Here is a 41,335-nt window from a genome sequence, read left to right as displayed (position 1 = left end):
CCCCGCGGGTCTCTACACCCCCCGCGCCGTATTCTTTTGGCCCCCCGGCCCCCGGGGGGGGGGGGGGGGGCCCCCCCCCCCCCCCCCCACGCCGGACGTCACGCCGACGCGTCGACCGGGGCCGGCAGGAACGGGCTGGGTGCTCCGGACCAGGAGACGTGGAGACCGTCCCGCGCCCGCGTACAGGCGACGAAGAGCAGACACCGCTCCGCCATCAGATCGGCCTCGTGCTGGAGCCGGTCCACGTCGAGGGGCGTGATCGCCTTCGCGTACGGCAGCGCCCCCTCGTTCACCCCGACGACCGCCACGCACTTGAACTCGAGGCCCTTGAACGAGTGCATCGTGCCGACCTGGACCGCCTCCGCGTCGACGGGCACGTCACCGCGGAGGCGCACGGCGGAGATCCCGGCCGCCCTGAGTCGCTCCACGGCCTTGTCGCAGGTCTTGTTGAACCGGCCGGTCACCCCGATCTCACCGGGCGGGACGCCGCCGGCCGTCCAGGCGAGGACGCGCTCGACGAGGATGTCCAGCTCCGCCGCGTCCGACGCCGCCCCGCGCACCTCGGGGCCGCTGCCGTGCAGCGACGAGCGGTATCCCAGCAGGGTCTCGTGCCGCCCCTCGTCCTCCAGCTGGGCGATCGGGCGGCCGACGAGGAGCGAGGTGGACCAGGACAGGATCTCGTGGGTGGAGCGGTAGTTCTTCCGCATCTTCGTGGAGCGCCCCGCGACCTTGATGCCGAGGGCCTTGAGGGAGACCTTCGAGTCGTAGATCCGCTGGTGCGGGTCGCCCGCGATGAACAGGTCGTCGGGGCGGTCCGGCGCGGCGGCCCGCAGCAGACGCCACTGCGACGGGTGCAGGTCCTGGGCCTCGTCCACGACGACGTGGCGGTAGGGCGGCCCGTCCGCGGCGAGCACGTCGGCGGCCTCGGCGCAGGTGCCCAGGTACGTCCGCAGCCCCTCGGCCGCCAGCAGGCCGTCGAACGCCTCGATCGCGCGCCACACCGGCTGCCGTGCGGCCGCCGGCAGCCGACTGCCGCGCCCGGCGCGCTCGGCGGCCTCGTACTCCCGCAGGGTCCGCAGGTCCTGGGCGAGGACGACGTGCTTGTACTCCTGGGCCAGGAACTGCGCGGAACCGGTGAATCCCGTCGCGCGAGCGGCGCGCTCCCACAGGGCGACCTCCTCGTTGCCCCTGAGCGGGCGGCGCGAGGTCGAGACGATCCGGCCGGCGAAGGCGTCGACGGTGGTGATGTCCACGCGCGCACGGAGCTCCGGATCCTCCACGAGGGCGTCGAGGCCGGCACGGAGGGCGGCGACGAGGGTGTTGGTGTAGGTGGTGAGGAGGATCCGGTCGCCGTCCCGGAGGTGCCGGAGCAGATGCCGTACGCGATGCAGGGCGACGACCGTCTTCCCCGTGCCGGGACCGCCCGTCACCTGGGCCGGGCCCGCGAAGGAGGCGCGGTACGCGACCTTGTGCTGGGAGGGGTGCAGGAAGATGCGCCAGGCGGCGAAGGGCTGTTCCAGGATGTCGCGCAGCTCGTCGGTGGCGGTGACCAGGGCGATGCGGGTCCGGGTGTGGCGGATGGCGGTCGCGTAGTCGGTGGTGTCCAGGGTCTCCGACGCGGCCGACAGGTGGACCGCGACGATGTCGCGCCAGACCTCCTCCACGGTGAAGCCCTCGGCGAGGTACTCCAGGACCTCGCGCTGGTCCTGGGGGAAGTGCGGCGCGAAGACGCTCAACTGCTCCCGGTCGGACAGGACGCGCGCCTGGGCGAGGGTCGTCCCGTCGATGCCGAGCGCCGACAGGTCCTGGTCGGAGAAGCGGGCGAAGAGCCGCTGGGCGGGCGCGGGCGCGATCTGCTCGTAGGCGGGCGTCAGTTCGTCGAGCACCGCGATGTCACGGATCTCGACCGCGCGCGTGACGTGGTTGATGCTCGCCTTCTGCTTGATCGCCCACGCGATGGCCTTGTCGTGCGGCATCACCCGCAGCAGCACGAACGTGTCGCCCTTGTCGGGAGCCAGCACGACACCGCGGACGCCCTGGTCGATGCGGATCGTGCGGATGTGCGGGTCGCGGGCGCGCTTCAGGGACTCCAGCTTGAGGCCCGGGTCCTTGAACAACTGATCCAGCGTGAGGCGCTCGAACTTCTCCCAGGCGTCGAACACCCCCTGCCGGACCGTTCCCTGGAGCTTCGGGAGCTGGGCGCAGAAGGCGATGTCGAAGGCGAGGTGGGGCATGGTGCCGGGTCTCCGTGGGCGAAGGGCTGGACGACGGGAACGTGCCGAGCGTCTCGGGTCAGGCGGGGGGTCCGTCGAGGTCGAGGCGGATCAGGGCCAGGGCCCCGGCGATCTCGACGGCCATCTCGTCGTCGGGACCGAGGACCATGCACAGGTCTTCGTGGAGCGGCTCCAGGACCTTGAGCGCCTCCGCCGAGCGCCCCTGGGCGAGCAGGAGCATGCCGATGTCGTGCCGGAGTTCGACGGCCTCCTCGCTGACGTCGCTGTCGACGGCCCGCACGACGGCGAGCACGCTCTGCAGCTCCGAGAGCGCGTCCGTCACCTGCCCGAGCTCGGCCCGGCAGCGTGCCGCCTGCGCCCGGCATTCACGGGCGTTCGCTCCGGTGGGGCCGGACACCCGCGCGTAGGCGTCGGCGAGCGCCTCGAACTCGGGCAGGGCCGCGCGGTAGTCGCCGCCGAGCAACTGGATCGCTGCCCTGTTCCTGCGCAGTTCCAGGACCTTCCTGTTCTCGGCGCCGAGTGCGCGGGCGGCCGGTTCGATGGCCTCGGCGAGGACTTCGGCCGCCTGGGAGAAGCGCTCCTCCTCCAGCAGCGCTCCGAAGTGCTCGTAGGCTTCGTCGATGTCGGCCTGGGCCTGCGCAGGTACCGGCGGGGGAAGGGCGGGCGACGCCGTGGAGGGTGAGCCGGCGGCGTCCTGTCCCTGCTGTCGTCCTCCCCGCTCGCGGGGCGCGTAGGGGCGGCGGAACAGAGCGGTGGGATCGGGCCTTCCGGTCGGGCCGACCGCCTCGGGTTCGGCCTCCCCGGGCTGCGGCAGGAACGGCAGCAGCCGTGCGTACACCTCCTGGGTGTCGGCGGGCCGGGCCTCGGGCGCCTTGCGCAGGAGGTGCAGGACGAGTTCCTCGAGCGGGGGAGGTACGTCCGCGCGCACCTGGCGCAGAGGGGTGGGAGCGGCGTTGATGTGCTGGTGCATCAGCTGGTACTCGCCCGGTGCGGTGAAGAGCGGCCGGCCGCCGAGCAGTTCGTGGAGGACGCAGCCGAGCGCGTAAAGGTCGGTCTGCGGCGTGATCCGGCCGCCGCGGACCTGCTCCGGCGCCATGTACTGGTAGGTGCCGAGGGGACTGCCCGTCGCCGTGAGCTTGGTGACGTCGGTCCGCAGGATCGCGGCGATGCCGAAGTCGAGGACTTTCACGGTGCCGTCGCGGGCCACCAGGACGTTGCCCGGCTTCAGGTCGCGGTGGATGACGGGGACCTCGTGCGCGTACGAGAGGACGGTGGACACCTGCGCGGCCACCGCGACCGCCCAGCTCACGGGCAGCGGACGGGCCGGGTCGACGTAGGCGGAGAGCGGCACCCCGTCGACCAGCTCCATGACGAGGAACAGCCGGTCGTGCGACCCGTCGAGCACGGCGTCGTACACCTGGGGGACGCCGGGGTGCTGGATGCGCGCGGTGATCCGCGCCTCCCGCTGGAAGCGCTTGACGAACTCCTCGGCGAGGGCCGGCGAGGTGAGGGACTGCTGCCGGATGCGCTTCACGGCGACCGGGCGGTCGAGCACGGTGTCGTACGCACGCCAGACGTCGCCCATGCCGCCGTGGCTGAGCTCCTCCAGCAGTTCGTACCGTCCCTCGGCGATGACCTGCCGCGACGTCTGCTCCTCCGGCACCGTGCCCCCCGTGCTCCTCGCCAGCACCGTGAATATGTCAAGGGAACAAGTCTCGGCGATGGGGCGATCCGTCGTCCAGCGAGGGGGCCGGACCGGCCACGCGTGGCCGGAAACGACGAGGAGGGAGCCCCCGGCGTACGTGTGCCGGGGGCCGGGGCGTGGAGGAGACTCCTACTCCTCCACCCCCTCCTCACGACGGATCATCCGCCAGGCCGCCTTGCGGGCACTGCGGTCGAGACTCGACTTGAAGCCCTTGTCGGGGCCGAAGTACTGCCGCCCGAGATCGGCGATGGTGTCGATGTGGTCGGCCATCTTGTCGGCGAAGACGTCGTCGAAGACGAGACCGAAGTTGTCCTCGTCGTTGACGACGGCGGCCGCCCGCACCTTCGGGTCGGCCTTGGCCTCCTCGAAGGGCTGGATGACGTCCTCTTCGGTGAACTCCGTGCCGAACCGCTCGTTGAACCGCTCGATCAGCTCGGAGAGCAGCGACTTCTCGGCCTCCTGGGCGCCGCCGGATCCATCGACGAAGCCCGTCACCACCGTCGGGCCGTCGGGGGTGAGGGAGACGTCGTACTCCCCGGTCTTGTCCACCCGGAGATGACTGAGGTCGATCTCGCCTATGTCCACGCCTCCGTCCGCGCGGCGCGGGAGCCGGTTGAGGAGGTGGCGACCGTAGAGGTGCAGCCGCTCCAGCTCGGCGTCCCGGTAGGGGACGATCTGCGCGAGGAAGCCGTACTTGCGGACGTAGTCGTTGAGGTCGGCGCGGAAGTCCTCCGCCGTCTCCACGTCGTCCTCGTCGTCACTGTCGAGGAGAGCGGTGAAGCGGGCCACGGCGGGGGACAGGAGCCGGTACAGCTCCGCGTGCAGCTTCTCCCACCTGGCCTGCGACCCGCCGGCCTTCTCCTTCGCGGCGAAGTACGCCTCCGCGAACGCGTCCATCTCCCGGTCGGCCAGGATCGGGGCCCGCATGACCCGGCTCTGCGCGGTGTAGAGCAGGTTCGGGTCGGTGGGGAGGGTCATCGCCTCCTCGAAGTAGGGACGGAACGAGTCCTGGATGTCCTCCGCGTCGTTCACGAAGTCCAGGACGGCGAGGTCGGCCTGGGTCTTGCGTTCGGCGGTCCGGTTCAGCCGGGACAGGGTCTGCACGGCGGAGATGCCGGTCAGCGTCTTGTTGACGTACATCGTCGTCAGGAGCGGCTGGTCGAACCCGGTCTGGTACTTCTCGGCGACGACGAGGATCCGGTACTCCTCCTGGCCCCTGCCGCCGCCGCGCGCGGCCCTGTCGTCGGCACGGGTGTACGCGAACGCCTTCGGCAGCGCGCTCTCGGGCAGACCGCCGTTCTCCTTCGACTCGGTGGTCTCCTCGCCGTCGACGGTGAGGGAACCGGAGAAGGCGACGAGGACGCCGAGGTCGGGGTGTCTGGTGTCGTACCCGCGGTCCTTGATGTAGCTCTTGAGGGCGCGGGCCATCTCCACGGCGGACTGCCGCGACGCGGTCACCACCATGGACTTGGCGCGCCCCCCGAGCCGGCCGCGGGTGTGCGAGACGAAGTGCTCGACGATGACCTGCGCGTGCTGGGCCACCGTCGACTCGTGCGTCAGCGCGTACCGGGCGAGCAGGCCGTTCGCCTTCGAGGGATCCACCTCGCGCTCGTCCGGATTCTGGTTCACCAGCTTCCAGTAGGTGTTGTACGTGACGTAGTTGCGGAGCGGGTCGAGGATGAACCCCTCCTCGATCGCCTGCCGCATGGAGTACGTGTGGAAGGGCCGGTAGGTCGCCTCCCCGCCCACGTCCTCCAACGTGCCGAAGAGCTCCAGGGTCTTGGCCTTGGGCGTGGCGGTGAAGGAGAAGTAGGAGAGGTTCGAGGCGCGGGACCGGTCCTCCGCCTTCCTCCGGAGCTGGTCGTCGAGCGTCACGGAGGTGGCGCCGGCGTCCTCGGAGTCGGAGTCCAGACCCAGGTCGCGCAGGGCGGCGCGCACGGCGGTGGCCGCGTCGCCGGACTGCGAGGAGTGTGCCTCGTCCACGACGATCGCGAAGGTGGTGCCCTGGATCTCCGTGGGGTTGCGCTCGATGTGGTTGAGCAGCGCGGGGAACGAGTGCAGAGTGACGGTGACGATCTTCCCGGTGTCCCGGGAGAGGGCCCGCGCGAGCTGCTCGCCCTTGGCGCCGTGCTTCTCGTCGATCTTCACGACCAGCCCGGCGGTCTGCTCGAAACTGCCGATCGTCTCGCGGAGCTGGGCGTCCAGGTTCCGCCGGTCGGTGATGACGATGACCTTGTCGAAGACCGGAACGCCCGTCCTGAGCCCCTTCGCGATGGCCTCGGGCGTGAGTTCGCGGGGGTCGGTGGGGGTGTGCAGGTCGGACAGGCGGTGGGCGAGCCAGCCGATCGTGTTCGACTTGCCGGAGCCGGCGGAGGCCATGACCAGGTAGTTGTGCCCGGCGCCGTGGGTGGCGGCGTGCGCGGTGAGCTTCTTGACCGCGTCCCACTGGTGGAACCGCGGGAAGATCATCGTCTTCGTGCTGCCCCCGCCGGGCGTCCTGCTCTTGTGCAGGTGCACGAACCTCTGGAGCAGGTCCAGCCAGTTGTCCGGCTGCCAGACCTGCTCCCAGAGGTACGAGGTCGCGTACGTCCCGAAGGCGGTGGGCGCGGGGTTGCCGGCGCCACCGGGCCGACCGGGTCCGGCGGAGCCGGTGTTGAAGGGCAGGAAGCGGGTGTTCTTGCCCTTCAGCTGCGTCGCGACGAAGACCAGGTCCGGGTCGACGGCGAAGTTCGCGACGACCCGGCGGGTGAAGATCGGCTCGGTGGGGTCGCGGTCGGTCCGATACTGCTCCTTGGCGCGTTCGACGCCCTGCCCGGTGAGCGGGTTCTTCAACTCGGCGGTGGCGACGGGGATTCCGTTGAGGAAGAGGGTGAGGTCGAGCTCGTTGCCCCAGTCGGCCTGCTTGGTCGCGTACCGCAGCTCGCGCACGACGGTCAGCCGGTTGGCCCGGTAGCCGTCGAGCACGGAGTCGTCCGCGACGAGATTCGGCTTGAAGTAGGCGACCCGCAGCCGGACCCCCTGGTCCTTGACCCCGTTCCGGAGCACGTCGAGCAGCCCGTTGTCGACGATGGCCTGATCGAGCCGGCGCGCGAACCCGCGCTGGGCCGCGGCCTGGTCGTTCCCGTAGTAGGAGACCAGCTCGTACCACTCGTCGGCCTGGGTCGCCCCGATGAACGTGAACAGCTCGTTGGTGTCCAGACCGAGATCGGCCGTGTAGTCCCCGGGCCGCGCCTCGCGCCAACCGCGCGCGGTCATGGAGGAGACGATCGCCTCACCGAAGGCGGCCTCGTTGTGGATGGGCGGCATGGTTATGCGGTGACTCCGTCCGTGACATTGCGTCCGCTTGCGGTGGTGACGTCGAACTGGCCGGTCACGGCGGCGGTGATGAGGGCCTGACGGCGTTCATTCAGGAGCGTGCACTGGGCCTTCATGCCTGCGCTCAGACTGTCTCGATGGGCGAGGGAGCGGGAAATCTCGGAAGCAATGGACCTCTGGTCGGAGAGATCAGGCGTGGGGATGGTGAGGTCGGCGATGTCGCTGAGGCCGAGTCCTGCCTTTGTTCCGCCGTAGCTGGCTGTGCCGAGTTCTTGACTCGACCGTGCAGACTTGAGCGCGTACGACAGCCAGCGACCGTCGCAGATTTCCTTTCTCGGGCGGATCAAGGCCACATGCTGGCTGATATTGCCGTCGATGCCCCTCTCGTCGACCAGTGCCACAGATCCGATATCCGCCGTGATGCTGACCAGGACGTCATCGAGCTGTGTTCTGGACCGCTCTCGCTCCGCTCCGTCTGGCGCGGCGACATACAGCGAGTCACGAAGGTCGAGTGAGATCCCGTGGCGCGGGATATTGGTGATCCTCAGGAAGAGACTTCCGGTGTCCGAGGTGAGTTCGCCCCATCCTCGTGGACCGCTGGTGATGCGAGTGGAAAGGTGCTTGATGCGAACATGCTGACCGGCTGCCCGATGCAGCCTTTCAGTGATCAGGCTATGAGTGGACTCCTGTAGTAGTTCGATCTGTCGGCTTCTCTTGCTTGTCAACTCGTCGATGCGGCTGGTCTCGCCGTCCAGGAAGTCCACGATCCGGCGCTGTTCCTGACGTGAGGGGATCGAGAAGCGAAGTCCCGCGACCGCCGAAGCCGTGAGCAGTGGTTGAGCAGTTTTGGAGGCGAGCTCAGGCAGCCGTGCGCTCAGCAAGAGGTAATACGTATAGCGATTCTCGAGGGTTGGGCCTGGAGTGGCGATGATGACGTTGTCGGACGCCCAGCAACTCCCGTGGGCCAGATTGACCGCGCCAACCGTGCCGACTCGGCCGATCAGGATGCTTCCTGAGCGAGTGTTCGCCTTGGATGTGCGCCCGATGGGGCCGGCAGCCCCCATGATGGGGATGGCTCCGTTCTCAAGACGATCTGAGCACGATGTTCCGCTCCGTAGGCTCAACACCCATCTCAGGGCGACCTCGGTGGCGTCGGGTGCTGTCATGCTGTCACCTCGCCCAGCAGCGCCTGGATCTCCGCCTCCAGAGCCTTCAGCTCCGCGTCGATCTCCGCCAGCGGCCTCGGCGGCTGGTACACGTAGAAGTGCCGCGTGAACGGGATCTCGTAGCCGATCTTCGTCTTCGTGTGGTCGATCCACGCGTCGGGGACGTGCGGGTGGACCTCCCGCTTCAGGTACTCCTCGACGTCCTCGTCCAGCGGCACGTTCTCCGCGTCGCGCAGCTCCGAGTCCGGTTCCGCCGCGCCCTTGATCCTCTGGATCTCGCCCTCGGGGTCGCGGACGCCGATCGCCTCGCGCACCGCCTTGACGAAGGGCGCGCCCGTCGGCCACAGCAGGCCGGCCGCGACCACCGCGTCCTTCAGGGCGACGAACGCCTCCGACCTCGTCGGCCAGGACGAGCCCAGCAGCGGGCGCAGCGCCGCGACGAACTTCTCGCCGTCCGCCAGCTTCGCCACCGGCTTCGACTCCGCCAGCGCCGCCAGCGTCTCGTCCGTCAGGTCGAAGCGCAGCTTCAGCGGGCGCTCCACGGTGATGCGGCGGTAGCCGAAGTCCTCGTTCGCGAAGACCTTCACCTTGCCGTGCCCCGGGTGCTCGGGGTCCTTCGCGACCTCCAGCGCCTCCGCGTAGAGGCGGGTGATCTCGCCGATGTGGTTCGGGCGGCCGTTCTCGCCGTCGCCGAGTTCCTTGCGCTTGTCGCCGAGCGACTTGCGCATCTTGACCCAGTGGTCGCGCGCGTCGAGGAGGACGACCTTGCCCTTGTGGTCGCGGGACTTGCGGTTCGTCAGGATCCAGAAGTACGTGGAGATGCCCGTGTTGTAGAAGAGCTGGTCGGGGAGGGCGACGATGCCCTCCAGCCAGTCGTTCTCCAGGATCCAGCGGCGGATGTTGGACTCGCCGGACTCGGCGGCGCCGGTGAACAGCGGGGAGCCGTTGAAGACGATGGCGACGCGGGAGCCGCCTCCGCCGTTGACGTCCACCGGCTTCATCTTCGACAGCATGTGCTGGAGGAAGAGGAGCGAGCCGTCGTTGATCCGCGGCAGGCCGGCGCCGAAGCGGCCCGACTCGCCCAGCGTCTTGTGCTCCAGTTCGACGTCGTCCTTGACCTTCTTCCAGTCCACGCCGAAGGGCGGGTTGGCGAGGACGTAGTCGAAGGTGCGCCGCGCGTGGCCGTCGTCGGAGAAGGAGTTGCCGAAGGCGATGTTGTCCGGGTCCTGGCCCTTGATCATCAGGTCGGAACGGCAGATCGCCCAGGACTCGGGGTTGAGTTCCTGGCCGTACACCTCGACCGTGGCGTGCTCGTTCCGGGACTCGATGTGGTCGTCCATCGCGCTGAGCATGCCGCCCGTGCCGCAGGCCGGGTCCAGGACGGTGCGGACCGCGCCCGGCAGGGTGAGGACGTCCGCGTCGGGGGCGACGAGGAGCTCGACCATCAGCTTGATGACCTCGCGCGGCGTGAAGTGCTCACCGGCCGTCTCGTTCGACTGCTCGGAGAAGCGGCGGATCAGCTCCTCGAAGATGTAGCCCATGTTGTGGTTGGGCACGTTCTCGGGGTGCAGGTCCAGGTCGGTGAACCTGCCGATCACCTGGTAGAGCAGGTTCGCGTCGTCCAGCTTCTTGATCTGCTGGCCGAAGTCGTACTTCTCCAGCACCTCGCGCGCGTTGGTGGAGAAGGCAGCGACGTAGACCTGGAGGTTCCGCGCCGCGTTCTGCGGGTCCGCCGCGATCTTCCGCAGCGTGAGTCCGCTCCGGTTGTAGAAGGCGTGGCCCGACGCGCGCCGCAGGAAGCGGTCCGTGTCGATGTCCTGCCCCTCGAACTTCGCGACCGTCTCGACGACCTTGTCCCGTGTCGGCTCCAGGACGCATTCCAGGCGGCGCAGCACGGTGAACGGCAGGATCACCTTGCCGTAGTCGGACTGCTTGTAGTCGCCGCGCAGGAGATCGGCGACGGACCAGGCGTGGTTCGCCAGTTCCGTGTGCTTGCTGCTGTTCAAGGGGTTCCCGGTTTCCTTTCCGGACCGACGGACCGCTCCATCGGAGCGGCTGCGGACAAGTGTGGTCGACGTGTGAAGGCCGAGGTGCCGGTTCAGGCCGAATCCGGTGCGACGGGCGGCAGCAGGGCGCCTCCCGTCAGGCCGCCGGTCAGCAGTCGGGCCGTCTCCTCGGCGAGGTGGGCGGCGCGCTGCGCCTCCGCCCGGAGAGCGTGGACGCGGCGGAAGGCTTCGCCGTAGCGCCGCTGTTCCTCCAGCGGGAGGAGGGGGACCCGGAGCCGGCCGGGGCTGACGTGCAGGATCGTGCTGCCGGTCGACGCTCCCGCCAGGTTCTCCTCCGTCTCCAGGAAGCCGGCGAGGAACCAAGGGTCCAGGCGCGCCGGGTCCGGCCGGAAGAGGTGGACCTGGTGGCCGAGGAGCGCCCCCGCGTCCGTCTCCCGCGCCACCCGGACCATGGCACCGTGCCCGCCCGCCACTCCCCGGACGAGGACGTCTCCGAGGGCGACGACCGGCGCCGTGTCCGTCCGCAGCTCGGTGGCGTCGCCCGACGGGGGAGCGCCTCGTGCGATGTCCGGCCCGGTGAGGACCGGCCCGGTGGGACGCCCGGCGGCGCGTCCGTCCGGTGCCGTACGCAGCAGGGTGAGCGCGCCGCCGCGCGCCAGGTCCGCGGCCGTCGCCGTGCGCCACTCGCGTACCTCGTGACCCACGGGGTGCCACTCGCCCCGCTGGGCCGACTCTCCGAGGGAGGCGGCGGCGCGGACCAGGTCTCCGCGCGCCGCGTCCACCCGGCCGGCCAGCTCCAGCGGGTCGACCTCGGCGCGTGAAGCGCGGACCTGCCGGGCGGGCGTCAGGTCGACCAGGTCGTCCAGGAGGTCGATGGTCTGCACCGTCCGGGCGATGCCCGGCTCGTCGACGAACGAGTCCGGGGACGCGAGGAAGGCACCCCAGTGCGACAGGACCGTGGACGTCACCGCGGGCCAGTCCAGCGCGGTACGGCCGCCGCCGCGCGGATGTGTCCGGCCCGTCGTCTCCTCGCCCGTGGCCTCGGCCGTGTCGACGAAGAGGACCGACGAGCGGTCCGCGCCGCCCGGCTCCGGCCGCTGCAGGACCCACAGCTGGAGTCCGATGTGGAGGGGCGCGGCCGCGCCCGCCGGCAGGGCGGCCACCGCGCGCAGCGCCCCGCTCCGGACGAGTTCGGCGCGGACGCGGCGCCCGGACGCGCGGGACGCGGTGGCCGGAGGGAGGACGAGGACGGCGTGCCCGCCCGGTTCGAGGTGGGCCAGGCAGTGCTGCACCCAGGCGAGCTCGGACTCGGCCCGGGCCGGGACGCCGTAGGCCCAGCGCGGGTCGTACGCCAGCTCGTCGTGGCCCCAGTCCCGGTCGCCGTACGGGGGGTTGCAGAGCACCGCGTCGGCGAGCAGCGCGGGGAAGGCGTCGGACCGGAGGCTGTCCCCGGTCCGGACGGTGACCTCGGCCTCGGGGGCCGCGAGCATCAGCCCGACCGCGCCCCGCAGGGCCTGGACGGGGAGGGCGTCCTGTCCGTACAGGCGGGTCGCCCCGCGACGTCCCGCGGCGGCGAGGAGGGTGCCGCTGCCGCAGGCGGGGTCGAGGACACGTGCGACGGCTCCCGGCATCAGCCGGGAAGCGAGGTCGGCCAGCGGCTCCGGGGTCTGGTAGGTCCCGCTCGCCGCGCTGTCCTCCAGCTCCCGCTCGGCCAGTACGGAGAGGGCCGTCTCGCCGTCCGCCTCCCGCACGCATCGGAGCAGTGCCCGGACGGCTGGGGCGTCGGCCGAGGTGAAGCGGGAGGCGGTGGTCGCGCCGGTGACGGTGTCGTCCAGGGCCCGGGCGGCCTCGCGGGCGTAGGAGGCGAGGTCGTCGTCGGGCAGCGATCCGAGTGCCGCCAGTTCCCTCTCCGGGCGCCGGGCGGCGTCCAGGACCAGCGGCAGCAAGGCGGTGGTGCCGTCGCCCCGGGCATGGAGCCGCAGGGCGGTCCGGAGCTCTTCGGCGGGGTTCGCCGCGGTGGTCTGCCCGCGGGCGGCGAGCCAGCCGCGGACCGCCTCCAGGTCGTACAGGGGGCTGCTCTCGGTGCCACCTGCGGGCGCCGGGAAGTCGTCGTGCCGTCGGCGCCAGTTGCTGACGGTGGCGCGCGTGACCCCGGCGATGCGGGAGATCTCGGCGGCTGTCACCTGAGCGGTGGGCTGTGGCATGCGGTTTCCGGGCCTCTCGGTAGCGGACGGTCAACACTCTATACGCCTGGGCAAGCCGGTCAAGTCGATTGACGATGCTTTCACGGTCATGCTTATCTTGAGATGCTTCCGGAGTTGAGCGATCCTCCGGTCCCAGCGCCCCCATGTCGCCATGCCGACGCGCGTCGCCACGCCGTCGGCCGCTCTCCCAAGGAGCCGCAGATGCGCCTCACCATGCCGACCGCCGTCGTCGAGGGCACCCAGCTGACCGTCATGCCGTTCCGTGCCGACGCCGTCGTCGGCACCATGTCGGTGCCGACCCTCGTCCAGCTCGTGCCCTCGCCCCGGGCCGAGGAGGACGCACGGAAGCTCAAGGTCGCCTCGGGCCTCGTCCGCCGCCACGCGGAGCTGCGCTCGACCGTTCAGCGGACGCTGAAGTCGTCCCAGAAGGGCAAGAACGTCGGCCCCTACGCGGAGTACATCGCCGGCGGCCTCAAGGGCGACCTCGGCGCCGGCTGGTCGACGCCCCCGATCACCCTGTGGCACGCGGGTCCCCTCGCCGCCCTGAGCGACGAACTCGTCACCGGCACCGGCCTGCGCACCCTCACCATCGCGCCCGGAACGATGGTGATCGCCATCGACGGCGAGACCCAGACCACCGCCTGGCACGAGCTCTACGACAACCCCGAGGCGTACGGCCTCACCTACGCCGAGCTCGCCCAGGTGCGCATCCCCTTCGAGCTGTACGTCGACCTGGCTCCCGCCGACGCTCGGCAGATCTTCTACGACCGCAACGTCCAGGGCGTCGCCGTGGCCAAGAACCTCGCGATGTCGATGGACCAGCGCGACTTCGGCACCCGGCTCGCCCACCGGGTCGCCGAGTCCGTGAAGGTCGAGGTCGACGGGAAGCTCGTCCCCTTCGCGCGGCTGGTCAACGCGAGCAAGCGCCAGGTGGCGCAGAGCGACAAGGAGGTCATCACCCTGTCCGCCCTGCGGGCCCTCGTCGTGACCGCCGTCTTCGGCCGGTCCGGCCTCTCGCGCTCCGCCGAGACCGTCCACGAGGACGAGCTGCCCCGGGGCGTCCGGCCGGACCAGGTGGAGATCGTCGTCGTACCACTGCTGACCCGGTTCATCGACGCCCACTTCGAGCACCTCGCGAACCGCAGCGCCCTCACCGCGCCCGCGGTCCTCGCGGGCGTCGGGATCGCCGCCCACCAGGTCGTGCCGTGGGGCGACCCCGCCACCGCGCTCGGTCCGGACGACCTCGACCGGCTCCTCGCCGGCATCCGCTGGGAGCGGGAGGCCGCCTACTGGGACGGCGTCGCGGCCAAGGCGGGGACCTCCGGACGCCTCAACTTCAGCGGAGGCGTCAAGGACTCCGGCGGCCGCGTCGCCGACGCCATCCTCTACCCGGCCACCGAGGCGGGCCGCAAGATCCGCGGCCTGGCCCACTGACCCGCCCTCCCCTCCACCGCACGACCCGCCATCGAGGAGCCCCCGACATGAACAGCCCCACGCCGGAACCGCACACGGCCCCCGGATCCCTTCCCCCGTTCCCGCAGCCGCCGGCGAAGCGGACCACCCGTGCGAAGTCCTGGCTCACCCACGGAGCCGTCGCCTTCGTCTCCCTGATCGTCGGCGCCGCCCTCGGCGGCGGCGACGCCGGCGAGACCGTCCAGGACGCCAAGCGCCCCGCGTCCGCCGCGCCCACGCAGGAACCGGCCCCCGACCCGACCACCCCCGACCCGGTCGTCGCCGAGACCGTCGCCCCCGACCCGACGACGGAAGCCCCCGAAGAGCCGGAGACCACGCCCCCGCCCACCGAGGAGGCGGGCCCGGCCGACCACTTCGCGGGCGACGGCGAGTACCTCGTCGGAGAGGACATCCGGGCGGGCACCTACAAGACCACCGGCCCCGACGGCTCCTTCGGCTGCTACTGGGCCCGGCTGAAGGACGCGAGCGGAGAGTTCGACGCGATCATCGCCAACAACAACCTCCAGGGCCCCGGCCGCGTGACCCTGAAGAAGGGCGAGTACTTCCAGACCCAGCGCTGCCAGGAGTGGAAGAAGGTCGGCTGAGCCGTCGGCATCGGGCTTCTCGCAACAGACAGTGCTCACAGAGAATACGATCGAGCTCGCCCGTGGGGCCGTCTGATCCCGTTGGTAGGGGCGACGAGAGTCGGGCATGGGGGAATGCGGTTTGACGAACGAATCTTCCACCGCAGCGGGAGACGAGACTCTGCGCCGAGCGGAACTCGAGCGACGCGAGGTCTATCGACGTGCACGTGAGAGCGGGTTCATTCCCCAGCTGAGGGCACGGCGACGTCCGGTCGTTCCCGATCGGACCGCCGATGTCGCCGCGCCGGCCGGCGACACGACCACTGTTCGACCGTCGCGGGCTGTCGATCCGCTGACCAGGCGTCAACCCTTGCAGCTCAGCGCACGCGTGACAGACGTGCTGCAACGGATCTCCGTCGAAGCGGGGATCGACCCGGGATTCATCGGGACGGCAGCAGTCGGGTCCGGCACGGCCGTCGAGGCCGAGTTGCGTCTGCGGGTGCTGAATGCGCTGGAAGCGCTGGAGGCATTGCCCGCGCTGAGGCATCTCGCAGAACTGACCACTGCGGGAGTCTCGTTCCTGACACCTGACGAACTCGACCGGGCCGATGCGCTCGGCACGGATCGCCTGCCCGCGCCGGACACCGAGCCGGAGTGCATCGACCGTTGGCAGGTGCATCTGGAAGCACGGGAGGCCAGGGGGAAGGCAGTGCTCTCGACGGCTGCTTGGCAGCGTCTGGCCGAGGCTCTTCCGCTGCCCGTACTCGACGACCTTCTGGACCGCGGCGTGCTGACCAGGCGAGAGGCGCCACACTCCTGGATTCCGCGCACCGACCGTGTGCGTCACATCATCGCCCGTGTCGAGCCGGAAGAGCTCGCTGATGCTGAGCTCCTGGCTCTGCAGTGGGAGGGTGAGGCACGTCGCCGCACGCTGTGGGCCGGCGGCCGCCTGGAGCCGGGCCCTACCGGACATGATGAATGGAGTCTGCGCTCGGCCCTCGCGCGGGGCGACGCTTCCGTTCTTGACGAGCTTGCCCCACGAAACCCGCCACTGCTCCCACGGGATCTGGTGCGTCTGGTCGACGGCCTCCGTACCCTCAGGCGAGGCGGGGCCGTGGACGCCTGGCTGGGACGGGAACGGTCGTTGTTCGGGCTGATGGAGCAGTGTCTGCCGCCTGGGCGTTCGATCTCGGGGAGAACCGCCTTTCATGCTTGGGCCGGAGTCCGCCTGATGTATCGACTTCTGGACGAGGCCCATCAGAGCCTGGCGTGCGACCCGGACAGGGCATCGGAGACGCTGCGAAACGTGGCCGACCAGGCCGCTGCCCTCCGGTCCGACACGGGCCATGGCGCGGCTGTGAGAGCCGACCGTGAAGCGCGGGCTGTTCAGGCGTATCTGCATTTCCTCTCGGCGCGCCCCGGGGAGCGGGACCGGCTCGATCGGGCGGTCGGCCTTCTCGAAGACGTTCTGCACCGCGGTAGATCCTCACCAGGAGGCGTCTCGGGCGACACGCGGAGCAGGCTGCGTTCTTCGAGCATGCTGCTGCAGACACTCAGGCAACGGGAGCGACCGCACGACGTTCTCAACCCGTACCTGGCCCTCGGTGTCTCGCATGGATCGTCTGCGTGGCGTCAAGGCTGGCGTGATCTGCGCAGGGGAGTGACACCAGGGCAACTGGAGTACATCAACGGTGCCAAGGACCGGATCCAGCGTCATGAGACGGCGCGGAGATCAGGTCAACCAGCAGAAGAGCTGTACCGACTGCCGCTCGACGACCGGTTCACCCAAGTGCCACAAGAACGCGGAGACCTTCTCCGACCGCCTGCCCGGCCGATGGAGCGCCGTTCAGCCCCCGGTACCGAAGAGGAATGGTCGTGGACCGCCGCCGAGGCAGCGAGGGAAATCATCGAACGCTGTGCCATGAGGATGAGGAACGACCACTGATGTCTTCACAGAAGAAGAGTGCGCAGAAGCCGCCCCGCAAGGGAAAGACGATCAACCCCGTGTTCGAGAGCGGCAGGGGGTATCAGCCCGGCGGGGCCGCTCGGCGGACGACGTCGTCGCATGAGCGGACACCGCAGATGCCGGAGCGCCACGAGGCGAGGGGCGGCCAGGGGCAGAAGCCTCGTGAAGCCGCCGGAGCGGAGCGCGATTCGCTCGTGGACCCTCGCTCGGACCCCGAGGTCATGTTCCGTCTGATCAGCGAGAAGATCGCCGACAAGGTCGGTCAGGCGGCTCTGAAAGCCGGTACCAAGGCGGCGAACATCGTCAGTACCAGGCTGACCGAAGAACTCGACGCAGCCATCGCGGGTGCCCAGTCCACGGCGGGCAAGATGGGTGCCTTGGTTCAGCAGGCCGTTCAGGCCGCCGTGGACGACGCGCTGCGCACCGCAGTGCTGAACGCGACACGTGTGCACGAGGAGCACCTCGCGCAACTCGCACTGATCGACCGAACCGCGCAGACGACCGGTGACCTCTCTGCGGTCCAGTTGCGCATAGACGCGGAGATGGGCCGCTCAGGTCTCCGCCGCATCACCACCCCCGATCCGGAGACCTTCAACGTGCTGGAGGCGGAGGGCGACTTCACCAGTGAGGGGTTCGAGGTCCTGGCGCCGGCGTACGTGGACTCCAGAAGCGGGCGGATCGTCCAGCGGGGCGAGATGCGCCGGCGTGTCGTTCCCGAGGAGACCGCGGACGGGAGCGCCGGGTGACGTACGGAATCGACTTCGGCACGAGCAACTCCGTCGTCGCGCGATGGAACGGGCACGGGACGGAAGTCATCCGGCTGGACAACGCGGGGCTGCCGGCCGAGTGGAACCGGCCCGGCTTCGACGAACTCTTTCCTTCCGTCGTCTCGCTGCGCGACGCTCAGCGCACGCTGTGCTTCGGTTGGTCCGCCAAGTGCGAGACGACGGATCCGAAGGAAGCCGTGAAGCGGATGCTCGCCTCTCGGCCTCGCTCCGTCGGATCCGACGATCTGTCCTCCACCGCTTCAGTACCCGAGGAGTACGAGCTCTGGATCGGTGACGAACCGTTCCGTAGCACCACGGTGGCGGCCGCGTTGTTCGACCAGATGCGTGCCGGTGTTCGCCGGAACCTGCGCGAGATGGACGAGGCGGTCGTCACGGTCCCCGCGAACGCCACCGGTGCCGCCCGCTACCGCACCCGGGCCGCCGCGCGTCTCGCCGGGCTCAAGGTCAAGGCACTGATCAACGAGCCGACCGCGGCGGCGATCAGCTACGCCCACGACTATCCGGGCGAGGGTTGCTTCCTGGTGTTCGACTGGGGCGGCGGCACCATCGACGTCACTGTTCTGGAGCACTACGACGGAATCTTCGACGAGGTGGCCTCCCGTGGGATCTCCGCTCTGGGAGGACTCGAGTTCGACGAAGAACTGGTCAAGCTGGCCTTCGCCAAGCTCGGCACCCGACCTGAGCGCCTGAGCCGGGCCGAGGCACGGCGCTGGCGGCGGCACGCGGAGCTGGCGAAGATCGCGCTGTCACAGCCGGACACCGACCGGATCCTCTTCGAGCCCATGGGCGGGTACCCGCCCGTCGTCATTCACCGTGAAGAATTCGAGCAGGCCGTCACCGGGCTGGTGCGCCAGGCACTTATTCCCCTCCAGGAATGCCTGCACGACGTGGCCATGGGACCGGAGGCGATCGACGCTGTCCTCATGATCGGCGGCACATCGCAGATTCCGCTGGTGCGCAGAGAGGTGGAGCACGTCCTCGGCCGCCCCGTGGTGGACTCCCGCCTCTGCAACCCCATGACCGCAGTGGCCAGAGGCGCGGCCATCACCGCTGCGGAGATCGACGGGCTGGTGCCCGACACCACGATCTCCGTCGCCACCAGTCACGACCTCGGGCTGTCTTTCGCGGCGGGGAGCCAGCGGGGGTTTGCCACGCTGATTCCCCGGTACTCGACGCTGCCCGCCCGAGGATCGCGCAGCGCCATGCCGGCCCGGCAAGGCGCCCAGAAGGTCGTTCTGGAGATCGTGGAGGGAGACGGAGAGAAGGCCGCCGAGGACGAGAGGACGTTCCCTCTCGCCCGTCTGGAGCTCTCCGTGCCCCGACCGAACGCGGATCCGTCCAGCAACACCTTCGACGTGGACTACCACTACGACAGGAGTGGAATTCTCAAGGTCCGCGCGAAGCTGAGGTACAGCGGCACCATCATCCTCGACCAGGAGCTCGACTGCTTCGGCCCCGACGGAACGCCCTTGGCCCAAGGACTCGACCGTGAGCTGCAGCGCCTGCTGCGCCGGATCGAGGAGCCGGCCCCCGCGGCTCGACAGTCGGAGGAGGCGGCTGTGACAGCGTCCGCCCCTGCGCCTGAGCCCGAGAGCGAGGAGGACGCACACCAGCCGGCGCTGCGCGTGGTGGTGGACGGCCACGGCATCGTCAATGCCGGGCGCACCGCCTCGTCACGGAGGCCGCCGAGTCTGCGCCTGCTCCGGTCGGCTCTGACGGCAATCAAGCGGCGTTTTCCCGAGCACAGCGTGGTCACCGTGCTCAGCACCGCCGTGGTCGACGCAATCGAGCACGAGGATCGCCACATCCTGGAGCGTGGGGTGGCGGAAGGTCGATTCATCACGGTCCCGTCCACGGCCTCGGTAGCGGTGCTGGACGTCGCGGAGCAGCTCGGAGCCGTGGTGGTGTCGATGGAGGACATGGCGAGGTTCAGACTGCCCCATCCATGGCTCAGCGAGAAGGGACGGGTCGTGAAGCTCGCGCGAGCGGACAGGGATTGGATCTTGGTGGAGTAGTTCAGACCTTCCGCGCCACCACCAGCCGGCAGTTCGGGCTGTCGTCCGGGCGGGTGCCGAGGGTGGGGAGGGGGAGGTGGGTGACCTCGAAGCCGGTCTCCTCCAGGCGGGTGCGGACGTCCGCGAGGCGGAAGGTGCGGTAGTACATGACGAACGGGGGGCGCCAGAGGGTGTTGCGGAGGCGCATCGCGGTGTCGAAGGCCCAGAGGGTCCAGTAGGTGCGGGAGCCGACCGGGGGCGGGGCCGGGAGGGGGAAGGCGAGGGTGCCGCCGGGGCGGAGGGCGGCGTGGACCTGGGCGAAGAGGGTGCGCTGGGCCTCGGGGACGAAGTGGCCGAAGGCGCCGAAGCTGACCGCCAGGTCGAAGACCGGGGCGAAGGGGAGGGCGAGGGCGTCGGCGCGGACCAGGGTCGCGGTGGGGTGCCGGCGGCGGGCCTCGGCCAGCATGTTCGCACTGAAGTCGACTCCGGCGACGCGGTCCGCGCAGACCGAGCGGAGGACGGGGAGGCCGGCGCCGGTGCCGCAGCAGACGTCGAGGCCGGAGGCGAAGGGGCCCAGGTCCTCCAGTGCGCCGGCCACCGCCGTGAGGACGCGGTCCGGGGTGCGGAACGGGGTCGCGTCGAACTTGGGCGCCAGGAGGTCGTAGCCGTGCTCGACCGAGGAGAGCGCCTGCCGTGTCAGTTCGCGGAGGGTCGGGCCCTGCGGGGTGAACATGGCACCGACTCTACGCAGGCGGGGGCCGCGGCGGTCAGAGCGCGCTGCGTACCGGCGGAACGGGCCAGGCCGGGGCGATCCCGGTGAGCTGGCAGGTCAGCAGGTAGAGGGGGATCGGCGGGGTGTACGGCGAGGTGCCGTCCGGGTGGTGGATCAGGCGCGGGCCGCGGTCGGGGATCTCGGCCCCGCGGGCGTAGCAGGAGGGCAGCGGCCAGACCAGGTCGAGGTCGGAGCCGGCCGGGACGAGCCACCACCACCAGTCGGTGTCGGCGTACACGCAGCCCTTGGCGGGGAGCCGGGAGAGGATCTTGAAGCCGAAGCGGGCGGGGACGCCGACGGCGTCGCAGCCGAGTCCGGTGGAGAGGCCGGTGGGGACCGTGAGGCGGGTGGCGGTGACGGCGGGGCCGCGGCCGTTCTCCGGGGAGCGGCGGGCGCGGGGGACGAGCAGGGTCGCCATGGACTTCAGCATGGCTCTCCCAGGGAGTGGGGCAGCTCCGCCCAGACGATCTGGGCCGTGCCGTGGCCGGTGCGCTCGGCGCCCCAGGACGTGCACAGCGCGTCGACGATGAGGAGGCCGCGGCCGCGTTCGTCCGCGCCGCAGTCGCGTATCCGGGGGCCGGCGGGGCCGCCCTCGTCCCGTACGGCGATGCGGAGCGCCTCGGCGCCCTCGCGGAGCTCGCAGACGATCCGGCTGCTCGCGGTGTGCAGGACGGCGTTGGTGACCAGTTCCGAGACGACCAGGGCGGCCGTGTCGCGTATCTCGGGCCCGCGGCCCCAGAGGATCAGCCGTTCCTCGACGAGGTGGCGGGCTCGGCTGACGGACTCGGTGCGGGCGGGCAGCTCGAAGGCGAAGCGGTGGAGGGCGTCGCGGTGGAGCGGTTCGCGGTGGTGGGGATCGCGGTGCCGGGGGTCGTGGTGGGCGGGATCGTGGCGGGGCTGCGGGCGCTGGGCCATGACTCGGGAGCTCATGAGACCTGAGGGCTGCGCGTTACCAGAAGCCACGACCGGTTCCTCACAACAGTGGGCAGGGCTGCCGTACGTCGCTGTCGCCGGGGCCCGGGGGCGCACCGGCGGCAGTGTGTACTGGTTCACCGGAACACTGTCCTCCTGACTCGGACACTTGGCAAGTGGCACTCTGGAAATTGCAGAGTGCTGTGTTCTCTCTGGCCGGGTCTCGTGGCACACTCATCGAAACAGCGCGTCGGGGAGGTCTGAGAGTGAGCGAGCCGCGGTCCGCCCCCACGGTGGGACAGGTCGTCCTCGGCCGGCGTCTCCAGGATCTGCGCGAGCGCGCGGGCCTGAAGCGCGAGGAGGCCGCGAAGGTCCTCCACGTCGCCCCGGCGACCGTCCGGCGCATGGAGACCGCCGAGGTCGCGCTGAAGATCCCGTACGTCCAGCTGCTGCTGAAGACCTACGGGATCACCGACCCCGAGGCGGAGGCGTTCGTCGCCCTCGCCGAGGAGGCCAACCTGCCCGGCTGGTGGCAGCGGTTCCACGACGTGCTGCCCGGCTGGTTCTCCATGTACGTCAGCCTGGAGGGGGCCGCGAGCCTCATCCGGGCCTACGAGCCCCAGTTCGTCCCCGGTCTGCTCCAGACCGAGGGGTACGCCCGCGCCATTCTGCGCAGCGGAGCGGTCGGCGGCGGCGGTGACGCCGCGCGGGAAGAGGACATCGATCGGCATGTAGCCCTGCGGATGGAGCGCCAGTCCCTGCTGACCAGGGAGGACGCCCCCAAGTTCTGGGTGATCATGGACGAGACGGTGTTCCGCCGGCCGGTCGGCGACGGGCCCGAGGTGATGCGCGACCAGCTCGACCGGCTGCTCGAAGCGTCCGAGCTGCCGAACGTCACCCTGCAGATCGCGGAGTTCGCGTCCGGCCACCACCCCGGCACGTACGGTCCCTTCGTCCTCTTCCGCTTCGCCATGCCCGAACTCCCGGACATGGTCTACAGCGAGTACCTGACCGGCGCCGTCTACCTCGACGCGCGCCCCGAGGTGGCGTCCCACCTGGAGGTCATGGACCGCATGGCGGCGCAGGCCGCGACTGCACAACGCACGAAGGAGATCCTCAAGGATCTCCGCAAGGAGCTGTGAATGGATCGCATATACAACGGCATGCCCGCCGCGGAGCTCGGTGCCGAGGGATGGCACAAGCCCTGGAGCGGCGGGAACGGGGGCAACTGCGTGGAGGCCATGAAGCTGGCCGACGGCAGGGTCGCCGTGCGACAGTCCGCAGACCCTGAAGGACCCGCTCTCATCTACACCCACGGGGAGATCGCCGCGTTCATCGCGGGAGCCAAATCCGGTCAGGCTGACTTTCTGCTCACCTGACCCCTTCCGTCGCACCCCTACCGTCACGTAACTCTTGTAGCAGCGCCACCCGTTCGTCCCGACCAGGAGAGCCGATGACCCAGGAACCCGCTTCCGCGCGGAGCGACATACGGATCGACACCAGCAAGCCGCACCCGGCGCGGATGTACGACTGGTTCCTGGGCGGCAAGGACAACTACCCCGTCGACGAGGAGATGGCCCGCCAGCTCCTCACCGTCGACGCCCGCGGCCGGGACATGGCCCGGGTGAACCGCGCCTTCATGCACCGCGCCATCCGCTGGCTCAGCGCCCACGGCGTGCGCCAGTACCTCGACGTCGGCACCGGGATCCCGACCGAGCCCAACCTGCACCAGATCGCGCAGGAGGCCGCGCCGGAGTCCCGGATCGTCTACTGCGACAACGACCCGATCGTGCTCGCGCACGCGGCCGCCCTGCTGCGCTCGACCCCCGAGGGGGCCACCGAGTACATCCAGGCGGACGCCCGCGACCCCGAGACCATCCTCGAAAGGGCCGGAAAGGTCCTTGATTTCGACCAGCCCATCGCGCTGTCGATGCTGGCCCTGCTCCACTTCCTGGGCGACGAGGACGGCGCCCACGACATCGTCGGCAAGCTCGTCGACCAGCTCGCCCCGGGCAGCTACCTGGTCCTCTCCCACGTCACCGGGGACTTCGACCCCGAGGGCGCGGCGAAGGCCGTCGGCATGTACAAGGCCCGCGGTCTGACCCTGCGGCCCCGCTCGCGCGACGAGCTCGCCGCCTTCTTCGACGGCCTGGAGCTCGTCGAGCCCGGGGTGGCGCTCACCGCCGAGTGGCACCCCGAGCTGGGCGAGCCGGTCGCGGTCCAGGGCCACGAGCCGATCCCGGGCTGGGCCGCCGTGGCACGCAAGCCCTGATCCGTAGCCGTCCCCGTGACGCGTAGCCGGCCCTGTGACGCGGAGCCGGCCCCGTGACGCGGAGCCGTACCCGTGACGCGTAGCCGTACCCGTCCGGGTACGTGTACGCCTCGTACCGGCGGAAAGGCCCGTGGAGTCCGCTCCACGGGCCTTTCCGCGTTCATCCCCGCAGGTACGCCAGCCCCGGGTGCGCCGCCGTGTAGCCGTCGAGCAGCCGGCGGGCCACGCCCACCGAGTCGACCAGCGGGTGCAGCGCGAACGCCTTCACCGCGTCCGCCCGCGCACCGCTCTCCGCCGCCGCCAGCACCTCCCGCTCGACCGCCTTCACCGCCGACACCAGCCCCATGGCGTGGTACGGCAGCGGGTCCACCGCCACCGGGCGGGCGCCGTTGGCGTCCACCAGGCACGGCACCTCGACGACCGCGTCCGCGTCGAGCCCGGGCAGCGTCGTCCCGTTGCGCACGTTGAGGATCAGCGTGGCCCGCTCGCCGCGCGCGATCGCGCGCATCAGCGCCAGCGCCACCTTCTCGTAGCCGCCCGACTCCAGGTCCTCCTCCGCCCGGTCGCCGGCCCCGGCCGCCTCCCGGTTGTGCGCCATGTACGTCGCCTCCCGGTCGGCGAGCGTGCGGTGCCAGGCGTCCAGGGCGCGGACCTCCGGTCTGCCGGCCTCCGCGTAGAAGTCGGCCTGCTGGTCCAGCAGGTAGGCGCCCCGGGTCTTCGCGGCGCCCCGGTAGGAGGCGACGGCCTCCCGGTTGAAGTAGTAGTAGTGCAGGTACTCGTTGGGGACCGCGCCGAGCGACCGCAGCCACTCGGTGCCGAAGAGCTTCCCCTCCTCGAAGGAGCCCAGCAGCGCCTCGTCCGCGAAGAGCCGCGGCAGCTCGTCCCGGCCGTCCACCCGCAGACCGCGCAGCCACCCCAGGTGGTTGAGGCCCACGTAGTCGATCCACACCCGGTCGGGGTCGGCGCCGAGGACCCGCGCGACCCGCCGGCCGAGGCCGACGGGGGAGTCGCAGATGCCGACGACCCGGTCGCCCAGGATCCGGGACATCGCCTCCGTCACCATCCCCGCCGGGTTGGTGAAGTTGATGACCCAGGCGTCCGGGGCGAGCGCGGCGATCCGGCGGGCCAGGGCGACCGCGACCGGCACGGTCCGCAGGCCGTACGCGATTCCGCCGGCGCCCACCGTCTCCTGCCCCAGCACCCCTTCGGCCAGTGCCACCCGCTCGTCGGCCGCCCTGCCCTCCAGGCCGCCGACCCGGATCGCCGAGAAGACGAAGTCCGCGCCGCGCAGCGCCTCGTCGACATCGGTGGTGGCCGTGACGACGGGCGCGTCCGGCACCCCCTCGGCCTGTTCGGCCAGGACCCGCGCGATGGCCGTCAGCCGGTCCCCGTCGAGATCGTGCAGGGTGACGTGGGTGATCCGCCCCTCGGCGTGGTCGCCGAGCAGCGCGCCGTACACCAGCGGCACCCGGAACCCGCCGCCTCCGAGAATCGTCAGTCGCATGGTCCGTACGCTACTCGGACACCCCCGCCGGACGGCCCGAACCGGCCCCGGCGTCCACGGCGCCGTCCGTATCCCGGGCACCCGCTGGGGGAGAATGACCGCATGTCCCGACGCAAGACCAGCCCCCGCCCCCGCACGCCCGCGCCCGCCCCGGTCACCGCGGACTCGCCCTGCCCCTGCGGGCTCGACGCCCCGTACGGTGCCTGCTGCGGCCGCTTCCACGCCGGTACGGGGGCCACCGCGCCCACCGCCGCACTGCTGATGCGCTCCCGCTACAGCGCCTTCGTCGTCCACGACGCGGCCTACCTGCTGCGCACCTGGGCCCCCGGGACCCGGCCCGCCGCTCTCGACCTCGACCCCGGGATGCGGTGGACGGGTCTGGAGATCCTGGACACGACCGACGGCACCCCCTTCCACCAGCGGGGCACGGTCACCTTCCGGGCCCGGTACGCGCACGGCGGCGGGGCCGGTTCGCTGCACGAGCGCAGCCGCTTCACCCGCCACGACGGCGCCTGGGTCTACGTCGACGGCGAGTTCCTCGACGACTGACACGGCCGACGGCGACGTCCCCGACCACCGGCACCGACCCGACGGTGACGTCCCTGACCACCGGCACAGGCCCGACGGTGACTTCCCCGGCGACCGGCACCGGCCGACGGCGACGTCCCGGAGGACGGTCACCGGCGGCGTCTACCAGACGAGGACGCCGCCGCCGACCTCCCGGGCGCGGTGGGCGGCGGCGACGATGTGGTCGAAGCGCGCGGCGACGTAGTGGGGCTCGTAGCCGCCCTGTTCGGCGAGGGCGGGCAGGTGCGGGCGGACCGCCTCGCACTCGGCGAGGAAGTCCCCGACCTCCTCCGGCAGGACGCGGAGGTCGTCGCCGTCGAGCCGCGGGAAGAACCGTGTGCCGAGGGCGCGCATCCCGGCGGAGCCCCACAGCCGGACGCGGGTGCTCTCGAAGCCGGCGAGGTCCCTGCCGTTCGGCGGGTCCTCCAGGAGTTCCTCGGTGCCGTCGGGGGCCAGGACGAAGGTGTGGACGAGAAGGCTCATGGGCCGATCCTCGGGGACGGCGTCCGGCCGGAACAGCGGTTTTCCCGGCCGTCACCGCCCGGAGGCGACCGCCGCCCGGTCCTCCGCGCGGCCCGCGGGGAGGCCGGTGGAGAGGTCCTCCGCCACGGCCTTCTTCGCGATGGCGTCGGCGGCGGCGCGGAGTTCGGGGCCGCTGGGCCGGCCGCGCTCCCGCTCCAGGCGGTCGGCGAGCCAGTCGCCCCAGGCGTGGGTGATGATCTCCGCCTCGCGGGCGCCGGCCGGGGTGTGCGAGAGGAGGTTGCCGTCCCGGGTGAGGAAGCCCTCGTCCACCATCCGGTCGAAGGCCGGGAGGATGACCTCGGGCGGCAGCCGCCGGCTCGCCGCGATGAGCCCGAGGCTCGCGTGGCCGACCGTCCGCGTGTACAGCTCGACCTGCATGACCGCCCAGGCGCCGGCCGTGTCGAGGCGGGTGTCGGAGCCGGCGACGATCCGCCGGGCGGTGTCCATGTCCATGCGGCGCAGCAGCCGGCCCACGGAGAGTTCGAGGAGCTTCGCCGAGTCGCCGCTGCTCGTGGGGGAGGCGAAGCCCTCGCCCATGTCGGGGGCGGCCTCCCGGACCGTGTCGCGGAGCTTCACCTGCTTGAGGAAGAGGGCGACGACGAAGCCGACGGCGGCGACCGGGACCGTCCACAGGAAGACGGTGTGGAGGGTGTCGGCGTAGGCCCGGACGATCGGTGCGGCGATGCCGTCGGGGAGCCCGTGCACCCCTTGCGGGCTCTGTGCGGCCGTCGCCACCGCCGCCGGGTCGAACCCGGCCTGGCGGGCGAGGACGGCCGCCTCGGCGACCCCGGTGGTGAGGTTGGGCCCCAGCGCGTTGGTGTAGATCGTGCCGAAGACGGCGGTGCCGAAGGCGCTGCCCAGCGTGCGGAAGAAGGTGACGCCGGAGGTGGAGGTGCCCAGGTCGGCGTAGTCGACGGTGTTCTGCACGGCGATCGTGAGGACCTGCATGCAGAGGCCGATGCCGACGCCGAGCACGAACATGTACAGCGATTCCAGCCAGGTGCCGGTGTTCTCGTCCATCAGGGACAGCAGGTAGAGCCCGACGCCCATCACCGCGCAGCCGACGATGGGGAAGATCCGGTAGTGGCCGGTCTTGCTGACGACGTTGCCGCTGAAGATGGAGGCGATCAGCAGGCCGACGACCATCGGCAGGGTCCGGATGCCGGAGACCGTCGCCGAGTCCCCGTCCACGTACTGGAGATAGGTCGGCAGGAAGGTCATCGCGCCGAGCATCGCGAAGCCGACGACGAAGCTCAGCACCGAGCAGACGGTGAAGACGGGGTTGCGGAACAGCCGCATGGGCAGCATGGGTTCGGCCGCCCGGGACTCCACCCAGCAGAACAGTCCGAGGGCGACGAGACCGCCGGCGAAGAGGCCGATGATGACGCCGGAGCCCCACGCGTACTCGTTGCCGCCCCAGCTGGTGGCCAGGATCAGGGCGCTGGAGCCGACCGCGACCAGCGCGATGCCGAGGTAGTCGATGACCGGCCGGCTCGCCGAGCGGACCGAGGGGATGGTGCGGGCGGCGGCGATGACGACGAGGATCGCGATCGGCACGTTCACGTAGAACGCCCAGCGCCAGCTGGCGTGGTCGGTGAACAGGCCGCCGAGCAGCGGCCCGATGACGGTCGAGACGCCGAACACGGCGCCGATCGCGCCCTGGTACTTGCCGCGTTCGCGCAGCGGGATCACGTCGGCGATCAGCGCCATCGAGGTGACCATGAGGCCGCCGGCGCCGATGCCCTGGAGGCCGCGCCAGACGATCAGCAGGGTCATGTTGGTGGCGAGGCCGCAGAGGAACGAGCCGGTGATGAAGATGACGGCGGAGATCTGGAAGATCACCTTGCGGCCGAAGAGGTCGCCGAACTTGCCGACGAGCACCGTCGCCACGGTCTCGGCGAGCAGATAGGAGGTGACGACCCACGACATGTGGGCGGCGCCCCCGAGGTCCGCGACGATCGTGGGCAGCGCGGTGCCGACGATGGTCTGGTCGAGCGCGGCCAGGAGCACGCCGAGCATGATCGTGCCGAACACGATGTTGCGGCGGCGCCCGTCGAGCACGGGCGGTGCGGGCGCGGCCGGGGCGGCGGGTGCTGCGTCGCTGGTCGTGGTCACCTTCGCAGCGTCACACCGCGCCGCCGCCGCTGCCCGTGGGGTGCGGCCGAACGGGCGACGCCGTCAGGGACGGACGGGCAGCGTGGGGTGGTGCTTGGCCAGGATCTTGTTGGCCCGGGCGAGTGCGGCCAGCGCGTGCTCGCGGTCGGCCCGGTCCTCCGCGCAGAGCGGGCCGCGGAAGCGGTAGACCTCGCGCGCCGCGCAGTCCGCCTCGATCTCCGCCTGGAGGACGTGCGCGGGCAGACAGGAGCCGATGAGGGCGGCCACGCGGTCGGGGATCGGGACGGGTACGAGGGGGGAGGGCGAGGCGATCACGGGTCAGTCCTAGCGGTTCGTGGGGGTGGACGGGAAGGGCTCTCACCTCCATACGTACCGGATGCCTGGAGCGGTTCCGGCGCGGCTCCCGCGCCGGTGTGCGACGGGGGGCGCCCGGCCCGCCGGGAGTGCGCGGGCGCACCCGGTGGCACCCTCGGAACCGGATGATCGCGCGCGCCGGCGTTCCCGCAGGTACGGGGCACGGCGCCGGTCCGGCTTTCCGCACGGTCCCTGCGCATCGCGGCCGGCGGTGGCCGGCGGCGGGGCCGGGCGGGCGCGGCGCAAGCCCCGGGACGACGCTCGTGGTGTGAAGGAAATCACGTGGCGCCGGGGCGTCGGGACCGGGACGATCGTCAGCTCAGCACGTCCGACAGGTCGTACGAGACGGGCTCGTCCAGCTGCCCGTACCCGCACGACCCGGGGGTGCGGTCCGGGCGCCAGCGCTTGAACTGCGCGGTGTGCCGGAAGCGGTCGCCCTCCATGTGGTCGTAGCCGACCTCGCAGACCCGCTCGGGCCGCAGCGCCACCCACGACAGGTCCTTCTTCCCGGACCAGCGGCTGGGCGCGCCGGGCAGCCGGGCCCCCTCGTGCGCGGCCTCCTGCGCCCAGGCGGCCCACGGGTGCCCGTCGGGCGGGTCCATCCGCAGCGGCTCCAGCTCCTCGACCAGTTCGGCGCGGCGCTTCGCGGTGAAGGCGGCGCAGACGCCGACGTGCTGGAGGGCGCCCCGGTCGTCGTACAGCCCGAGGAGGAGCGAGCCGACGACGGGTCCGCTCTTGTGGAGGCGGTATCCGGCCACGACGACGTCGGCGGTCCGCTCGTGCTTGATCTTGTACATCAGCCGGGCGTCCGGCCGGTAGGGCAGGTCGAGCGGTTTGGCGATCACCCCGTCGAGACCGGCCCCCTCGTACTGCTCGAACCAGCGCGCGGCCAGCTCGGCGTCCCGGGTGGCGGGGGCGAGGTGGACGGGGGCGGTGACGCCGTCGAGCATCCGCTCCAGGGCCTCGCGGCGCCCGGTCAGCGGGGTGTCGAGGAGGGCGTCGTCGCCGAGGGCGAGCAGGTCGAAGGCGACGAAGCGGGCCGGGGTGGCCTCGGCGAGCATCCGGACCCGGGAGTCGGCCGGGTGGATGCGCTCGGTGAGCCGGTCGAAGTCGAGCCGTCCGCCGTGCTCGATGACGATCTCGCCGTCCACCACGCACCGCTCCGGGAGCCGCTCCCGCAGCGCCTCGACGAGTTCGGGGAAGTAGCGGGTGAGGGGCTTGCCCGTGCGGCTGCCGATGACGAGCTCGGGGCCGTCGCGGTGGACGATCGCCCGGAAGCCGTCCCACTTGGCCTCGTACTGCATCCCGGGCGGAATCTTCTTCACGGCCTTGGCCAGCATCGGCTTCACGGGCGGCATCACCGGCAGATCCATGGCTCGATTGTCCGGTATGCGGCAAGTGTCGGCGAGCCCTAGGGTGGCGCCCATGGCAGGCAAGACGGCAGCGGTGGAACTGGAGGCGGGCGGGCGCACCGTCCGCGTCTCCAACCCGGACAAGATCTACTTCCCGGAGCCCGGCTACACCAAGCTGGACATGGTGACCTACTACCTCGCCGTCGGCGACGGCGTCACGCGCGCCCTGCGGGACCGGCCCACCACCCTGGAGCGCTACCCCGACGGGGTGACGGGGGAGTCGTTCTTCCAGAAACGGGCCCCGAAGTACCTCCCGGACTGGATCCCGACCGCGCACATCACCTTCCCCAGCGGCCGCTCGGCCGACGAGCTGTGCCCCACCGAGCCGGCCGCCGTCCTCTGGGCCGCCAACCTCGGCGCCGTCACCTTCCATCCCTGGCCGGTGCGGCGCGGCGACACCGACCACCCCGACGAGCTCCGCCTCGATCTCGACCCGCAGCCCGGCACCGACTACGCCGACGCCGTCCGCGCCGCCCACGAACTGCGGGCCGTCCTCGACGAGTACGGGCTGCGCGGCTGGCCCAAGACCTCCGGCGGGCGGGGCCTCCACGTCTTCGTCCCCATTCGCCCCGACTGGACCTTCGTCCAGGTCCGGCGGGCCGCCATCGCCTGCGGACGGGAGCTGGAGCGGCGGATGCCCGACCGGGTCACCATGAAGTGGTGGAAGGAGGAGCGCGGCGAGCGGATCTTCGTCGACTACAACCAGACCGCCCGCGACCGCACGATCGCCTCCGCCTACTCGGTCCGCCCCCGGCCGCACGCACCCGTCTCCGCGCCGCTGCGCTGGGACGAGATCGACGACGCGGTGCCGCGGGACTTCGACATCCGCACCATGCCCGCCCGGTACGCCGAACTCGGCGACGTGCACGCGGACATGGACGACCAGCGCTTCGACCTGGAGCCGCTGCTCGAACTGGCCCGGCGCGACGAGGCCGAGCACGACCTCGGCGACCTGCCCTACCCGCCGGAGTACCCGAAGATGCCCGGCGAGCCGAAACGCGTGCAGCCCAGCCGGGCCAAGAAGGAGGCGGGGGAAGGGAAGGGCGGCGGGGAGGGCGGCGGGACGGCTGACGGGAAGGACTGACGGCGGTGCGGGCGGCGGTGGAGGCTACGCGTCCGGGCCCCGGCGCTCCGCCGGGGCCAGGAGCAGCACCTCCAGCGCCCGCGCGCAGGACCGCGCCTGCGCCAGGAACCAGTCGAGCCGCGCGTCCGTGATCACCTCCGGCGTCGCCCGGACCGCGAGCGCGAACCGCGCGTGACCCGCCCGCTCCAGGACCGGCACCGCGACCGTCCGCACCCCGCGCGCCGACTCCTCGTCGTTGAGCGCGTGCCCCGCCTCCCGCACCCGCGCCAACTCGCTGTCCAGCGCGCCCGGTTCGACGATGGTCCGGTCCGTGAACGCGTGCAGCGGCGGCAGTGCCCGCGGCCCGGCCTCACCCGCCCGGGGCCAGGCGAGCAGCACCTTGCCCAGCGCCGTCGAGTGCAGCGGCCGGCGCAGCCCCACCTTCGGCGTCACCGAGCCGCCCGCCACGATCACCGCGTACGGGCCGCTGCGCAGCGCCAGGTCGGCCGTGGCGCCGGTCCGCTCGGCCAGGTCGGCCAGCTCGGGCGCGGCCAGATGCAGTCCCCGCTGGTGGTACGAGAGCCGGCCCAGCTCCGTGACGGCGGGGCCCAGCCGGTAGCGGGCCGTGCGGGCGTCCTGCTCCAGGAAGTCCGCCGAGAGCAGCGTCCTGACCAGCCGGTGGGCCGTCGAGGTGGAGAGCCCCAGCCGGCGTGCCAGGTCGGAGACGCTCAGGTCCGGCCGGTTGTCGTGGAAGCTGTGCAGCACGTCCAGCGCGCGGCGGACCGCCTGGGCGCCCGCCGGGGGCCGTACGGGTTCGGCCTCGGTGGTCATGGAGTTCGCTCCCCCCGGGTGATCGTCGCCCCACGCTCCCACATGATGGGAGCGGGATCGATGCTCCCGGGCGGGAGGAAACACGCCGTTCATGTGCAATCCCACATCATGGGAAGCGAGTTGTGACGAGCCGGACCGACGTGTCATGGTTCCGGCCACACCGCAGGAGAACGCGGCGCCGCAGCAGCGCGCCGGGGAACGCACCGGAGGGAGCAGGTCCGCCATGAACACGTGCCGTACGGCGCCGCGCGCCACCGCCGCTCCCCCCGCCCTCCTCGGGCTGACCCGCCGCCGCCACATCGACCTGGCGCGGGTCACCGGCACCGGCTGTCGCCCCGCCCGCCGGCCCGTCTGTCGCCTGGGCTGACGCCCCTGGGGCCCCGCGCCCCACCCCGGGGCCGCGGCCCCGCCGCCCCCGGCCCCGCCTCCGTCCCGCCGCGCCTCCGGTCGCGCCGGGCCCGGGGGTCCACCGCCCCCGGCACACGCCGAGCACGCGGAACCCGCCGAACCCGGCGCACCGACGGTCGGGAACCCGCCGAACCTGACGCACGGACGCAAGGACGCACCGACGCACCGACGGCCCCCGCACACCCCGCCGCCGGAGCGCCGTGCCCGGACGCGGGTCCGCGCTCCCCTCCGCTCCCTCCCGCCCCTCCACCCCTGGACGCCTTCATGACCGACGCCCGCGTGCCCGGCACGCTCTGGTTCACCCGCTGCCCCGTCCCCACCGCCACCGGCGTGGCCGCCGACCGCGGCTGGCTGGCCGCCGAGTTCGCGCCGGACGGCATCGCCGTCCGCTCGCTCCAGGACGCCGACCCCGGCGCCGACCGCGCCACCCACTACACCCACGACCTCCCCGGCCTCTTCCGCGAGGGCGGCAACGTCCCGGCCCTGTGGGCCCGTTCGCGCGGCCAGGACACCCGGCTCGTCGGCCTCACCTGGATCGAGGAGCGCCAGGTGGTCCTCGTCGCCCCCGGCTCCCCGGTCCGCGGTGCCGCCGCCCTGCGCGGGCTGCGGCTCGCCGTGCCCCGGCACGACGTGCCCATCGACTTCTGGCGGGCCATGGCGCTCCGCGGTTTCGAGGGCGCCCTCGCCTCCGCGGGGCTCGGGCTCGGCGACGCCCGGCTCGTCGACGTCCCCGCGGCCGGGCACACCGGCCAGTGGGCCGCCGAACTCGACGCGCTGCGCCGGGGCGAGGCCGACGCCGTGTACGTGAAGGGCGCCCTGGCCGTCGAATCGGCCCGCCGCGCCGGCGCCGAGGTGGCCGTCGAGCTCGACGCCCTCCCGGACCCGGCGCACCGCGTCAACAACGGCACCCCCCGCCCCCTCACCGTCCACCGGGAGCTCCTCGAACGGCACCCCGACCTGGTGGCCCGCTTCCTCGCCGTCCTGCTCCGGGCCGCCGACTGGGCCGCCGGCGAGCCGGAGGAGGTCGCCCGCATCCTCGGAGCGGAGACCGGCGCGGGCGTGGAGGGCGTCGCGGGCGCCTACCGCGCCGGCACCCACCGCACCCTCCACCCCGACCTCTCCGGCGCCCGGCTCGACCTGCTGGCCCGGCAGGAGGCGGCCCTGCGCGCCCATGGCTTCCTCCCCGAGGCCGTCGACGTCCGGGCCTGGGCCGACCCCGAGCCGCTGCGCCGGGCCCACCAGCTCCTCGCGGCCACGACGTCCCCGGGCCCCGCCGCGTAACCGCGCACCCCGCACCACCCCCCCCGCACTCCGACCCGCACCCCCCGTACTCCGCCCGCGCACCACCACCCCGTACTCCGCCCCCGCACCACCACCCCGCACCACCCCCCGTACTGCACCCCGCCCCATCCCGTACTCCACCCTCCGCCCCCTCTCCGCCCACCAAGGACGACCGCCATGCGCCCACTCGCCACCCTCACCGCTCTGGCGGCCCTCGCCGCCCTCACCACCCTCACCGCCTGCGGCGCCGACCCGGCGGCCGACTCCGCCTCCGGCGGGGGCGGCGGGGCGAAGGGCGGCACGGTCACCGTCCGCATCCCCGACCCCGGGAACGCCGGGGTCCTCGCCCGGGGCAAGCGGGACGGCAGCCTCGACAAGGCCCTCGCCGCCGTCGGCGCCAAGGTCGCCTGGACCGGCAGCGCCGGCCCCTTCGCGCCCGCCGCCCAGGCGATGAACGCCGGCCGGCTCGACTTCGCCACCGGCTCCATCACCTCCGGCATCACCTCCCTCGCCCAGAACCCCGGCTTCGCCTTCTTCACCGCCACCGACCCCGACCCCGTCGGCGAGGGCATCCTCGTCCGCGAGGGGTCCGGCATCGACTCCCTCCAGGACCTCGTCGGCCGCAAGGTCGCCGTCAACAAGGGCGGCACGGGCGAGTACCTCCTCCTCAAGGCGCTGGCCGAGGAGGGCATCCCGGCCGGAGAGGTGGAGCGGGTCTATCTGCGGCCCGACCAGACCGCGGCCGTCTTCAACGCCGGCCAGGTCGACGCCTGGGCCGTCTGGTCCACCTACGCCGTCGCCGAGATCGGCAGCGGCAAGGCACGCTTCCTCGCCGACGGCAAGGCGATCGGATCCGACAACTACAGCCTCAACGCCGTCCGTTCCGGCTTCGCCGAGGAGCACCCGGCGATCGTGAAGGCGCTCTACGCCTACCTCCACGACAACAGCGCCAAGGAGCGGAAGGACCCGGCCGCCTACCTCAACGTCTTCACCGACGCCGGCCCCACCGCCGTCACCGGCAGGGCCAGGGACGTGCAGATCGACTTCACCCGCCAGGGCGGGACCGTCGACCCCATCGGCCCCGAGGACGTCGCCCGCTTCGAGACCGTCGCCCGCTTCTACGCCGACCAGAAGGTCACGCCCGGCACGGTCGACATCGCCGCCCATCTCCTCGACGTCGGGACCCTCTCGTGACGGCGCCCCCGGCCCCCGGCCTCGTCGCGCCCCGCCCGCCCGTCCTCCGGCCCCGCTCCCGGACGTACGCGCTCACCGTCCGCGCCCTCGGCCCGGTCGCCCTGCTCGTCCTCTGGTGGGTCTCGTCCGCCACCGGCCTCCTCACCCCCGACGTCCTCGCCTCTCCGGAACAAGTGCTGAACGCGGTGGCGGAGTTGTGGGGAGACGGGCAGCTGCAGGACGCGCTCGCCACCTCTCTCGCCCGCTCCGGCACCGGACTCGTCATCGGCCTCGCCGCCGGTCTCACGCTCGGGATCACCACCGGCTTCACCCGGCTCGGCGACGAACTCCTCGACTCCTCCCTCCAGACCCTGCGCACCATCCCCTTCCTCTCCCTGGTGCCGCTCTTCATGGTCTGGTTCGGCATCAACGAGACCGCGAAGATCCTCCTCATCGCCGTCGCCACCACCTTCCCCATGTACGTCTCCACCAGCGGCGGCGTCCGCAACACCGACCGCAAGCTCGTCGAGGCGATGCGCGGCTTCGGCCTCGGCCGGCTCGCGATCGTCCGCCAGGTCGTCCTCCCCGGCGCGCTGCCCTCGCTCCTCGCCGGACTGCGGCTCTCCATGACGCTCAGCGTCATCGCGCTCATCGCCGCCGAGGAGATCAACGCCACCGCGGGCATCGGCTACCTGATGTCCCAGGCCCAGAGCTACGCCCGCACCGACATCCTCGCCGTCTGCATCCTCGTCTACGGACTCCTCGGCCTCACCGCCGACGTCCTCGTGCGCGGACTGGAGCGGATCCTCATGCCCTGGCGCACCGCCGGACCCGGAGGGACGACACGATGACCGCCGTACGCGTACGGGCCCTGCGCCGGGTCTTCGGGGACCGCGCCGTCATCGACGGCCTCGACCTCTCCCTCGGGCGCGGCGAGTTCGTCGCCCTGCTCGGCGCCAGCGGCAGCGGCAAGACCACCCTGCTGCGCATCCTGGGCGCCCTCGACGGCGCCGACGGGGGAGAGGTCCTCGTCCCCGAGGCCCGCACGATCGTCTTCCAGGAGCCCCGGCTCATCCCCTCGAAGAAGGTCCTCGCCAATGTGACCGTCGGGCTGCCGCGCGGCGCCGCCACCCGGGAGACCGGCCTGCGGGCCCTCGCCGAGGTCGGCCTGGAGCGGCACGCCGGCGCCTGGCCGGCCACGCTCTCCGGCGGCGAGGCGCAACGGGTGGCCCTGGCCAGGGCGCTGGTCCGCGAGCCGGAACTCCTGCTGCTCGACGAGCCGTTCGCGGCCCTCGACGCGCTGACCCGGCTCAGGATGCAGGACCTCGTGGGCGAACTGCGCCGGATCCACCGGCCCGCCGTCCTGCTCGTCACCCACGACGTGGACGAGGCCGTACGGCTCGCCGACCGCGTCGCGGTCCTGCGCGACGGCCGGCTCGTCACCGACGAGCCCGTCACCGTCCCCCACCCCCGCGACCCCGGCGACCCGGAGGTGGTCGCCCTGCGCCGCCGCCTCCTCGCCGACCTCGGCGTCCACCCCGCCACCGTCACCCCCGCCGGCCCCCGCACGGCCGGCGTCCCCGCCCCGCAGAAGGAGTTCTCCGCATGACCGTCACCCTCGGCGTCCACCGCAGCAACCCGTCCCTCTACCACCTCTCCCGCCTGGGCTACGCGGAGGAGGAGCTCGCCGCCCTCGGCGAGACCGTGAGCTGGTACGCGTACACCGACGGCGTGCGCACCGGCGCCCTCCTCGCCGACGGCACCATCGACTTCGGCGGCACCGGCTCCACCCCGCCCGTCACCGCCCAGGCCGCCGGCCACGACATCGTCTACGCCGCGATCTCGGCGCCCCGGCCCGACCACGGCGCCCTCCTCGTCCCCGAGGACAGCCCGGTGCGCACCGTCGCCGACCTCGCGGGCGGCACCGTCCACCTCGCCATCGGCTCCTGGCAGACCCACCTCGTCGCCCAGGCCCTGGACGACGCGGGCCTGTCCTACGCCACCGACATCACCCCGGTGCGCGGCGGCGCCGGCAGCGAGGCGAAGCTCCGCTCCGGCGAGATCACCGCCTGGGTCGCCCAGGGCGCCGAGCTCGCCGCGGCCCGCCGCGCGGGCGGGCTGCGCACCCTGGTCCGCACCGGGGACGTGATCACCGACCGGTCCGTCTTCTTCACCCGCCGGGACCTGGCCGAGCAGCGGCCCGAGCTGGTCGAGGCGCTGGTCAGGGCGGTGCGCCGGGCCGACGCCTGGGCCGCCGACCACCCCGGGGAGGCCGCCGCGATCGCCGCCGCCGACCAGGGCGGCACCGCCGAGGACTGGGAGACGGCGCTGCGGGCCCTGCCGTGGACGATCGAGGACGTCACCGAGGAGTTCGTCGCCGAGCAGCAGCGGGCGGCCGACGTCTTCCACCGCACCGGATTCATCGACCGCGCGGTCACCGTCGCGGACGCCCTGCCCCGGAAGGTCTGATCCCATGACCACCCCGGCACCCGAAGTCCTCTGGTACATCATCCCGCGCGAAGGCGCCTACCCCTGGGAGCCGGAGGGCCGCAGGCCCGTCGACCTCGGCTACCTCCAGCACCTGGCCGGCACCGTCGAACGCCTCGGCTACACGGGCGCGCTGCTCGCCACGGACCTCTACGACGTCTGGCCGCTGGGCTCGGCGCTCGCGGCCGCCACCAGCACCCGCTTCAAGCCGCTGCTCGCGGTCCACCCCGGCCTGATCTCGCCCACCCTGCTCGCCAAGACGGCGCTCACCTTCGACAACCTCTTCGGCGGGCGGCTCCGCTTCAACGTCGTCAACGGCTCGACCGCGTCCCTGCGGGAGTACGGGCTGCACGTCGGGCACGACGAGCGGTACGAGCTGAGCGCCGAGTACTGGTCGATCGTGAAGCGGCTCACCGCGGGCGAGGTCTTCGACCACCAGGGGAAGTTCTACGACCTGAGGAACGCGGGCGCCTCCTTCCGGGACCTGCGCCCGGTCCAGGCGCCGCACGTGCCGCTCTGGTTCGGCGGCTCCTCCGCCCCCGGCATCGAGATGGCAGCCGAACACGTCGACGTCTATCTCACCTGGGGCGAGCCGCCGCACCTGCTGAAGGAGAAGCTCGACCACGTGCGGGCCAGGGCGGCCGCCCACGGGCGGACCCTCCGCATCGGGCTGCGGCTCCACCTCGTCGTCCGCGACACGGAGGACGAGGCATGGGCCGCCGCCGACCGGCTCCTCGACGTGACCAGCGAGGCGACGTACGCCCGTCAGCTCGGCGAGCGGGAGGGCGAGGAGGGCGTCGGCTGGCAGCGGCAGTTCCGCCAGCACGGCGGCCGGGTGCCGGCCCGCGCCCGGGAGCTGGAGACGTACCCCAACCTGTGGCCGGGCATGAGCCTCTTCCGGCCCGGTCCCGGCACGGCGCTGGTGGGTTCCGCGGCGCAGGTCGTGGAGCGGCTCCAGGAGTTCCGGGAGCTCGGCGTGGACACCTTCATCCTGTCCGGGAACCCGCTGCTGGAGGAGGCGTACCGGGTCGCCGAGACGGTGCTGCCGGCGCTGGGCGTGCGCCATTGATCGAACGTTGAGGGCGCGTTTACGCCCGCGCGGCACGGTAGGGGCATGCAGACGGATACCGACGTGCTCACCGCCCCCGACCTCTCCTGGCGCGAGAACGCCCTGTGCGCCCAGGCCGGACCGGAGTTCTTCTTCCCGGCCCCCGGGTCCTCCACCCGCGAGGCCAAGATGCTCTGCGGAGCCTGCGAGGGGCGGGTGGCCTGCCTGGAGTACGCGCTCGCGCACGACGAGCGGTTCGGGGTGTGGGGCGGGCTCTCCGAGAAGGAGCGGGGGCGGCTCAGGCGCACGCAGGGCTCCTGAACCGCCCCCGGGGGGAGTGCGCGGGCTCAGCCGGCGGCGCGGGAGGCCATCCGGGCCTTGCGGGCGGCGAGCTTCGCGTCGAACTTCGCGGCCTCGGAGTCCAGACCGTTCATGTAGAGGCCCAGCTCCTCCTGGGCGCGCAGCCCGTCGGGGCCGAGGCCGGTGATGTCGAGGACCTTCAGGTGGCGCAGCACCGGCTCCAGGACGTCGTCGTGGTGGATGCGCATGTTGTAGATCTCGCCGATCGCCATCTGGGCGGCGGCCCGCTCGAAGCCGGGGATGCCGTGGCCGGGCATCCGGAAGTTGACCACCACGTCGCGGACGGCCTGCATCGACAGGTCGGGGGCGATCTCCAGCGCGGCCTTCAGCAGGTTGCGGTAGAAGATCATGTGGAGGTTCTCGTCGAGCGCGATGCGGGCGAGCATCCGGTCGCAGACGGGGTCGCCGGACTGGTGGCCGGTGTTGCGGTGCGAGATGCGGGTGGCGAGCTCCTGGAAGGCGACGTACGCCACGGAGTGCAGCATCGAGTGGCGGTTGTCCGACTCGAAGCCCTCGCTCATGTGCGACATCCGGAACTGCTCCAGCTTGTCCGGGTCCACGGCGCGGGAGGCGAGCAGGTAGTCGCGCATGACGATGCCGTGCCGGCCCTCCTCCGCGGTCCAGCGGTGCACCCAGGTGCCCCAGGCGCCGTCGCGGCCGAAGAGGCTGGCGATCTCGTGGTGGTAGCTCGGCAGGTTGTCCTCGGTCAGGAGGTTGACCACGAGGGCGGTCTTCCCTATGTCGGTGACCGGGGACTGGGTCGGGTCCCAGGGCTCGCCGTCCTCGAAGAAGCCCGGGAAGTTCCGGGCGTCCGACCACGGCACGTACTCGTGCGGCATCCAGTCCTTGACGACCTTGAGGTGCCGGTTGAGCTCCTTCTCCACCACCTCTTCCAGCGCGTACAGCAAGCGCGCGTCGGTCCACCCTGCCGAGCTGCCGAGGTGGGGAGAGGTGAGCGTCACGGGGACTCCTGGGGACGGAGAAAGGGCAAACGGAACTACCTACGGACTCGTAGGTTACGAGACCGTAGGTTAAGGCTCCGTAAGGCGCCGACCAAGCCCCTCTCGAACGATGTCCGGTTACGTTCCGTTATGTGCGCAGCTCGGGTCCGCAAAAGAGACGCAGGTCACGTGCGGGCCGGTCACCCGTGAACAACTGATCGGCTACTCAGAGCAGACGATCGGGCCGTTCCGGAGCGGATCGTCGGACGAGCCGGACCGGGCGGCCTGACGTGCCCGGTCGGGCGGCCGGACGCGCCGGAGGGGAGAGCCCGGCCGTCCGGAGGAGGGGCGGGGCGGGCGTCAGAGGAGGTGGTCGGCCGCGCCGGACTTCACCGCGGAGATCAGCGCGCGCAGCGCCTCGACCGAGTCGCTGACGTACTCGCCGGGGGCGAGCGTCGAGCCGATGTACGCCTTGCCGGCGTCGTCGAGGCCGAACCGGAAGCAGTTGGCCCCCTCGCTGCAGAACGCGTCGCCCCAGGCGATCTCCACCGCGGAGGTGGTCACGGGGGTGGCGGGCGTCGGGACGTTCATGGTGTCGGGCATGGTGTGGCGGGTCCTTCACAGGTCCTGGGCTGTCGAGCGGACGAACGCGCGGGAGTCGGCGGTGGACAGGGCGAGCCCGCGCAGCCGTTCCAGCAGGCCCTGGTACCGGCGCAGCTTCATGTCGGCGTCGAGGAGCATCGAGCCGTGCGAGGAGTCGAGCTGGACGGTGTCGAGCTGCGGCACGGGCGCGGACACATAGGTGAACGACTGGCCCGCTCCCGGGAAACCCCCGGCGGCGAACGGGATGACCCGTACGGTGACGGTGGCCCGCTCGGACTGCTCCAGGATGTGCTCCAGCTGGGCCCGGGCGACCTTCGGGCCGCCGAACTGCATGCGCAGCGCCGCCTCGTGGATCACGGCCTCGTACGGCACCGGCCGGTCCAGGATCTGCTGGCGCCGCAGCCGCAGGGCGAGCCGGGCCTCCAGGTCCGGCTCGGGCAGCGGCGGCACGGCGGTGTCGAAGACCGCCCGCGCCTGCTCCTCGGTCTGCAGCAGGCCGGGCACGTGGGTGGTGACGGCGGTCGCCAGCTCTGCCGCGTGGTACTCCAGTTCGGCGATGTCGAGGAGGGCGGGCGGCAGGAGTCCGCGGTGCTCCTCCCACCAGCCGCGGTCCCGCTCCTGGGCCATGGTGGCGAGCAGGTCCACCAGGGCCGTGTCGGGGCAGCCGTAGTTGAAGGCCAGGGTCCGGACCCGCTCGGGGCTGATGCCGAAGCGGCCGGACTCCACGTTGGGGATGCGGGTGCGGTCGACGCCGAGGAGGGCGGCGGCCTGCTGGGCCGACATGCCCGACTGTTCGCGCAGCTTGCGCAGCTCGGCGCCGAGCCGTTGCTGGCGTGCGGTGGGGCTGCTCCTGGGTGGCATGCCGATCTCCCTCGTGCTGCCGGGCGGCCCCCTGCCACCCGGTTCCCGCGCCGCTGTTCGCCCGTGTCCGGAAACAGCGCCACTACCCGCAAGTAGTAGCACCGTGCTCCGCTTCTGCGCTACGGTCGGTAGCGCAAGTCTCACACGGGGCGACCGCGACCGTGTGCAGAGCACCCCCACGTACAGGAAATGTGAGCAATCCGATGAAGGGCGCCCTGCGCTGCCTTCCGGCCGCCGTCACGGCCGCCGGGCCCATACCCCCCGCCACGGAAAACCTCAGCTACTCGATGCTGCTCCCCGGAGGCGCCTACTGCGCGGGCCTCGCCCGCGAGGCCGTCCGCGGCCTCCTCGCCCGCCACGGCCTCGCCGAACTCCGCGAGACCGCCGCCCTGGCCGCGTCCGAACTGGTCGCGGCCGCCTACCGGTTCACCCCCG

The 41,335-nt window shown here is 71.9% G+C and carries 37 protein-coding genes (1 of these 37 only partly in view); 19 read left to right on the top strand and 18 right to left on the bottom strand.

Annotated features, from left to right (window positions below):
• Nucleotides 1-98: 98 nt before the first annotated feature.
• From ACFVU3_RS06660 to ACFVU3_RS06635, 6 genes are all read right to left on the bottom strand, one after another.
• Nucleotides 99-2,234, bottom strand: a complete 2,136-nt coding sequence (locus ACFVU3_RS06660; protein WP_390064246.1) for a UvrD-helicase domain-containing protein — start codon at nucleotides 2,232-2,234, stop codon at nucleotides 99-101.
• Between the two features lie 58 nt (nucleotides 2,235-2,292).
• Nucleotides 2,293-3,819 (bottom strand): protein kinase, encoded by a 1,527-nt coding sequence (locus ACFVU3_RS06655; protein WP_390064323.1) that lies wholly within the window; start codon nucleotides 3,817-3,819, stop codon nucleotides 2,293-2,295.
• Nucleotides 3,820-4,068: 249 nt separating this feature from the next.
• The gene (locus ACFVU3_RS06650; protein ID WP_390064244.1) at nucleotides 4,069-7,245 is read right to left on the bottom strand and encodes a type I restriction endonuclease subunit R; all 3,177 of its coding nucleotides are present in this window, start codon (nucleotides 7,243-7,245) and stop codon (nucleotides 4,069-4,071) included.
• Nucleotides 7,246-7,247: 2 nt separating this feature from the next.
• Nucleotides 7,248-8,420 (bottom strand): restriction endonuclease subunit S, encoded by a 1,173-nt coding sequence (locus ACFVU3_RS06645; RefSeq protein WP_390064242.1) that lies wholly within the window; start codon nucleotides 8,418-8,420, stop codon nucleotides 7,248-7,250.
• A complete protein-coding gene (locus tag ACFVU3_RS06640; protein ID WP_390064240.1) occupies nucleotides 8,417-10,426 on the bottom strand; it encodes an N-6 DNA methylase in 2,010 nt (669 codons plus the stop codon). Before ACFVU3_RS06640 ends, ACFVU3_RS06645 begins: the two co-directional genes overlap by 4 nt.
• 92 nt (nucleotides 10,427-10,518) lie before the next feature.
• Nucleotides 10,519-12,630: an N-6 DNA methylase gene (locus ACFVU3_RS06635; RefSeq protein ID WP_390064238.1), complete on the bottom strand. Its 2,112-nt coding sequence runs from the start codon at nucleotides 12,628-12,630 to the stop codon at nucleotides 10,519-10,521.
• 201 nt (nucleotides 12,631-12,831) lie between these two features.
• Between ACFVU3_RS06635 and ACFVU3_RS06630 the strand changes: the two genes are divergently transcribed.
• The 5 genes from ACFVU3_RS06630 (at nucleotide 12,832) to ACFVU3_RS06610 (ending at nucleotide 19,435) form a co-directional block, all read left to right on the top strand.
• Complete coding sequence (locus tag ACFVU3_RS06630) at nucleotides 12,832-14,064, top strand: DNA sulfur modification protein DndB (protein WP_390064237.1); 1,233 nt, start codon at nucleotides 12,832-12,834, stop codon at nucleotides 14,062-14,064.
• A 47-nt stretch (nucleotides 14,065-14,111) separates the two neighbouring features.
• Entirely contained in the window at nucleotides 14,112-14,687 is a 576-nt protein-coding gene (locus ACFVU3_RS06625) for a hypothetical protein (protein ID WP_390064235.1), read from the top strand.
• A 121-nt stretch (nucleotides 14,688-14,808) separates the two neighbouring features.
• A complete protein-coding gene (locus ACFVU3_RS06620; RefSeq protein WP_390064233.1) occupies nucleotides 14,809-16,611 on the top strand; it encodes a hypothetical protein in 1,803 nt (600 codons plus the stop codon).
• Nucleotides 16,611-17,378: a hypothetical protein gene (locus ACFVU3_RS06615; protein ID WP_390064231.1), complete on the top strand. Its 768-nt coding sequence runs from the start codon at nucleotides 16,611-16,613 to the stop codon at nucleotides 17,376-17,378. The genes ACFVU3_RS06620 and ACFVU3_RS06615 overlap by 1 nt, the downstream gene beginning before the upstream one ends.
• Nucleotides 17,375-19,435 (top strand): Hsp70 family protein, encoded by a 2,061-nt coding sequence (locus tag ACFVU3_RS06610; protein ID WP_390064229.1) that lies wholly within the window; start codon nucleotides 17,375-17,377, stop codon nucleotides 19,433-19,435. The genes ACFVU3_RS06615 and ACFVU3_RS06610 overlap by 4 nt, the downstream gene beginning before the upstream one ends.
• A 1-nt stretch (nucleotide 19,436) precedes the next feature.
• On the opposite strand, the gene ACFVU3_RS06605 is transcribed toward ACFVU3_RS06610, so the two are convergent.
• From ACFVU3_RS06605 to ACFVU3_RS06595, 3 genes are read right to left on the bottom strand one after another with little or no spacing between them, the layout of a single operon-like run.
• Complete coding sequence (locus ACFVU3_RS06605; protein ID WP_390064228.1) at nucleotides 19,437-20,147, bottom strand: class I SAM-dependent methyltransferase; 711 nt, start codon at nucleotides 20,145-20,147, stop codon at nucleotides 19,437-19,439.
• 34 nt (nucleotides 20,148-20,181) lie between these two features.
• Complete coding sequence (locus ACFVU3_RS06600; protein ID WP_390064227.1) at nucleotides 20,182-20,604, bottom strand: hypothetical protein; 423 nt, start codon at nucleotides 20,602-20,604, stop codon at nucleotides 20,182-20,184.
• Between the two features lie 5 nt (nucleotides 20,605-20,609).
• A complete protein-coding gene (locus tag ACFVU3_RS06595; RefSeq protein WP_390064225.1) occupies nucleotides 20,610-21,149 on the bottom strand; it encodes an ATP-binding protein in 540 nt (179 codons plus the stop codon).
• A gap of 215 nt (nucleotides 21,150-21,364) precedes the next feature.
• Between ACFVU3_RS06595 and ACFVU3_RS06590 the strand changes: the two genes are divergently transcribed.
• From ACFVU3_RS06590 to ACFVU3_RS06580, 3 genes are all read left to right on the top strand, one after another.
• Nucleotides 21,365-22,240, top strand: coding sequence for a helix-turn-helix domain-containing protein (locus ACFVU3_RS06590; RefSeq protein WP_390064223.1), 876 nt, complete (start codon nucleotides 21,365-21,367; stop codon nucleotides 22,238-22,240).
• Nucleotides 22,241-22,477, top strand: coding sequence for a DUF397 domain-containing protein (locus tag ACFVU3_RS06585; RefSeq protein ID WP_030495614.1), 237 nt, complete (start codon nucleotides 22,241-22,243; stop codon nucleotides 22,475-22,477). It abuts the gene before it with no gap.
• Nucleotides 22,478-22,551: 74 nt separating this feature from the next.
• Nucleotides 22,552-23,370, top strand: a complete 819-nt coding sequence (locus ACFVU3_RS06580; RefSeq protein ID WP_390064221.1) for an SAM-dependent methyltransferase — start codon at nucleotides 22,552-22,554, stop codon at nucleotides 23,368-23,370.
• A gap of 160 nt (nucleotides 23,371-23,530) precedes the next feature.
• Here the strand turns inward: ACFVU3_RS06580 and ACFVU3_RS06575 are convergent, their stop codons facing one another.
• Nucleotides 23,531-24,874, bottom strand: a complete 1,344-nt coding sequence (locus tag ACFVU3_RS06575; RefSeq protein ID WP_390064219.1) for a 6-phospho-beta-glucosidase — start codon at nucleotides 24,872-24,874, stop codon at nucleotides 23,531-23,533.
• Between the two features lie 102 nt (nucleotides 24,875-24,976).
• On the opposite strand from ACFVU3_RS06575, the gene ACFVU3_RS06570 reads away from it, so the two are divergent.
• Nucleotides 24,977-25,423, top strand: coding sequence for a YchJ family protein (locus tag ACFVU3_RS06570; RefSeq protein WP_390064218.1), 447 nt, complete (start codon nucleotides 24,977-24,979; stop codon nucleotides 25,421-25,423).
• 141 nt (nucleotides 25,424-25,564) lie between these two features.
• Here ACFVU3_RS06570 and ACFVU3_RS06565 read toward each other — a convergent pair whose 3' ends face one another.
• From ACFVU3_RS06565 to ACFVU3_RS06550, 4 genes are all read right to left on the bottom strand, one after another.
• Nucleotides 25,565-25,924, bottom strand: a complete 360-nt coding sequence (locus ACFVU3_RS06565; RefSeq protein ID WP_390064216.1) for a hypothetical protein — start codon at nucleotides 25,922-25,924, stop codon at nucleotides 25,565-25,567.
• A gap of 51 nt (nucleotides 25,925-25,975) precedes the next feature.
• On the bottom strand, nucleotides 25,976-27,982 hold the full coding sequence (locus ACFVU3_RS06560) for an MDR family MFS transporter (protein WP_390064322.1): 2,007 nt from the start codon (nucleotides 27,980-27,982) through the stop codon (nucleotides 25,976-25,978).
• Nucleotides 27,983-28,141: 159 nt separating this feature from the next.
• The gene (locus ACFVU3_RS06555) at nucleotides 28,142-28,390 is read right to left on the bottom strand and encodes a hypothetical protein (protein ID WP_373307825.1); all 249 of its coding nucleotides are present in this window, start codon (nucleotides 28,388-28,390) and stop codon (nucleotides 28,142-28,144) included.
• A gap of 356 nt (nucleotides 28,391-28,746) precedes the next feature.
• Nucleotides 28,747-29,805: an ATP-dependent DNA ligase gene (locus tag ACFVU3_RS06550; RefSeq protein WP_390064214.1), complete on the bottom strand. Its 1,059-nt coding sequence runs from the start codon at nucleotides 29,803-29,805 to the stop codon at nucleotides 28,747-28,749.
• Nucleotides 29,806-29,857: 52 nt separating this feature from the next.
• On the opposite strand from ACFVU3_RS06550, the gene ligD reads away from it, so the two are divergent.
• Complete coding sequence (ligD, locus tag ACFVU3_RS06545) at nucleotides 29,858-30,928, top strand: non-homologous end-joining DNA ligase (protein WP_390064212.1); 1,071 nt, start codon at nucleotides 29,858-29,860, stop codon at nucleotides 30,926-30,928.
• A gap of 24 nt (nucleotides 30,929-30,952) precedes the next feature.
• Here ligD and ACFVU3_RS06540 read toward each other — a convergent pair whose 3' ends face one another.
• Nucleotides 30,953-31,738, bottom strand: a complete 786-nt coding sequence (locus ACFVU3_RS06540) for an IclR family transcriptional regulator (RefSeq protein WP_390064211.1) — start codon at nucleotides 31,736-31,738, stop codon at nucleotides 30,953-30,955.
• Nucleotides 31,739-31,961: 223 nt separating this feature from the next.
• Here ACFVU3_RS06540 and ACFVU3_RS06535 point away from each other — a divergent pair, with 223 nt between their 5' ends.
• The 8 genes from ACFVU3_RS06535 (at nucleotide 31,962) to ACFVU3_RS06500 (ending at nucleotide 38,456) form a co-directional block, all read left to right on the top strand.
• Nucleotides 31,962-32,105, top strand: coding sequence for a putative leader peptide (locus ACFVU3_RS06535; RefSeq protein ID WP_390064209.1), 144 nt, complete (start codon nucleotides 31,962-31,964; stop codon nucleotides 32,103-32,105).
• Between the two features lie 305 nt (nucleotides 32,106-32,410).
• The gene (locus ACFVU3_RS06530; protein ID WP_390064207.1) at nucleotides 32,411-33,427 is read left to right on the top strand and encodes an ABC transporter substrate-binding protein; all 1,017 of its coding nucleotides are present in this window, start codon (nucleotides 32,411-32,413) and stop codon (nucleotides 33,425-33,427) included.
• A 177-nt stretch (nucleotides 33,428-33,604) separates the two neighbouring features.
• The gene (locus ACFVU3_RS06525) at nucleotides 33,605-34,621 is read left to right on the top strand and encodes an ABC transporter substrate-binding protein (RefSeq protein WP_390064205.1); all 1,017 of its coding nucleotides are present in this window, start codon (nucleotides 33,605-33,607) and stop codon (nucleotides 34,619-34,621) included.
• A complete protein-coding gene (locus ACFVU3_RS06520) occupies nucleotides 34,618-35,451 on the top strand; it encodes an ABC transporter permease (RefSeq protein ID WP_390064204.1) in 834 nt (277 codons plus the stop codon). Before ACFVU3_RS06525 ends, ACFVU3_RS06520 begins: the two co-directional genes overlap by 4 nt.
• Complete coding sequence (locus ACFVU3_RS06515) at nucleotides 35,448-36,209, top strand: ABC transporter ATP-binding protein (RefSeq protein ID WP_390064202.1); 762 nt, start codon at nucleotides 35,448-35,450, stop codon at nucleotides 36,207-36,209. Before ACFVU3_RS06520 ends, ACFVU3_RS06515 begins: the two co-directional genes overlap by 4 nt.
• Nucleotides 36,206-37,069: an ABC transporter substrate-binding protein gene (locus tag ACFVU3_RS06510; protein WP_390064200.1), complete on the top strand. Its 864-nt coding sequence runs from the start codon at nucleotides 36,206-36,208 to the stop codon at nucleotides 37,067-37,069. Before ACFVU3_RS06515 ends, ACFVU3_RS06510 begins: the two co-directional genes overlap by 4 nt.
• 4 nt (nucleotides 37,070-37,073) lie before the next feature.
• The gene (locus ACFVU3_RS06505) at nucleotides 37,074-38,156 is read left to right on the top strand and encodes an LLM class flavin-dependent oxidoreductase (protein ID WP_390064199.1); all 1,083 of its coding nucleotides are present in this window, start codon (nucleotides 37,074-37,076) and stop codon (nucleotides 38,154-38,156) included.
• A 45-nt stretch (nucleotides 38,157-38,201) separates the two neighbouring features.
• Nucleotides 38,202-38,456 (top strand): WhiB family transcriptional regulator, encoded by a 255-nt coding sequence (locus tag ACFVU3_RS06500; RefSeq protein ID WP_390064198.1) that lies wholly within the window; start codon nucleotides 38,202-38,204, stop codon nucleotides 38,454-38,456.
• Between the two features lie 26 nt (nucleotides 38,457-38,482).
• On the opposite strand, the gene ACFVU3_RS06495 is transcribed toward ACFVU3_RS06500, so the two are convergent.
• The 3 genes from ACFVU3_RS06495 to ACFVU3_RS06485 form a co-directional block, all read right to left on the bottom strand.
• Nucleotides 38,483-39,457 carry an acyl-ACP desaturase gene (locus ACFVU3_RS06495; RefSeq protein WP_390064196.1) on the bottom strand — a complete coding sequence of 325 codons (975 nt, stop codon included), beginning with the start codon at nucleotides 39,455-39,457 and terminating at the stop codon, nucleotides 38,483-38,485.
• A gap of 339 nt (nucleotides 39,458-39,796) precedes the next feature.
• Entirely contained in the window at nucleotides 39,797-40,039 is a 243-nt protein-coding gene (locus ACFVU3_RS06490; RefSeq protein WP_390064195.1) for a hypothetical protein, read from the bottom strand.
• Between the two features lie 15 nt (nucleotides 40,040-40,054).
• Nucleotides 40,055-40,900, bottom strand: coding sequence for a helix-turn-helix domain-containing protein (locus ACFVU3_RS06485; RefSeq protein WP_390064193.1), 846 nt, complete (start codon nucleotides 40,898-40,900; stop codon nucleotides 40,055-40,057).
• 191 nt (nucleotides 40,901-41,091) lie between these two features.
• On the opposite strand from ACFVU3_RS06485, the gene ACFVU3_RS06480 reads away from it, so the two are divergent.
• A protein-coding gene (locus ACFVU3_RS06480; RefSeq protein ID WP_390064192.1) for an ATP-binding protein crosses the window boundary here: on the top strand, nucleotides 41,092-41,335 show its 5' portion. 233 nt of this gene lie beyond the right edge of the window; 244 of the gene's 477 nt are visible here — the first part of the coding sequence; the start codon lies at nucleotides 41,092-41,094; the stop codon falls past the right edge of the window.

The organism is Streptomyces sp. NPDC058052 (genome assembly GCF_042885515.1).
Classification (GTDB): Bacteria; Actinomycetota; Actinomycetes; order Streptomycetales; family Streptomycetaceae; genus Streptomyces.
The sequence above is the reverse complement of the archived record's forward strand: the minus strand, read 5'-3'. Positions and strand labels throughout refer to the sequence as shown.

Bases quoted from the DNA above. Each gene is read 5' to 3' on its own strand.
- ACFVU3_RS06660 (WP_390064246.1), bottom strand. From the start codon at position 2,234: ATGCCCCACCTCGCCTTCGACATCGCCTTCTGCGCCCAGCTCCCGAAG.
- ACFVU3_RS06655 (WP_390064323.1), bottom strand. From the start codon at position 3,819: ATGGGCGACGTCTGGCGTGCGTACGACACCGTGCTCGACCGCCCGGTC.
- ACFVU3_RS06650 (WP_390064244.1), bottom strand. From the start codon at position 7,245: ATGCCGCCCATCCACAACGAGGCCGCCTTCGGTGAGGCGATCGTCTCC.
- ACFVU3_RS06645 (WP_390064242.1), bottom strand. From the start codon at position 8,420: ATGACAGCACCCGACGCCACCGAGGTCGCCCTGAGATGGGTGTTGAGC.
- ACFVU3_RS06635 (WP_390064238.1), bottom strand. From the start codon at position 12,630: ATGCCACAGCCCACCGCTCAGGTGACAGCCGCCGAGATCTCCCGCATC.
- ACFVU3_RS06630 (WP_390064237.1), top strand. From the start codon at position 12,832: ATGCGCCTCACCATGCCGACCGCCGTCGTCGAGGGCACCCAGCTGACC.
- ACFVU3_RS06625 (WP_390064235.1), top strand. From the start codon at position 14,112: ATGAACAGCCCCACGCCGGAACCGCACACGGCCCCCGGATCCCTTCCC.
- ACFVU3_RS06615 (WP_390064231.1), top strand. From the start codon at position 16,611: ATGTCTTCACAGAAGAAGAGTGCGCAGAAGCCGCCCCGCAAGGGAAAG.
- ACFVU3_RS06605 (WP_390064228.1), bottom strand. From the start codon at position 20,147: ATGTTCACCCCGCAGGGCCCGACCCTCCGCGAACTGACACGGCAGGCG.
- ACFVU3_RS06600 (WP_390064227.1), bottom strand. From the start codon at position 20,604: ATGGCGACCCTGCTCGTCCCCCGCGCCCGCCGCTCCCCGGAGAACGGC.
- ACFVU3_RS06585 (WP_030495614.1), top strand. From the start codon at position 22,241: ATGGATCGCATATACAACGGCATGCCCGCCGCGGAGCTCGGTGCCGAG.
- ACFVU3_RS06580 (WP_390064221.1), top strand. From the start codon at position 22,552: ATGACCCAGGAACCCGCTTCCGCGCGGAGCGACATACGGATCGACACC.
- ACFVU3_RS06575 (WP_390064219.1), bottom strand. From the start codon at position 24,874: ATGCGACTGACGATTCTCGGAGGCGGCGGGTTCCGGGTGCCGCTGGTG.
- ACFVU3_RS06570 (WP_390064218.1), top strand. From the start codon at position 24,977: ATGTCCCGACGCAAGACCAGCCCCCGCCCCCGCACGCCCGCGCCCGCC.
- ACFVU3_RS06565 (WP_390064216.1), bottom strand. From the start codon at position 25,924: ATGAGCCTTCTCGTCCACACCTTCGTCCTGGCCCCCGACGGCACCGAG.
- ACFVU3_RS06560 (WP_390064322.1), bottom strand. From the start codon at position 27,982: ATGCTCGGCGTGCTCCTGGCCGCGCTCGACCAGACCATCGTCGGCACC.
- ACFVU3_RS06550 (WP_390064214.1), bottom strand. From the start codon at position 29,805: ATGGATCTGCCGGTGATGCCGCCCGTGAAGCCGATGCTGGCCAAGGCC.
- ligD (WP_390064212.1), top strand. From the start codon at position 29,858: ATGGCAGGCAAGACGGCAGCGGTGGAACTGGAGGCGGGCGGGCGCACC.
- ACFVU3_RS06540 (WP_390064211.1), bottom strand. From the start codon at position 31,738: ATGACCACCGAGGCCGAACCCGTACGGCCCCCGGCGGGCGCCCAGGCG.
- ACFVU3_RS06535 (WP_390064209.1), top strand. From the start codon at position 31,962: ATGAACACGTGCCGTACGGCGCCGCGCGCCACCGCCGCTCCCCCCGCC.
- ACFVU3_RS06530 (WP_390064207.1), top strand. From the start codon at position 32,411: ATGACCGACGCCCGCGTGCCCGGCACGCTCTGGTTCACCCGCTGCCCC.
- ACFVU3_RS06525 (WP_390064205.1), top strand. From the start codon at position 33,605: ATGCGCCCACTCGCCACCCTCACCGCTCTGGCGGCCCTCGCCGCCCTC.
- ACFVU3_RS06515 (WP_390064202.1), top strand. From the start codon at position 35,448: ATGACCGCCGTACGCGTACGGGCCCTGCGCCGGGTCTTCGGGGACCGC.
- ACFVU3_RS06510 (WP_390064200.1), top strand. From the start codon at position 36,206: ATGACCGTCACCCTCGGCGTCCACCGCAGCAACCCGTCCCTCTACCAC.
- ACFVU3_RS06505 (WP_390064199.1), top strand. From the start codon at position 37,074: ATGACCACCCCGGCACCCGAAGTCCTCTGGTACATCATCCCGCGCGAA.
- ACFVU3_RS06500 (WP_390064198.1), top strand. From the start codon at position 38,202: ATGCAGACGGATACCGACGTGCTCACCGCCCCCGACCTCTCCTGGCGC.
- ACFVU3_RS06490 (WP_390064195.1), bottom strand. From the start codon at position 40,039: ATGCCCGACACCATGAACGTCCCGACGCCCGCCACCCCCGTGACCACC.
- ACFVU3_RS06485 (WP_390064193.1), bottom strand. From the start codon at position 40,900: ATGCCACCCAGGAGCAGCCCCACCGCACGCCAGCAACGGCTCGGCGCC.